This window comes from Pseudomonas sp. MEJ086 (genome assembly GCF_030209025.1).
GTDB classification, from domain to species: domain Bacteria; phylum Pseudomonadota; class Gammaproteobacteria; order Pseudomonadales; family Pseudomonadaceae; genus Aquipseudomonas; species Aquipseudomonas fulva_A.
In genome coordinates, this window is record NZ_JARVSV010000024.1 from 1 (window position 1) to 57,120 (window position 57,120).

Annotated in this window: 53 protein-coding genes (1 of these 53 only partly in view); 23 read left to right on the forward strand and 30 right to left on the reverse strand. The window is 63.2% G+C overall.

Annotated features, from left to right (window positions below):
* Positions 1-212 precede the first annotated feature (212 nt).
* The 4 genes from QRN22_RS15120 to QRN22_RS15135 form a co-directional block, all read right to left on the reverse strand.
* Entirely contained in the window at positions 213-974 is a 762-nt protein-coding gene (locus QRN22_RS15120) for an amino acid ABC transporter ATP-binding protein (RefSeq protein ID WP_042555443.1), read from the reverse strand.
* Between the two features lie 11 nt (positions 975-985).
* Entirely contained in the window at positions 986-2,086 is a 1,101-nt protein-coding gene (locus QRN22_RS15125; protein ID WP_042555442.1) for an amino acid ABC transporter permease, read from the reverse strand.
* Positions 2,087-2,098: 12 nt separating this feature from the next.
* Positions 2,099-3,277: an amino acid ABC transporter permease gene (locus QRN22_RS15130; RefSeq protein ID WP_042555441.1), complete on the reverse strand. Its 1,179-nt coding sequence runs from the start codon at positions 3,275-3,277 to the stop codon at positions 2,099-2,101.
* 64 nt (positions 3,278-3,341) lie between these two features.
* Positions 3,342-4,370, reverse strand: coding sequence for an amino acid ABC transporter substrate-binding protein (locus QRN22_RS15135; protein ID WP_042555440.1), 1,029 nt, complete (start codon positions 4,368-4,370; stop codon positions 3,342-3,344).
* Positions 4,371-4,852: 482 nt separating this feature from the next.
* Here QRN22_RS15135 and QRN22_RS15140 point away from each other — a divergent pair, with 482 nt between their 5' ends.
* The 5 genes from QRN22_RS15140 to QRN22_RS15160 all read left to right on the forward strand — a co-directional run bounded on the left by QRN22_RS15140 (position 4,853) and on the right by QRN22_RS15160 (position 10,566).
* On the forward strand, positions 4,853-5,506 hold the full coding sequence (locus QRN22_RS15140; protein WP_042555439.1) for an alpha/beta hydrolase: 654 nt from the start codon (positions 4,853-4,855) through the stop codon (positions 5,504-5,506).
* 209 nt (positions 5,507-5,715) lie between these two features.
* The gene (locus QRN22_RS15145) at positions 5,716-6,654 is read left to right on the forward strand and encodes a GGDEF domain-containing protein (RefSeq protein ID WP_042555438.1); all 939 of its coding nucleotides are present in this window, start codon (positions 5,716-5,718) and stop codon (positions 6,652-6,654) included.
* 57 nt (positions 6,655-6,711) lie between these two features.
* Positions 6,712-7,875, forward strand: coding sequence for a dipeptidase (locus QRN22_RS15150; RefSeq protein WP_042555437.1), 1,164 nt, complete (start codon positions 6,712-6,714; stop codon positions 7,873-7,875).
* A gap of 102 nt (positions 7,876-7,977) precedes the next feature.
* Positions 7,978-9,402: an ATP-dependent RNA helicase RhlB gene (gene rhlB, locus QRN22_RS15155; RefSeq protein WP_042555448.1), complete on the forward strand. Its 1,425-nt coding sequence runs from the start codon at positions 7,978-7,980 to the stop codon at positions 9,400-9,402.
* 123 nt (positions 9,403-9,525) lie between these two features.
* Entirely contained in the window at positions 9,526-10,566 is a 1,041-nt protein-coding gene (locus QRN22_RS15160; RefSeq protein WP_042555436.1) for a DUF2157 domain-containing protein, read from the forward strand.
* A gap of 27 nt (positions 10,567-10,593) precedes the next feature.
* On the opposite strand, the gene QRN22_RS15165 is transcribed toward QRN22_RS15160, so the two are convergent.
* The 8 genes from QRN22_RS15165 to bacA form a co-directional block, all read right to left on the reverse strand.
* Entirely contained in the window at positions 10,594-11,280 is a 687-nt protein-coding gene (locus QRN22_RS15165; RefSeq protein WP_042555435.1) for a phospholipase D-like domain-containing protein, read from the reverse strand.
* Between the two features lie 2 nt (positions 11,281-11,282).
* A complete protein-coding gene (locus tag QRN22_RS15170; RefSeq protein WP_231570204.1) occupies positions 11,283-11,861 on the reverse strand; it encodes a rhomboid family intramembrane serine protease in 579 nt (192 codons plus the stop codon).
* A complete protein-coding gene (locus tag QRN22_RS15175; protein WP_042555434.1) occupies positions 11,858-17,089 on the reverse strand; it encodes a DNA repair ATPase in 5,232 nt (1,743 codons plus the stop codon). Before QRN22_RS15175 ends, QRN22_RS15170 begins: the two co-directional genes overlap by 4 nt.
* 85 nt (positions 17,090-17,174) lie before the next feature.
* Positions 17,175-17,414 carry a hypothetical protein gene (locus tag QRN22_RS15180; RefSeq protein WP_042555433.1) on the reverse strand — a complete coding sequence of 80 codons (240 nt, stop codon included), beginning with the start codon at positions 17,412-17,414 and terminating at the stop codon, positions 17,175-17,177.
* Between the two features lie 126 nt (positions 17,415-17,540).
* Entirely contained in the window at positions 17,541-19,589 is a 2,049-nt protein-coding gene (locus QRN22_RS15185; RefSeq protein WP_042555432.1) for a flotillin family protein, read from the reverse strand.
* Positions 19,590-19,679: 90 nt separating this feature from the next.
* Positions 19,680-20,306 (reverse strand): OB-fold-containig protein, encoded by a 627-nt coding sequence (locus QRN22_RS15190; RefSeq protein ID WP_042555431.1) that lies wholly within the window; start codon positions 20,304-20,306, stop codon positions 19,680-19,682.
* Between the two features lie 89 nt (positions 20,307-20,395).
* Positions 20,396-21,091 carry a PspA/IM30 family protein gene (locus QRN22_RS15195; protein WP_042555430.1) on the reverse strand — a complete coding sequence of 232 codons (696 nt, stop codon included), beginning with the start codon at positions 21,089-21,091 and terminating at the stop codon, positions 20,396-20,398.
* A gap of 12 nt (positions 21,092-21,103) precedes the next feature.
* Positions 21,104-21,718: a biofilm formation regulator BacA gene (bacA, locus tag QRN22_RS15200; protein ID WP_042555429.1), complete on the reverse strand. Its 615-nt coding sequence runs from the start codon at positions 21,716-21,718 to the stop codon at positions 21,104-21,106.
* 260 nt (positions 21,719-21,978) lie between these two features.
* Between bacA and QRN22_RS15205 the strand changes: the two genes are divergently transcribed.
* Positions 21,979-22,701: an endonuclease gene (locus tag QRN22_RS15205; protein WP_042555428.1), complete on the forward strand. Its 723-nt coding sequence runs from the start codon at positions 21,979-21,981 to the stop codon at positions 22,699-22,701.
* A gap of 212 nt (positions 22,702-22,913) precedes the next feature.
* Here the strand turns inward: QRN22_RS15205 and thrC are convergent, their stop codons facing one another.
* The 10 genes from thrC to ffh form a co-directional block, all read right to left on the reverse strand.
* The gene (gene thrC, locus QRN22_RS15210; RefSeq protein ID WP_042555427.1) at positions 22,914-24,323 is read right to left on the reverse strand and encodes a threonine synthase; all 1,410 of its coding nucleotides are present in this window, start codon (positions 24,321-24,323) and stop codon (positions 22,914-22,916) included.
* A gap of 179 nt (positions 24,324-24,502) precedes the next feature.
* Complete coding sequence (locus QRN22_RS15215) at positions 24,503-25,807, reverse strand: homoserine dehydrogenase (RefSeq protein ID WP_042555426.1); 1,305 nt, start codon at positions 25,805-25,807, stop codon at positions 24,503-24,505.
* 105 nt (positions 25,808-25,912) lie between these two features.
* Entirely contained in the window at positions 25,913-26,638 is a 726-nt protein-coding gene (locus tag QRN22_RS15220) for a DsbC family protein (RefSeq protein WP_042555425.1), read from the reverse strand.
* 107 nt (positions 26,639-26,745) lie between these two features.
* Positions 26,746-27,642 (reverse strand): site-specific tyrosine recombinase XerD, encoded by an 897-nt coding sequence (gene xerD, locus QRN22_RS15225; RefSeq protein WP_042555424.1) that lies wholly within the window; start codon positions 27,640-27,642, stop codon positions 26,746-26,748.
* A 50-nt stretch (positions 27,643-27,692) separates the two neighbouring features.
* Positions 27,693-28,100, reverse strand: a complete 408-nt coding sequence (locus QRN22_RS15230) for an acyl-CoA thioesterase (protein ID WP_042555423.1) — start codon at positions 28,098-28,100, stop codon at positions 27,693-27,695.
* 268 nt (positions 28,101-28,368) lie between these two features.
* Positions 28,369-28,719: a 50S ribosomal protein L19 gene (gene rplS / locus QRN22_RS15235; RefSeq protein WP_042555422.1), complete on the reverse strand. Its 351-nt coding sequence runs from the start codon at positions 28,717-28,719 to the stop codon at positions 28,369-28,371.
* Positions 28,720-28,760: 41 nt separating this feature from the next.
* Positions 28,761-29,513, reverse strand: coding sequence for a tRNA (guanosine(37)-N1)-methyltransferase TrmD (gene trmD / locus QRN22_RS15240; RefSeq protein WP_042555421.1), 753 nt, complete (start codon positions 29,511-29,513; stop codon positions 28,761-28,763).
* A gap of 4 nt (positions 29,514-29,517) precedes the next feature.
* Complete coding sequence (gene rimM / locus QRN22_RS15245) at positions 29,518-30,054, reverse strand: ribosome maturation factor RimM (RefSeq protein ID WP_042555420.1); 537 nt, start codon at positions 30,052-30,054, stop codon at positions 29,518-29,520.
* A 7-nt stretch (positions 30,055-30,061) separates the two neighbouring features.
* On the reverse strand, positions 30,062-30,313 hold the full coding sequence (rpsP, locus tag QRN22_RS15250) for a 30S ribosomal protein S16 (RefSeq protein WP_042555419.1): 252 nt from the start codon (positions 30,311-30,313) through the stop codon (positions 30,062-30,064).
* Between the two features lie 144 nt (positions 30,314-30,457).
* A complete protein-coding gene (gene ffh / locus QRN22_RS15255; RefSeq protein WP_042555418.1) occupies positions 30,458-31,834 on the reverse strand; it encodes a signal recognition particle protein in 1,377 nt (458 codons plus the stop codon).
* 193 nt (positions 31,835-32,027) lie between these two features.
* Here ffh and QRN22_RS15260 point away from each other — a divergent pair, with 193 nt between their 5' ends.
* Together QRN22_RS15260 and QRN22_RS15265 are read left to right on the forward strand one after the other, a co-directional pair.
* Positions 32,028-32,828: a cytochrome C assembly family protein gene (locus QRN22_RS15260; protein ID WP_042555417.1), complete on the forward strand. Its 801-nt coding sequence runs from the start codon at positions 32,028-32,030 to the stop codon at positions 32,826-32,828.
* A gap of 2 nt (positions 32,829-32,830) precedes the next feature.
* Complete coding sequence (locus QRN22_RS15265) at positions 32,831-34,078, forward strand: CNNM domain-containing protein (protein ID WP_042555416.1); 1,248 nt, start codon at positions 32,831-32,833, stop codon at positions 34,076-34,078.
* 38 nt (positions 34,079-34,116) lie between these two features.
* Here QRN22_RS15265 and purT read toward each other — a convergent pair whose 3' ends face one another.
* Positions 34,117-35,298, reverse strand: a complete 1,182-nt coding sequence (gene purT / locus QRN22_RS15270) for a formate-dependent phosphoribosylglycinamide formyltransferase (RefSeq protein ID WP_042555415.1) — start codon at positions 35,296-35,298, stop codon at positions 34,117-34,119.
* A 296-nt stretch (positions 35,299-35,594) separates the two neighbouring features.
* Here purT and QRN22_RS15275 point away from each other — a divergent pair, with 296 nt between their 5' ends.
* The gene (locus tag QRN22_RS15275) at positions 35,595-35,759 is read left to right on the forward strand and encodes a hypothetical protein (RefSeq protein WP_179538964.1); all 165 of its coding nucleotides are present in this window, start codon (positions 35,595-35,597) and stop codon (positions 35,757-35,759) included.
* Between the two features lie 22 nt (positions 35,760-35,781).
* Here QRN22_RS15275 and moaE read toward each other — a convergent pair whose 3' ends face one another.
* The 4 genes from moaE to QRN22_RS15295 form a co-directional block, all read right to left on the reverse strand.
* Entirely contained in the window at positions 35,782-36,240 is a 459-nt protein-coding gene (gene moaE / locus QRN22_RS15280) for a molybdopterin synthase catalytic subunit MoaE (RefSeq protein ID WP_042555414.1), read from the reverse strand.
* Between the two features lies 1 nt (position 36,241).
* Positions 36,242-36,484, reverse strand: coding sequence for a MoaD/ThiS family protein (locus QRN22_RS15285; protein WP_042555413.1), 243 nt, complete (start codon positions 36,482-36,484; stop codon positions 36,242-36,244).
* Complete coding sequence (gene moaC / locus QRN22_RS15290; RefSeq protein WP_042555412.1) at positions 36,481-36,960, reverse strand: cyclic pyranopterin monophosphate synthase MoaC; 480 nt, start codon at positions 36,958-36,960, stop codon at positions 36,481-36,483. The genes QRN22_RS15285 and moaC overlap by 4 nt, the downstream gene beginning before the upstream one ends.
* Positions 36,961-37,081: 121 nt before the next feature.
* Positions 37,082-38,473 carry a PhoH family protein gene (locus QRN22_RS15295; protein WP_042555411.1) on the reverse strand — a complete coding sequence of 464 codons (1,392 nt, stop codon included), beginning with the start codon at positions 38,471-38,473 and terminating at the stop codon, positions 37,082-37,084.
* Between the two features lie 418 nt (positions 38,474-38,891).
* Here QRN22_RS15295 and yaaA point away from each other — a divergent pair, with 418 nt between their 5' ends.
* From yaaA to QRN22_RS15330, 7 genes are all read left to right on the forward strand, one after another.
* A complete protein-coding gene (gene yaaA / locus QRN22_RS15300) occupies positions 38,892-39,671 on the forward strand; it encodes a peroxide stress protein YaaA (RefSeq protein WP_042555410.1) in 780 nt (259 codons plus the stop codon).
* A gap of 259 nt (positions 39,672-39,930) precedes the next feature.
* On the forward strand, positions 39,931-40,395 hold the full coding sequence (locus tag QRN22_RS15305) for a hypothetical protein (protein WP_042555409.1): 465 nt from the start codon (positions 39,931-39,933) through the stop codon (positions 40,393-40,395).
* Positions 40,396-40,441: 46 nt separating this feature from the next.
* Entirely contained in the window at positions 40,442-41,272 is an 831-nt protein-coding gene (locus QRN22_RS15310) for an SDR family oxidoreductase (RefSeq protein ID WP_042555408.1), read from the forward strand.
* Positions 41,273-41,328: 56 nt separating this feature from the next.
* Positions 41,329-41,715 (forward strand): hypothetical protein, encoded by a 387-nt coding sequence (locus QRN22_RS15315; RefSeq protein ID WP_042555407.1) that lies wholly within the window; start codon positions 41,329-41,331, stop codon positions 41,713-41,715.
* 67 nt (positions 41,716-41,782) lie between these two features.
* Positions 41,783-43,201, forward strand: a complete 1,419-nt coding sequence (locus QRN22_RS15320) for a GGDEF domain-containing protein (protein ID WP_052493838.1) — start codon at positions 41,783-41,785, stop codon at positions 43,199-43,201.
* Between the two features lie 65 nt (positions 43,202-43,266).
* Complete coding sequence (locus tag QRN22_RS15325) at positions 43,267-43,500, forward strand: hypothetical protein (RefSeq protein WP_042555406.1); 234 nt, start codon at positions 43,267-43,269, stop codon at positions 43,498-43,500.
* A gap of 146 nt (positions 43,501-43,646) precedes the next feature.
* Positions 43,647-46,280, forward strand: coding sequence for a DEAD/DEAH box helicase (locus tag QRN22_RS15330; protein WP_042555405.1), 2,634 nt, complete (start codon positions 43,647-43,649; stop codon positions 46,278-46,280).
* 9 nt (positions 46,281-46,289) lie between these two features.
* Here QRN22_RS15330 and QRN22_RS15335 read toward each other — a convergent pair whose 3' ends face one another.
* The gene (locus QRN22_RS15335; protein ID WP_082045851.1) at positions 46,290-46,763 is read right to left on the reverse strand and encodes a phosphate-starvation-inducible protein PsiE; all 474 of its coding nucleotides are present in this window, start codon (positions 46,761-46,763) and stop codon (positions 46,290-46,292) included.
* Positions 46,764-47,277: 514 nt separating this feature from the next.
* Between QRN22_RS15335 and QRN22_RS15340 the strand changes: the two genes are divergently transcribed.
* The 5 genes from QRN22_RS15340 to gcvT all read left to right on the forward strand — a co-directional run bounded on the left by QRN22_RS15340 (position 47,278) and on the right by gcvT (position 53,199).
* Positions 47,278-47,541 (forward strand): YebG family protein, encoded by a 264-nt coding sequence (locus QRN22_RS15340; RefSeq protein WP_042555403.1) that lies wholly within the window; start codon positions 47,278-47,280, stop codon positions 47,539-47,541.
* A gap of 106 nt (positions 47,542-47,647) precedes the next feature.
* The gene (locus QRN22_RS15345; RefSeq protein ID WP_042555402.1) at positions 47,648-48,451 is read left to right on the forward strand and encodes a SirB1 family protein; all 804 of its coding nucleotides are present in this window, start codon (positions 47,648-47,650) and stop codon (positions 48,449-48,451) included.
* A 294-nt stretch (positions 48,452-48,745) separates the two neighbouring features.
* Complete coding sequence (gene gcvH, locus QRN22_RS15350) at positions 48,746-49,129, forward strand: glycine cleavage system protein GcvH (RefSeq protein ID WP_042555401.1); 384 nt, start codon at positions 48,746-48,748, stop codon at positions 49,127-49,129.
* A 9-nt stretch (positions 49,130-49,138) separates the two neighbouring features.
* The gene (gene gcvP / locus QRN22_RS15355) at positions 49,139-51,991 is read left to right on the forward strand and encodes an aminomethyl-transferring glycine dehydrogenase (RefSeq protein ID WP_042555400.1); all 2,853 of its coding nucleotides are present in this window, start codon (positions 49,139-49,141) and stop codon (positions 51,989-51,991) included.
* A gap of 86 nt (positions 51,992-52,077) precedes the next feature.
* Positions 52,078-53,199 (forward strand): glycine cleavage system aminomethyltransferase GcvT, encoded by a 1,122-nt coding sequence (gene gcvT / locus QRN22_RS15360; RefSeq protein ID WP_042555399.1) that lies wholly within the window; start codon positions 52,078-52,080, stop codon positions 53,197-53,199.
* A 56-nt stretch (positions 53,200-53,255) separates the two neighbouring features.
* Here gcvT and QRN22_RS15365 read toward each other — a convergent pair whose 3' ends face one another.
* Positions 53,256-53,612, reverse strand: a complete 357-nt coding sequence (locus QRN22_RS15365; protein ID WP_042555398.1) for a 5-carboxymethyl-2-hydroxymuconate Delta-isomerase — start codon at positions 53,610-53,612, stop codon at positions 53,256-53,258.
* Between the two features lie 545 nt (positions 53,613-54,157).
* On the opposite strand from QRN22_RS15365, the gene QRN22_RS15370 reads away from it, so the two are divergent.
* On the forward strand, positions 54,158-55,402 hold the full coding sequence (locus QRN22_RS15370; RefSeq protein ID WP_042555397.1) for an OprD family porin: 1,245 nt from the start codon (positions 54,158-54,160) through the stop codon (positions 55,400-55,402).
* Between the two features lie 153 nt (positions 55,403-55,555).
* Here the strand turns inward: QRN22_RS15370 and QRN22_RS15375 are convergent, their stop codons facing one another.
* Positions 55,556-55,831, reverse strand: coding sequence for a hypothetical protein (locus QRN22_RS15375; protein ID WP_042555396.1), 276 nt, complete (start codon positions 55,829-55,831; stop codon positions 55,556-55,558).
* Between the two features lie 466 nt (positions 55,832-56,297).
* On the opposite strand from QRN22_RS15375, the gene QRN22_RS15380 reads away from it, so the two are divergent.
* Positions 56,298-57,120 carry the 5' portion of a class I SAM-dependent methyltransferase gene (locus QRN22_RS15380; protein WP_042555395.1) on the forward strand. The gene runs 116 nt beyond the window's last position, so 823 of the gene's 939 nt are visible here — the first part of the coding sequence; its start codon is at positions 56,298-56,300; its stop codon lies beyond the right edge, outside the window.

Sequence of the window (57,120 nt, forward strand, 5' to 3'; positions counted from 1 at the left end):
AGAGAAGCTGGCGGCCTAAACCATAAACGGTGTCCAGAATTACTTGACCAGTTCAACTGGGCTCGCATGTGAGTGTACGCTCGTACATGAGCACAACTCGCTTCGCTCGCTCCTCCGGGGCCGCCCTAAAGCGCGTTAGCCGCAAGCGGCTTTCCGACTGGGCTGGCAATCCAGTCCGTCTTCTACGCCGCAGCGGCCTCGTAAGTTCGTTCTCAGTGCAGGATCTGCCCGAGGAACAGCTTGGTGCGCTCGTTCTGCGGATTGTCGAAGAAGGCATTGGGCTCGGCCTGTTCGACGATCTCGCCCTTGTCCATGAAGATCACCCGATCCGCCACGGTACGGGCGAAGCCCATTTCGTGGGTCACGCAGAGCATGGTCATGCCGTCCTGAGCCAGGCCGATCATGGTGTCGAGTACTTCCTTGACCATTTCCGGGTCGAGCGCCGAGGTCGGCTCATCGAACAGCATGATCTTCGGCTTCATGCACAGGGCACGGGCAATGGCCACACGCTGCTGCTGACCACCGGACAGTTGCCCCGGGAACTTGTGGGCCTGTTCCGGAATGCGCACGCGCTCGAGGAAGTGCATGGCGATTTCCTCCGCCTTGCGCTTGGGCATCTTGCGAACCCACATCGGCGCCAGCGTGCAGTTCTGCAGCACGGTGAGGTGCGGGAACAGGTTGAAGTGCTGGAACACCATGCCCACTTCGCGGCGCACGGTTTCGATGTCCTTGAGGTCACGGGTCAGTTCGGTGCCATCGACCACGATGCGACCGGCCTGGTGTTCTTCCAGACGGTTGATGCAGCGGATGGTGGTGGACTTGCCCGAACCCGACGGCCCGCACAGCACGATACGCTCGCCCTGACGCACGTCGAGGTTGATGTCCTTGAGTACGTGGAACTGGCCGTACCACTTGTTCACGCCCTGCAGCTGAATGATCGGCTCGGCGCTGGGTTGCTTGTTTGCTTCGCTCATCTAAGTGACTCCTAACGCTTGTGGCCGGTATCGAGCTTCCGCTCCAGATGGAGGGAGTAGCGGGACATGCCGAAACAGAAAATCCAGAAAATCAGGGCAGCGAACACATAGCCCTCGGTCGCCATGCCCAGCCACGCCGGGTCGGCAGCCGCCTGCTTGACGCTGTTGAGCAGGTCGAACAGGCCGATGATGATCACCAGACTGGTGTCCTTGAACAGGGCGATGAAGGTGTTGACGATGCCCGGAATCACCAGCTTGAGCGCTTGCGGCAGGATCACCAGACCCATCATCCGCCAGTAGCCCAGGCCCATGGCGCCGGCCGCTTCGTATTGCCCCTTGGGAATCGCCTGCAGACCACCACGTACCACTTCGGCGATGTAGGCCGACTGGAACAGGATGACCCCGATCAGCGCCCGCATCAGCTTGTCGAAGCTCATGCCCTCGGGCAGGAACAGCGGCAGCATCACCGAGGACATGAACAGCACGGTGATCAGTGGAACGCCACGCCAGAACTCGATGAACGTCACGCAGACCACGCGCACCGCCGGCATGTTGGAGCGGCGCCCCAAAGCCAGCAGAATGCCCAGCGGCAATGCACCGGCGATACCTACCGCGGCGATCACCAGAGTCAGCATCAGGCCGCCCCAACGGCTGGTCGGCACGGTTTCCAGGCCGAACACACCGCCATGCAGCAGGCACCAGGCAACCACCGGGTAGATCACCAGGAAGCCGATGCCATAGAAGGCCTTGCGCGGGAAGCGGGAAATGAACAGCGGTGCCGCACCGACGATCGCCAGAACCGCGGTCAGGTCCACGCGCCAGCGCAGTTCACTGGGGTAGAAGCCATACATGAACTGGCTGAAACGCGCCTGGATGAACACCCAGCAGGCGCCTTCCTTGGTGCAGTCGGCGCGGGTGGTGCCCACCCAGTTGGCGTCGATGAACGCCCACTTGAGCAGCGGCGGCACCATCAGCCAAACGAGGTAGATGGCGAAGAAGGTCAGCGCCGTATTGAGCCAGCTGGAGAACAGATTGCTGCGCATCCAGGCGACCACACCAACACTGGAGCTGGGTGGCGGCTGATCCGGTTTGAAAATATGGGTTGTGCTCATTGCGCTAGGTCCTCACCGCTCGATCAGCGCGATGCGCTTGTTGTACCAGTTCATCAGCAGGGAAATGCTGATACTGATCGCCAGGTACACGCTCATGGTGATGGCAATCACCTCGATGGCCTGGCCCGTCTGGTTGAGTACCGTACCGGCGAACAGCGACACCATGTCCGGGTAACCGATACCGGCGGCCAGAGAGGAGTTCTTCGCCAGGTTCAGGTATTGGCTGGTCAGCGGCGGAATGATGACCCGCATGGCCTGGGGAATGATCACCTTGCGCAGGGTCGGGCCCGGGCGCAGCCCCAGCGAGCGAGCGGCTTCGGTCTGCCCGTGGCTGACCGAGTTGATCCCGGAGCGCACGTTCTCGGCGATGAAGGCCGCGGTGTAGACGGTCAACGCGATGGTCAGCGCCAGCAGTTCCGGGATCATCACCCAGCCGCCGACGAAGTTGAAGCCCTTGAGCTCCGGTACCGACCAGTGCAGCGGGCTACCGAACACCAGCGCGAACAGCGTGGGAATGACGATCGCCAGCCCCAGGCCAGCCCAGAACTTGTGGAATGGCACGCCGGTGGCTTCGAAGCGCTTGTTGGCCCAGCGGGTCATCAGCACGATGGCGACCAGGGTCACCACCAGGCCGGCCACGAACGGCCAGAAAGCCCCCGTCGCCTCGGCAGCCGGCATGTTCAGGCCGCGGTTGCTGAGGAAGAAGCTTTCGCCGATGCTGATGCTGGCACGCGGTCCCGGCAGCGGCAGCAGCACGGCGAAGTACCAGAAGAGAATCTGCAGCAACGGCGGAATGTTGCGGAACACCTCGATGTAGACGGTCGCCAGCTTGCTGATCATCCAGTTCGGCGACAGTCGCGCGATACCGATGAGGAAGCCGAGGAAGGTAGCCAGCACGATACCGATGAAGGACACCAGCAGCGTGTTGAGCAGGCCGATGACGAAGACGCGGGCATAGCTGTCCGCTTCGGTATAGCTGATCAGGTGTTGGGCGATGCCGAAACCGGCACTGCGCTCGAGAAAGTCGAAGCCGGACGTGATGCCCCGGTGTTGCAGGTTGGTCTGTGTGTTGCTGAACAGGAACCACCCCATTGCGACCACGGCCACAACGGTAATGATCTGGAATAGCCAGGCGCGCACACGTGGATCGCTGAGGGAGAACCCCTGCGGTGCGCCGATGTTTTTCTGCATGGGAATGCCCCAGGTATAACGGAACGAAAATCGCCCGGCAGCCGGCTGCCGGGCGACAGGTCAATCAACGCACTGGAGGAGCGTAGTGCAGACCGCCTTTGTTCCACAGAGCGTTCAGACCACGCTCGATTTTCAGCTCGCTGCCCTTGCCGATGTTACGGTCGAAGACTTCGCCGTAGTTACCGACCTGCTTGACGATCTGGACGACCCAGTCCTTCGGCAGTTTCAGATCCTTGCCATACTCACCGTCGGCACCCAGCATACGGGCTACGTCAGGGTTCTTGGTTTCCTTGGCCAGGGCTTCGACGTTCTTGGAGTCGACACCCAGCTCTTCGGAGTTGAGCATGGCGAACAGGGTCCACTTGACGATAGCCATCCAGTCTTCGTCGCCACGACGAACCAGCGGGCCCAGCGGCTCCTTGGAGATCACTTCCGGCAGTACTACCCAGTCATCCGGCGCGCCCAGCTTGATGCGCTGTGCGTACAGCTGCGACTGGTCGGAGGTCAGTACGTCGCAACGACCAGCTTCCAGGGACTTGGCGCTTTCGTCGGAGGTGTCGAAGGTGATGGGGGTGTACTTCAGGCCGTTCGAGCGGAAGTAGTCGGAGACGTTCAGCTCGGTGGTGGTGCCTGCCTGGATACAGATGGTCGCGCCATCCAGTTCCTTGGCACTGGCAACGCCCAGCTTCTTGTTAACCAGGAAGCCGATACCGTCGTAGTAGGTCACGCCGGTGAATACCAGACCCATGCCGCCGTCGCGGGAGCTGGTCCAGGTGGTGTTGCGCGAGAGCACATCGACTTCACCGGACTGGATCGCGGTGAAACGCTCCTTGGCGGTCAGCGGGCTGTACTTGACCTTGGTCGCGTCACCGAACACCGCTGCGGCCACACCGCGGCAGATGTCGACGTCGATACCCTGATAGTTGCCCTTCTCATCCGGTACCGAGAAGCCAGGCAGGCCATCGCTGACGCCGCACTGTACGAAACCTTTCTTCTTGACTGCATCCAGGGTAGCACCGGCATGAGCCATGCCTGCTGCACCCAGAACGGCGGCGGCGGTCAACATCGCCAGGGTGGTTTTAACCATCTTCATTGAACATTCTCCGGTTGCTTTTGTTGTGTTGGAGTCTCAGTCGGATCGCCGTACCCTTTTGGGGCATGTCGTCACTGTAGGCAGCGACAGTGTAGACCGGTGACCAGACCTCGGTGCGAATGCCGTGACCTATTCGAAAAGTAGGTCATCGACGCTTGCACCAGCCCATTGGTGAACGGGCCCGAGACGGAACGCGAATTTGCACATCGACAGGCATGCAGCGCCCGGCGAACCTTTTGGAAACCCCATCAAATCGGCTTTCCCGTCTGCTCCGCGGCTCGGAGCGGTGTTACCACGCCAGGCCGACGACATCAGTCTCAGGCTCTATAGCAAAGGCCATACCACACGGTGATTTTGCCCGCGAGATAGGCGGGTCAAGGGGGCAAACTTGTAATCTTGCGACATCTTGTTCACGGATCAGTACAGTGACGAAAAACAGTTACGCACCAAAATAACGCACAGGCCCCATATTGGAGCAACACATGGATACCACATTGCTACTGCAGCCCCCACTTCCCGCCGATTCATGCGTCATCTGGCTGCACGGTCTGGGTGCAGATCGCTTCGATTTTCAACCGGTCGCCCAGGCGCTGCAGCAATCGCTGCGCAGCACCCGTTTCGTACTGCCCCAGGCGCCCACTCGCGCAGTCACCGTCAACGGCGGCTACGAGATGCCCAGCTGGTACGACATTCTCGCCATGAGCCCGGCCAGGGCGATCGATCGGGAGCAGCTCGAACAGTCGGCCCAGCAGGTGATCGACCTGATCGAGGCGCAGCGCAACGAAGGGATCGACCCGGCCCGCATCTTTCTCGCCGGCTTTTCCCAGGGCGGCGCGGTGGTACTGCATACCGCCTTCCTGCGCTGGCAGGGCCCGCTCGGCGGGGTCCTGGCGCTGTCCACCTACGCCCCGACCTTTGCCGAGCAGGTGCAACTGAGCGACCTGCAGCGTGCGATACCGGTGTACTGCCTGCACGGCAATCAGGACGGCGTGGTGCTGCCACCCATGGGCCGCGCCGCCCACGACTGGCTGCTGCAGCATGATGTCACCGTGACATGGCAGGAGTATCCCATGGGCCACGAAGTGTTACCGGAGGAAATACGCGACGTCGGTGTTTGGCTGGCGGCCCGTCTATAACGCCGGTTTGCGCGGGGCCAGGCCTGTGACCCAGGTCACAGTCCACGCGCCGCCTGTCGTCGTCGAGGCGCAAGAGCATTGTCAGTCCTCGGGCCGACGGATACTGTCAGGGTAATGAGGCCCGTCCATTCACCATGAATGGGGTCATTGACCCAGGGAGCGTTAGCGGTGCCAATCGTTAGTCGTTTTCGAGCAAGGATGCTGATGCCATGAAGGCATCCCAATGGCAGACCGATCTACAGCAGATCCGACAACTGCGCCTGTTCAACAATGTTGCACTCGGCAGCCTGACCCGGCTGCTGGATTCCTTTCGTGCCTGCGATCTGGACACCGGCGAAGTGCTGCTCTCGCCTTTCGACCGCAACCAGTACCTCTATATAGTCGTCAACGGCAGCCTCAAGGTTTATCTGGGCTCGCTGGACAATCAGCCGGTCACCACCCTGCACTCGGGTGATTGCGCCGGCGAAATCAGCTTCATCGACAACGAGCATCCCAGCGCCTACGTGGTGGCCAACGAGCCGAGCAGCGTGCTGCGCCTGCACCGTGATGCACTGACCACGCTGTTCCAGCAATCGCCGCAGATGATGCACAACCTGCTGGAAGTGCTGTGCAGCCGCATGCGCCAGGGCAATCGGCAACTGATCGACAGCGAGCAGAACGCCAACGTCGACAAACTCACCGGGGCCTTCAACCGGCGCTGGCTGGAGCACGTGTTCGAACGCGAACGCACCCGTTGCCTGTTCAGTTGCCAGCCCCTGAGCCTGCTGATGCTCGATGTCGATCACTTCAAGGATTACAACGATCAGCACGGCCACCTGGCTGGCGACTATGCCCTGTGCCTGGTCGCCCACACCCTGCGTCGACAGCTGCGCCCCCGTGACAGCCTGGTGCGTTTCGGGGGTGAGGAATTCGTCGTGCTGCTGCCTGAGCTGAACCTGAAACAGGCAGTGGACATCGCCGAGCGTCTGCGCGAGAGCCTGGAGCAGATCGGCGCCTTCTACTCGCCGCTGGGCGCCCAGCCCGGTGTGACGATTTCCCTGGGGCTGACCCAGATGCAGCCCAAGGACAGCCTGACCAGCCTGATCGCCCGTGCCGACAAGGCCCTGTACCGGGCCAAGGACGAAGGCCGCAACCGCCTCTGTCACTGAAATGCCGTCACCGCGTGGCATGCTGTTCGGACCCATACCTTTGCGTGGATGCTCCCGATGCGTAAACGCCTGCTGATCGCTCCGATTGCCCTGATCGTCGCTGCCGGCGTGTTCTTCACGTTGCCCAGCATCCTCGACCGACGCATGAACAGCGTCGAATCACCTGCGCCCTACCCTGCCGGAGAGGCCGCCACCCGCCTGCACGACACCCTGTTCATCGCCGACCTGCACGACGACGCGCTGCTCTGGGAGCGAGACTTGCTCAAGCGCTACAGTTACGGGCACTCGGATCTGCCGCGCATGCTCGAAGGCCGCGTCGGCCTGCAGGTGTTCTCCACCGTGACCAAATCGCCACGCGGGCTGAACTACGAGAGCAACGCTGCCGATAGCGACACCATCACGCTGCTCGCCATGGCCCAGCGCTGGCCTCGGGCGACCTGGAACAGCCTGCTGAAGCGCGCCCTCTACCAGGCCGAAAAGCTGCGCGAGGCGACCGCAGGCAGCGATGGTCGCATGGTGCTGATCAGGAGCAGAGCCGACCTGGCCACCTTCCTGCAGGCCTGGAACGAGGACCCGCGTCGCGTCGCCACCCTGCTGGCCACCGAGGGCCTGCACCCGCTCGAAGGGCAGCTGGATAACCTCGACCTCCTCTACGACGCAGGTTTCCGCATGGCTGGCCTGACTCACTTCTTCGACAACGAGGTCGGCGGCTCGGCCCATGGCCTGGCGAAGGGTGGCCTGACACCGCTGGGCCGGCAGGTGATCGCCCGCCTCGAAGAGAAATCCATGCTGATCGATCTGGCTCACGCCTCGCGACCCTTGATGGATGATGTGCTGGCCATCGCCAAACGCCCGCTGCTGGTCTCCCACGGCGGCGTCGAAGGCACCTGCCCCGGTACACGCAACCTGAGCGACCGGCACCTGCGCGCCATTGCCGCCACCGGCGGGGTGATTGGCATCGGTTACTGGGACACGGCCGTGTGTGCCACCTCGGTGGCTGCCATCGTCAAGGCGATTCGCTACACCGCCGACCTGGTGGGCGTGCGCCATGTGGCCCTGGGCTCCGACTTCAACGGCACCATCCACGCCCCGTTCGACGTGACCGGGCTCGCCCAGCTGACCGAGGGCCTGCTCGGTGCCGGCTTCAGCCGCGAGGAGATCGCCGCGATCATGGGCGGCAACGTGCAGCGCCTGCTGCTCGCCAGCCTGCCGGCAGGCTGATCGCAAAGCCCGCAATGACGGTATCCGCAGGGTACTTCGCCCTGCGCGCGTCTTGCTTTACACTGGCCGTCGTTCATTCCTTAATCAACCGACGAGATGACCGTGCTCAAAGCACTCAAAAAAATATTCGGCAAAGCCGAAAATGAGCCACACAGCTCAGTCTCCCCGACCATCGAGCCCTCCCCGCCACCCGCCAGCCCAGCTCGCGAGGAACGCCCACCGAGGCCACCGAAAGCGTCGGCTCCCGTTGCCCCGAAACCCCAGAGCAAACCCGCGAAACCTCGCCGAGAGCGCGCACCCAAGCCCGTCGACACCTGGAAGCTCGAAGATTTCAAGGTCGAACCAGCCCCTGGCAAGACCCGCTTCCACGACTTCAAGCTGTCCCCGGACCTGATGCATGCCATCCATGATCTGGGCTTCCCCTACTGCACGCCGATCCAGGCGGGCGTACTGGGTTACACCCTCAAGGGCCGCGACGCCATCGGCCGCGCCCAGACCGGCACAGGCAAGACCGCCGCCTTCCTGATTTCGATCATCACCCAGCTGCAACAGACCCCGCCGCCGAAAGACCGCTACATGGGCGAGCCGCGGGCCCTGATCATCGCGCCGACCCGCGAGCTGGTGGTGCAGATCGCCAAGGATGCGGCCGAACTGACCAAGTACAGCGACCTGAACGTCATGAGCTTCGTCGGTGGCATGGACTTCGACAAACAGCTCAAGCTGCTCGAATCACGCTTCTGCGACATTCTGGTCGCCACCCCGGGCCGCCTGCTGGACTTCAACCAGCGCGGTGAAGTCCACCTGGACATGGTCGAGGTCATGGTGCTCGATGAAGCCGACCGCATGCTCGACATGGGCTTCATCCCGCAGGTCCGGCAGATCATCCGCCAGACCCCGATGAAGGGCGAACGCCAGACGCTGCTGTTTTCCGCCACCTTCACCGAAGACGTGATGAACCTGGCCAAACAGTGGACCACCGATCCGGCTATCGTCGAGATCGAACCGGAAAGCGTCGCCAGCGATACCGTCGAACAGCACGTCTACGCCGTCGCCTCGGCAGACAAGTACAAGCTGCTCTACAACCTCATCGCTCAGAACGACTGGATCCGCGTGATGGTATTCGCCAACCGCAAGGACGAAGTACGGCGCATCGAAGAGCGCCTCACCCGCGATGGCATCAGTGCCGCGCAGATGTCCGGCGACGTGCCGCAGCACAAACGCATCAAGGTGCTCGAAGGCTTCCGTGAGGGCAGCATTCGCGTGCTGGTCGCCACCGATGTGGCGGGCCGAGGCATCCACGTCGATGCCATCAGCCACGTCATCAACTTCACCCTGCCGGAAACGCCGGATGACTACGTGCACCGCATTGGTCGTACCGGTCGTGCGGGCACCAGCGGCACCTCGATCAGCTTCGCCGGCGAAGACGACGCTTACGCGCTGCCAGCCATCGAAGCGCTGATGGGCCGCAAGATCGCCTGCGAAATGCCGCCAGACGAACTGCTCAAGCCCGTACCGCGCAAACACTGACAGCAACGCTGGCCCGCCATTCGGCAGCCAGCCCGCCAGGGTGGCCCAGCGCCCTGGCCCACCGACCAGAGCGTGACGCACGCCAATGGCCGACAGGGCGCCACGCCTTACAGGGACTCGTTCATGACACTCAAGATCGACAGCAGCGACCTGAAGCGTGCCGTCCAGGCCGGCGTCCTGCAGCCGGGTCAGGATCAGGCCCTGGTGGACTTTCTCCAGCACGATCCACACAGCCGCCCCAGCTTTCAGCTCTCCCATGTGGCCTACTACTTCGGTGCGCTGCTGATCATCGGGGCCATGGGCTGGCTGATGACCGAAGCCTGGATGAGCATCGGCGACACTGCGCTACTGCTGATCAGCGCTGCCTATCTGCTGCTGTTCTTCCTCGGTGGCCGCAGCCTGTGGCAACGCGGCCAGCCGATTCCGGGCGGCCTGCTGGCGGCGGTGGCGGTGAGCCTCGTGCCGCTGGTGGTGTTCGCCGCCCAGCGTGTATTCGGCCTGTGGCCCATGGGGGACACGCAAACCGACTACGCCGACTACTACCGCTACGTGCAAGGCGGTTGGCTGCTCATGGAAGTCGCCACCATCGTTGTCGGCCTGCTGGTGCTGCGCGTGATGCCCTTCCCGTTCATCGTCATGCCGATCGCCGTGGCCCTCTGGTTCATGTCGATGGATCTCAGCGAACTTTTTCATGACGAGTACATCACCTGGGAACAACGCCGTGACGTTTCGCTCTGGTTCGGCCTGCTGGTGCTGCTCGTCAGCCTGCTGGTCGACGGGCGCAGCAAACAGGATTTCGCCTTCTGGGGTTACCTGGCGGGCCTCACCGCGTTCTGGTGCGGCCTGAGCCTGCAGGACAGCGGCAGCGAGTTCGGCAAGCTGCTCTACTGCCTGATCAATCTGGGCCTGATCGGCCTCGCCGTGCTGCTGCGCCGCCCGCTGTTCATGGTCTTCGGCGCGCTGGGCGTGGCGGGTTACCTCGGCTACCTGGCCCATGACGTGTTCGAGGACTCGCTGCTGTTCCCGGTGGTGGTCAGCCTGATCGGCCTGGGCGTCATGGGCCTCGGGCTGCTGTACCAGAAACGCCGGGACGCCATGAGCAGCGCGCTGCGTCGGCACGTGCCAGCCAGCTGGCAGACGCTTCTGCCAGCGTTGCGTCGCTGATCTCGCAAAGCCGCCTTGCGCCGCCGCTCAGCCCGGGCGGTAGCGAGTCCACAGCCTGTCGAACTCACGCGCATACTCGGCGACCAGATGAGGGTCGTCGGTCACCAGCAGGTTTTCCTCGTTGCTGACACTGGCGCTGCGCGTCCAGTTGAAGCTGCCGTTGAGCAGCAGGCGCCCGTCGAACAGGGCGAACTTGTGGTGCATATGAAACGGGCTGTTGTCGATCCGCAGCGGCACGCCCTGGTCGATCAGGCGCTGGATATCGCTGCCGGCATCGAAGCGTTTCTCGTTGTCGCTGATGATCCGTACAGCCACGCCACGGCGGTGCACGGCGATCAGCTCGTCACTGAGCTGGTCATCGGAAATGGTGTAGACGCACACATCCACCGACTCCCGGGCCTGTTGGCATAGGCCGCGAATACGCTGACGGCAACTTTCCCCCGGGCTGAAATGCGCGCTGGCGTGGCCACGGGCCGGCGAGCAGCGCACCTCCAGGGTCTTGATCACCTGCTCCAGCCATTTCAGGGCCGGCATGGCGTCCTCGGGGTTGCCGACCAACTCGCGCACCAGAGAGAAGGCGCGGTTGCGCAGGTAGCGCACCTGATCAGGCGTCAGGTCGTTGCCCAGTTCACGCAGTTCATCTCGCTCATCGTTGCTGAGCGTGAGGTCCGCGAGGCTGTCACGCAGGTGTTGATCAAGGCGATCGAAATCCATTTTTAACCCTGCCGAGTTCGTTTTCGGGTGCGGCGCTTTTGCCCGCCCCGCTGCCATGAAGCGTAAAGTCCGCCGCACAATGCGCCAGCCAGGTGATATTCGAACGACACGCCCTGCTGCGGCAGCAGGCCGAAGAAGAAGCCGCCGTAGAGCACCAGAGCCAGGGCCGCCAGCAGCAGATCCGCGAAGCTGCGACGGAACCAGGCGCGCCCGAGCAGCAGCCCCCACAGCCCGAACAGCCAGCCACTGGAGCCGACATGAATGCCCGGGCGGCCGAACAGCCAGACCAGCAGACCACTGGCAACGACGATGAACAGGCTGGCACGGACGAACTCGCGGCGCGACTCCAGCAGGGCCAGCGCGCCCAATACCAGAAAGCCGCTGAGATTGCCGAACAGGTGCAACCAACTGCCGTGCAGCCAGGGCGCCAGAAGCACGCCGGGGAGCGCTTCCAGCACACGCGGAATCAGCCCCCAGCGGTTCAGGCTGTAGCCGTCCAGGCTGTTGACCAGTTGCAGCACGACCATCAGTGCGGCGATACCGAACAACAACTTCAGCCGCGGCAACAGCCAGAGCGTCACGGCGTGTCGCCGCCCTGCCCCATCATCCGGGCGATCTCACGCAGTTGCTGGGCCATGTCGCCCATACGCTTGTGGGTCCCCAGATCGATGTCGATCTTCTTGTCCATGGCATTGATCAGCGGCACCACACCGTCTTGCAGGCCATCGGCGAGGCGTTCGAGCAGCGCCTGGATGCCGGGTTGCGGCTGCGCCTGTACGGCCACCTCCACCTTCGGCTGCACTTCGCGCAAGCGTTCCAGGCCAGCCAGCAGCTCCTGCCAGGGCACGGCGGCAGGCGCGGGCGCAGCCGGCTCGCCGCGAGCCAGGCCACGGACCCCCTCGACCAGATCGTTGAGCTGCGCCACCACGCGCCCGCCGATGTCGGAGTCGCTGCCGCCCATGGCCTTGTTGCGCATGAAATCGCGCTTGATCTGCGCCCAGCGCTCGAGCTGCTCGGGCGTCTGGTTGCCACGCAGCTCGGCGAGCTTGAGCAGGTTTTCCTCGGCGCCGGTGGTCAGCAGCTGCGATTCGCCCTGGTAGTGATCGGCGATCAGTTGCAGCAGCTCGGCGTCGTTCATCACCGAGGAGATTTTCTCGGCCATCTTGTTCATGTTGCGGTAGCTGCCCTGCAGCTTGAACGAGGGCTCGGTACGGTACTCGTTGGCCTGGGCAGCACTGGCGATGTACTGCTGATTGACCTTGAGCACCACGTCGCGCACCTGCATCAGGCGCTGCAGGGTGGAGACGATTTCGTTGACCTCGGCGCCGCTGTAACCGTGGCTCAGTTCGTTGCTGGAGAACGGCTTGCCTTCGGCCTTGGCGACGAAGCGATAGACATCGGCCATATCGCGGGTGGCCAGCGGCGCCAGCACCGGATTGGACGTCAGGCCGTTCTCGATGTAGCTGAGCGCGAAAGCCTCTTCCATGCCGCCCAGGGTATCGCCCAGGTTGTAGATATCAGCCCGGTTGGCCAGCATGTCAGGGATCTTGAATACGTCGCCGGACTCGGTATAGGGGTTGCCCGACATCACCACGCAGAACTTCTTGCCGCGCATGTCGTAGGTCTTGGTGCGACCCTTCCACACACCCTCGATGCGCCGGGTACCGTCGCACAGCGAGATGAATTTCTGCAGGAATTCCGGGTGGGTGTGCTGGATGTCGTCGACGTAGAGCATCACGTTGTTGCCCATTTCCAGCGCCAGGTTGAGCTTCTCCAGCTCCTGGCGGGAGGTGGCGTCGGGTGCCTGAGCAGGGTCTATGGAACGCACTTCGTGGCCGAGGGCCGGGCCGTTGATCTTCATGAAGATCAGACCGAGGCGGTGAGCCACGTACTCCATCAGGGTGGTCTTGCCGTAGCCAGGCGGCGAGATGAGCATCAGCAGGCCCATCAGGTCGGTGCGCTTGCTTTCACCGGCGGTGCCCATCTGCTTGGCCAGGTTGTCGCCGATGACACCCAGGTACACATCGTTGATCAGCTTGTTGCGCACGAAGGAGGACAGCGGCCGTGGCTTGAACTCGCTCAGGCGCAACGCATCGCGCTCGCGATTGACCACCTCCTGACGCAGCGCCTGATAACGCTGCAGAGCCGGCAGGAACGTCTCGCGGTGGTGACGCAGACGCTGGAAGAAATCGTCCAGCGCGAACGCCAGGGTGCCCTGCTCGATGCGTGGATGATCGCCGAGCAGGCCGTCAACGCGCACCTGCAGATCCGCCTCGGTGACACGAACCGGCAGCTCGGCATCGATAAGGCCGAGGGCCACGGCCTCGGGTACATAGGCCTGGGAGGCCGCGCTCTGTTCGGCGCAATAGGCACGCAGCCAGTTCTCCGCCAGCGCCCAGCGCTGATCGGGTCGTCCGCGCAGGCGCTCCTGGGCTTGCAGGTAGCCGTCCCACATGTGTGCGGTCTGCAGGTGCTGGCGCAGGCCGTCGAGCAGATCGCGGGCGTACTTGCTGACCACGAACTCGACGCGCTCGGCAGCCAGCTCTTCGACCAGATACTCGGCAGCCTCGCGCAACGGCGCCGCCTCGAACGGCATCGGGTGGCGTGCCAGGAACCCCTGCATCGCCGCCAGCACTTCGGCACGCAACTGCACCAGGCCTTCATCACGACCGAACAGCTTGCGGATGTTGGCGCAGGTGTGGGCGCGCTCGGCCCAGTGGGCGGCGTCCATGTCTTCGCGCCAGCGGTTCCAGAAGAACAATGCGAAACCACGGGCCAGAGGCGTGTAGGTCAACAGCCCGGCGCCTTCGCGCAGCGCCAGCAACCTGAGCAGGATGGCCATGGCGTCCTGGTCGTGAATGCCCTTCTGGTAGCCTTCCTTGTAGCGCGGTGCCGCGAACTCGCGGATGCGCTTGATCAGTTCCTCGGGCTGACTCATCTGCGCCTTGAGCAGGTCGAGGCTGAGCCCCTCGGCGTTACGCACGGCGGCGTCGAGGACCAGACCGGCGAGGAACTCGCCGCGGTACAACGCGGCCGATTCCGACTCCAGCGCCACCTGCCAGTAATCGCGCAACGCCTCCAGCTCGCGGTCGTGCAGGGGTTCGAGAAAATCGGTGCCGGTCAGGTGCAGGAACAGCCCGTCGCCACGGGGCAGCAGGGTCAGGTCCAGTTCCTGGGTGTTGACGGCGAAGCGGTGGCGCGGCCCCAGCTTGATGACATCACCGCCCTCTTCGAACAGTTCGCTCTTGTCGCGCAGCGCACGCACGGCCTGGTCCCGGGCGCCCTTCAGACGCGCCTCGACATCATCGGCCTTGACGCTGTCCTTGAGTTCGCGCAGGCGTTCGGCCAGTTCACGCAGCTTGAGAATCAGCGGGTCAGCGGCGAAGAACGCATTCAGTTCTTCGGCCTGGTCGAAACGCGCGGTGCGCCGGCCCAGGCTGTCGAGGATGCGCCGGGCGGCATCGAGCAGGGCCTGAGCCTTGCGCTGACGCTCGTCGAGCAGGGTCTGCTTGTGGGCCTCGAAGGTTTCCAGCAGCTCCTCGCGCTTGGCCAGAATGTCGCCGAGAAACTGCTCGTGGTCACCGAACTGGCTCTCCAGTTCTTCAAGTTGCACCAGCAGACGCGACAGCTGCTCGTCGCAGCGCTCGGGATCCTGGGCCAGCGCCAGGGCGTTGGTGATGCTCTGGCTGAACAGCTTGAACTGGGCGCCGAACTGCGCCACGGTTTCCGTCGAGCCAAGCCCCTTGCGGCGCTGCTCGGCTCGCGCCTTGGCCTGGTTGAGCTTGGCGTACACCTCGGAAATGGCATCGACGATGCGGGTCCGCTCGGTGGCATCGTCGATCTGCAGCGAAGCCATCAGCCCGGAGAGCATGTCCAGGTTGGCGGCCATCTCGCCCAGCCCTGCCAGGGGTTCGGCCAGTTGCGCCACGGTCTCGGCTTTCTGTGCCTGGGCATCGAGTGCCTGCAGGTTGTCGTGATACGGCTGTAGCGCGGCATCACCTGCCAGGTAGCGTGAAGTGGCAGCGGCAGTCTGCTCGCGGGCTTCGAGCAGCGCCTGCTCCATGGCGTCGATACGCGCCACGTCGATGTAGCGATAATCGCGGATGGTCAGCAACTGGCCGCGCTGGGCGATGATGGCGTTGAGTGCCTCGACGTACTGCTCGACCTTGTCCCAGCTCTCCGAGCGCAGGCTCTCGAGCAGCGCCTTCTGCCGACTTTCCGCACTGGCCATGGCCGTGGCCGACTGCTGGCGAATGCTCTCGACCTTCTCGAACTCGTCGAGCACCAGCTCGCCGGTCGCCGCGATCTCGCGCAGCAACGGTGCCATGCCCGCGCACTGCGGATCGCTGAGCCAGTGATAGACGTCGAACAGCCGCCGGGTGTTCTGACACAGCAGGGTGTAGCGCGGCACCGAGACCTCGCGGCTGTCGATCTCGCGGCTGAGGTTGAACAGGTCGGAGACGCCGCGCACCAGCTCGGCATTGCCGATTCGCCCGAAGAAACCGCTGCGTGCCGGCTGACGCGCGGCGTACTCCTCGCTGCAGAATGGCGTCTGCCAGATCTGCATGGGGTGGATGCGCGTCGGTTCGTCGCCCTCGGCGGAAAAGATCACCATGCGCCCGTCTTCCAGGCGCGCGTAGCCGTGGCCGAAGATCGGGTTCTGCAGCTGCCGGGTGACCAGGTTGTAGGTCAGCAATACCGCCCGGCCTTCGCCCGGGTGGTAGAAGATGTATTGCACGTCTTCGCCATTGGGCGAACGCACCGAGCGCTTGAAGCGCATGCCGGCCATCGACTGCTCGAAGGTCTTGTGTTCACCGTTCTGCAGGTAATAACCGCCGGGGAAGATGATGCCGTGGTCTTCGGGCAGCTGCACGCAGGCCAGGCCGATGGCATCGATGCGCTCGACCTTGCGGGTCAGCCGGTTGAACACCAGATAGCGCCACTGCTCCTCGCGGTACGGCAGGATCTTCAGCAGAATCAGGCTACCCAGGGCAGCGAACTCGACCTGGGCATCGTCCAGCGACTGGGTCTTGTCCACCACCTCCTCGCGGTAGATGCCCTCGCCCTTCTCGGTGTTGTTCTCGACCTTGATCGTCAGGTCGCCACCGATGGTCTCGACGAATACCGTGTCGAGGATGTTCAAGTGCGGGAAGCGCCCGTTGACGGTCATGTCACGGGTGGTTTTCTGCCATTCGAAATCGAACGGCGCCGGCAGCGCGATATCGCGTTCGCCGCGGTTGTCGATGTAGCGCACGTCCTTGCCGTCGAGCGACAGTGACCAGCGAAACACGCGAATGTCGGTGATGCGCTCGCCGATCTGGAAGCTCGCCAGCAGCTTGCCGTCACGGATCGCCAGCTGCAGCAGCCGGGTGTTCTTGTAGTAGGTGTAGAGCTCGTTGAAGTCGTTGACGAAGCCGCTCTGCGCCAGGAAGGTGCCCTCGAGGGCGATCGACTCGGCCTCGTAGCCCTCCGGCCCTTCCACCAGCCGGTAGAGCGAGAACACGTCGGCGACCGAGGTTTCCTTCTTCAGGCCGAGGAACACGTTGTAGCCGAACAGCAGCCAGTCGCCGACCTGGACGATATCGCGGGCGATGCAGTTGTTCTCGGTACGGATGCGAACCCGACCGGTCACTTCCATCTGGCTGCTGCCGAACTCTTGCAGACGCTGCTCGTTCAGTGCCTCGGTATTTTGCCGCAGGCGCAGCCCCTGCTCCTGCAGGCGCTTGTGCAGCACCTCATAGGCACCGCCTTCGGCAACGGCTTTGTCGAGAATGTCCTGCTGGGTGTTTTCGGCTTGGGCGTCCGACATCGTGGTCTTCCTGAATCTGCGCTGTCTGCAAGCAAAAGCGCGCCTACCGCGAGAGGGCGGCGCGAAAAGCGATTTCTAGCGGTGCTCAGGCACCGATCTTCCTGGCGACTTCGGCGAGCTTGTCGCGCATCGGCTGGTCGAGTTCTTCCGGCTTGATGCGGGCGATGATCCGCGTCAGCACACGAATCTCGTTGTCATCGATCACGCCGTCGCGCTCGGCGATCGCCAGCAGCGAGCCCAGTTCGTCTGCATCCAGGCGGCCGTCGTCGGCAAAGCACTGGATCGAACGAAAGGTCATTTCCAGATGATCTCTTGGTTCTGACATGAAACATTCCTTGTAGAGTGATTGAACGCTGTATCTGCAACGTGTGGCAGGAGCAGGCTTGCCTGGTCCTGCCATCGCGAAGCGGTTGGTTGCATGGGGCGCCAGCGACGCCCCATGCATCGTGCATCACGCCTGCTCGGTATCCGGCTGCACGGGCTTGGCTTCCGGTACGCGGCCCTGCAACAGACGGGCAAGCACGTCCTGAACCACCGGGCTCTTGCCAACCACGCCCTCGATGGCCTTGCCCACCGACAGCGACTTGGCGAACGAGTTGAAGAAGTCGCCTTCGCCGCCGACGATCTCGATCTTCGCCTTGGCCAGCGCGGTGGCCAGAACCTCGGCCTGATCCTTGGCGATTTCCTTGTTCGCCGCGATGGCCGCCATGGCTTCCTCGAAGCTCTTCTCCAGCTGCATGCGGAACTCTTCGTGCTGACGGGCGTTGTCGCTGAGCGCGTCGAGGGCACCAAACTTCTTGCCCAGGCCTTCCGCTTCGGCGTTCAGACGCTCCAGCAGTACCTGCGCCTCGGCCATGCCCAGATCCTGGGTCGCCTTGGCCTTGGCCACGCCGAGCTGCTCTTCGCCTCGTGCCTGCGCGCCGAGCTTCTCTTCCAGCACCTTGGCATCGGCCAGGCCGTCCTTCTCCTTGGCTGCCGCCTGCGCTTCGGTCACACGAGCCTGGGCCAGGCCCTTCTCCTGCTCGCCCTTGGCTTCGGCAATCAGACGTTCGGCCTGCACACGAGCCTCGGCGAGACCTTCCTTCTCCTTGGCCGCAGCGGTGACTTCACGCACCCGCGCATCGGCCAGACCCGGCGCAGCGCGCTCGGCTTCGATACCCTCGGCGAGCTTCTTCTTCGCCTCGGCGCTCTTGGCAGCGGCCTCCAGCTCGGCCTGGGCGAGGTTGTTGATTTCCACCGCCTTGTGCTTGGAACGGGTTTCGTCCGCTTCGGCCTGCTTGACCTGGCGCACCAGCTCCTGCTCGGCTTCGGCCTGGGCATTGATCACGGTGACCTGCTTCATGCGCTCGGCTTCGGAAACCTCACGGACTTCCTTGATGCGCTCCTCTTCCTGAGCCACGGTCTTCTCGACCGCAACCCGCTCGCGCACCACGCTGGCGATGTTCTTGCGCTCTTCTTCCAGCGCCTTTTCCTTCTCGATGCGCTGCAGTTCGACTTCGCGCTCGCGGGCCACCACTTCCAGATCCTTGGCGCGGGTCACCTTCTCCACCTCGATGACCACCGCACGCTGGCGGTTCTGCTGCGCCACTTCCACTTCGCGCTGATGGTTCTCGGCGCGGATGTCGAGCTCCTGCTGGGTCTGGATGCGCGCCTGCTCGGCCTTCAGACGCTCTTCTTCCTTGACCTTGAGGGTTTCCGCCTGCTCACGGGCCTGGATGGTTTCGATCTCGCGTTTCTGGCGCGCTTCGGCATCGGCCTGCTGACGCTCGAGGGCCAGCGTCGCCTCGCGGGTTTCGACGTTCTTCTTCTTGATCGCCAGTTCTTCGTTGCGCTCCAGGTCATTGGTGATGACGTTCTGCGCAGCGGTCAGCTGGGTGATCTTGCGGATACCCTCGGCGTCGAGAATGTTGCTCGGGTCCAGAGAGCTCTTGGCGGTCTGCTCCAGGTAATCGATGGCCACGTCTTCGAGCACGTAACCATTGAGGTCGTTGCCGATCACCTCGACGATGCGGTCACGGAATTCCTGACGGTTCTCGAACAGCTGGACGAAGTCGAACTGCTTGCCGACGGTCTTCAGGGCTTCGGAGAACTTGGCGTTGAACAGCTCGTTCACCGCCGCACGATCGGAGGCACGCTCGACGCCGATGGCCTTGGCGACCTTGAGCACGTCTTCCTGGGTCTCGTTGACGCGCAGGTAGAACGCCACGGTGATGTCCGCGCGCATGTTGTCGCGACAGATCAGCCCGTCCTTGGCGCGGCGATCGACTTCCAGGGTGATCAGGGAGATCTTCATGAACTCCTTGAGGTGGATGACCGGGTAAACCAGCGCTCCGGTGAAGTGCACCTTGGGCGTCGACGACATGTCGTTGACGATCAGCGCCGTCCCCTGGGGAACCTTGATGTAGAAGGCCTTGAACAAGGCCAGCAGCCCAACGATCAGCAGGGCGACCAGGCCGACCCCGACCAGCACGGGAATCAACGACGGTGGAAGGTTATACATTGCGCTCAATCTCCTTTGAGGCGGATGGAACCGGCTGAAAGCTGGATCACGACCTGCCGGACTGCTGCCCGGCAGACGCTGATCAGCGCATCAGATACCCCGGAACTCTTCTTCAGTTATCACCCGGTAAGCATGCTGCGCTTCCAGGTATTCCAGTAAAACGACACGGTCGCCACGCTTGAAGCCCAGCTGTTCGTCAGCCCGAACCCGCAGAATCAGGCCGGCACCACCGTCTTCGAGCATGGCCTCGCCATGGCTGGCGGTCACCCGGCCACTGCGCACCACGGCGGTCTGACCGAGCACGCTCTTGCTGCTGGTCACTTCCAGTTTGAGGAACAGCGGGCGCAGCGGCGCGCACAGCAGGCGCGTCGGCGGCACGGCAAGAAACAACGCGGCCACTGCCACCAGCGCGCCCAGTGGGTAGCGCAGCCACTCCAGTGGCAACAGGCCAAGCCCCAAGAGGTCGACGAAGTAGCTGATGAACCAGGCGAAGAAAGACAGCAGGGTCAGCACCAGGGTGAGCGGTACGTCACGCAGCTTGAGTTTGGACAGGAGTGCCGCAGCCGGGCCTTCCAGTGCGGAGTCGGCTTCGACGTCGAGCACGTCGATCTCGATCAGGCCAAACGCGACGATGACCCAATACACCACCGCCAGACACAGCAGGAAGCTGAAGATGACGGTGGGGAAAGCCAGCGAGATCTGCAGGAAGATTTCCATGATTTCCTATCCCTGAAAAACATGGCAGAGCCCATCGGCTCCACCATTCATGACGTACCACAGCCACCTGTCGTGGCTGGCCCGATGAATCAGGGCTTGGCCTTGTCCTTGAGACGCGCCAGCACGCTGTCGGCACTGGTCTTGTCGGCGACGATACCCGCCGCACGCAGCTTGGCATCCAGCGAGTCATCCGGGTTGGACGCCTCGGCAAGCTCGGCCGCGGCTTCCATCTCGGCCGCACGCTCCGCCTGCTGCTGCTTGATGCGCTCCAGCGACTCGACCGCCGTGTGCAGCTTGGCCTGGGAACCACCGTAGCGCTGCGCCACGGCCATCTGCGCCTTCTGCACGCTTTCGGTGGCCTTGACGGTGTCCACCTGCTGCTTCAGACGTTTGATGTTGGCCTCGGCCTGGGTCACGGCCTTGCGCAATTGCGCCACGCTGGCGGCATAGCCATCAGCCTGTTCACGATCGCTGGCCAGCTCGATCTCCAGGTTGGCGATCTTGCCGGCCACTTCACCGGCCAGTGCCTCATTGCCCGCTTCCAGGGCCTTGAGCGCGTATTGCTCGTACTCGGCGACCTTGGCTGCGGATTTACCGGCACGTTCGGCGGCCAGCTTCTGCTTGGCCATGATCTCGGCCAGGGCTTCCTTGGATTTGCGCAGTTCGATATCGGCGTCGCGGATTTCCTGATCGAGAATGCGCAGCGCCTGCCCATCGACCAGCGTCTCACCCAATTCGTTGGCACCGCCACGCAGTGCCGTCAGCAATTTGCTCCAGACGTTCATCAGCGTTTCTCCTTATGCACTGGCCTTGAGGAAGTCTTCGTAGGCTTCGGTCGCCTTGATGACGTTGTCTGCCAGGGTTTCGATCTCCAGCACCACGTTGGGCAGGATCGACGAGGCACTCAACGCACCGAACATGGTGTAACAGGCCTGCCCGTCGGGCAGGGTTTCGAGGCCGACGCTGGAGAGCGGGAAAAGCTTGTGGCTACGCAGCACTTCCTCGTTGAAAGCGGCAGCATCGCGCACGTCACTGGCAGGCCAGAGCAGCGCCTCGACGATGATCTGATCACCGAATACCGCAATGAACAGCGGCAGATCACCATAGTCCTTCATGGTCACGTGCAAACTGGCATCGGCGCCCTGAATCAGCTCGACGGCAGCGCGGCCATCAGCAAACGGCTCTGCCCCTGAAAGCGCATCGAACAACGTTTGTGCAGTCCAAACCTGAGGCATGCTCACCCCCTCCTCCATTGAAGCCAGCTCCGACTGGGGCTGGCGCAGTTTCCGTTCGACCGCCGAGAGCCGTTGGGCATGCTCGGGCAGTATCCAGACTTCCTTTTTCACCAGCCCCTGTTCGCGCAGACGCTGGCGAAAGAGACGCTGATAATGAGCTGAGGATTTGTTTTCCATGAAGCGCAGACTAGAACATTACATGTGACATATCAACGAATCACATGTAATTAATTTCAGGACGTCGATCAGGCCTGGAATGATGCGAAGGAATGGATGGAGTGGGAGACATCCCGGCAATTAAACCGACTGCACGAGGAAAAATCCGCCGACCCTTTCGCAGTTGTGCAAAAGCCAGGACGCAATGACCGCGCCATCAATTGGCTAGCCTTGGCATCCGGCTGCGAACCGGTATGATTCGCCCCTTTTCGGAAAGCCGCATGCCGTCCCGCAGCCTCCTCGCCCTGCTCTGCCTCATCCTCTGCACATCGATCTTCGCCGCACCACCGCAAACCTTCAGCCAGGCCAAGAAAATCGGCTGGAAGCTCTATGAGCGTCAGTCGGTGGAGTTCTACTGCGGCTGCAGTTTCAGTGGCAACCGCGTCGACCTGAAAAGTTGCGGATACACCCCGCGCAAGAATGCCAACAGGGCCGCCCGGATCGAGTGGGAACACATCGTCCCAGCCTGGCAGATCGGCCACCAGCGCCAGTGCTGGCAAAACGGCGGCCGGCAGAACTGCAGCAAGAACGACAGCGTGTATCGCCGCGCCGAAGCCGACCTGCACAACCTGGTACCGGCGATTGGCGAGGTCAACGGAGATCGCAGCAACTACGACTTCGGCTGGCTACCCCAGGCGCCCAGCCAGTATGGCGCCTGCGCGACGGTGGTCGACTTCAAGGCCCGCAAGGTCATGCCGCGCAAGGAAGTACGCGGCATGATCGCCCGCACTTACCTGTACATGAGCGACCGCTACAAGCTCAAGCTGTCGAGACAGAATCGCCAGCTGTTCACCGCCTGGAACAAGACCTACCCGGCGCAGCAGTGGGAACGCCAGCGCAACCAGCTGATGGGGTGCGTCATGGGCTGGGCAAACCCCTACGTCGGGCAACTGGACAAGCGCTTGTGCCAGCAGGCACCGATTACTGCCGTCAATCGGCAGTAGGGCCTGGCGACGATCAGGCAAGGCGGGCCGTGGTTTGGCGGGCTAAAGCCCAACCTGCGACCTGAAAGCTACAGAACCGCTTTCCTGGGAGCACGCCATACGCTCGAATCGTGGGCATTGCCCGCTTCCACAGCAGTCAGTCGACAACCCCCTGAAAACGCGAAAGGCCGGCACCACCAGGTGACCGGCCTTTCGCCTTGCAGCGTTATCGCTTAAAGCGGCTTGCCGCGATTACCGTGGGCAGCCACGAATGCCTGCACCGTCTTCAGGTCGTTGGCCAGTACGGTACAGCGCTCGTCGCGCTCGAACAGATCGGCCAGGTGCGGCGGCAGCGCCGGCGACCGATCGACGGCAGCCTTTTCCACCGCTTCCGGAAACTTGACCGGATGCGCCGTACCGAGAACCACCATCGGCACAGCCAGGCTGCGACGGCATTCGCGAGCAGCACGCACGCCAATGGCGGTGTGCGGGTCGAGCAGTTCGCCAGTGGCGGCGTACACCTCGGCAATGGTTTCGCAGGTCTGCTCGTCGCTCACCGCAAGGGAGTCGAACAGCTTGCGGGCCTCGGTCCAGCGATCGTCCTCGACGGTGAAACCACCGGTCTGACGGAACTCGGTCATCAGTGCCGCGATCGACGAACCATTACGACCGTGCAGGTCGAACAGCAGGCGCTCGAAGTTCGACGACACCATGATGTCCATCGACGGTGACAGGGTCGGATACAGCTCACCCTTGGCGTACTGATTGCCGCTCATGAAGCGATGCAGGATGTCATTGCGGTTGGTGGCGACGATCAGTTGGCTGATCGGCAAGCCCATGTTGCGCGCCAGATAACCGGCGAAAATATCGCCGAAGTTGCCGGTCGGCACCGAGAAGGCCACCGAACGCGCCGGGCCACCGAGCTGCAGCGCCGCATGGAAGTAGTAGACGATCTGGGCCATGATCCGCGCCCAGTTGATCGAGTTGACCGCCACCAGGCGAGTGCCCTTGAGGAAACCCTGGTCGGCGAAGCTGGCCTTGACCATCTCCTGGCAGTCATCGAAGTTGCCCTCGATGGCGATATTGTGAATGTTGTCGCCCAGGATGGTGGTCATCTGCCGGCGCTGCACTTCAGACACGCGGTTGTGCGGGTGCATGATGAAGATGTCGACGTTGTCGCAGGCCTTGCAGCCCTCGATGGCCGCCGAACCGGTATCACCGGAAGTGGCGCCCATGATCACCACGCGCTCGTTGCGCTTGGCGAGCACGTAATCGAGCAGGCGACCCAGCAGTTGCAGGGCGAAATCCTTGAACGCCAGGGTCGGACCATGGAACAGCTCGAGCACCCACTCGTTGCCGTTCAACTGGCGCAGCGGCGCCACGGCGGAGTGCTCGAACACGCCGTACGTGTCCTCGAGGATCTTCTTGAAATCGGCATCCGGGATGCTGCCGGTCACGAACGGACGCATCACCCGGAACGCCAGCTCGTGATACGGCAGGCCCGCCCAGGAGGCGATCTCTTCCTGCGTGAAGCGCGGCAGGTTTTCCGGCACATAGAGGCCGCCGTCAGTGGCCAGACCGGCCAGCAGAACATCTTCGAAATTCAGGGCCGGTGCCTGGCCGCGAGTGCTGATATAGCGCATTGTCTGCAAACCTTCGGTTCGAGCGGCAAGCTTCAAGCTTCAAGCGTCGAGCAACAGCACAAGTGCCTTGCTCGCGACTTATCGCTTCTCCCCTGCTGCGGTGTTCAAGTTCAGTTCATCAAGCGAGCAGTGAACCCAGAGGCCCTCTTGCAGCTTGAAGCTTGCAGCCGTAGCTGCTTTCAGTTCAGTTGTTCGACGCGGATGCGCACGACATTGCCGACCACGTCGCTCAGCGCTTCGAGCGCTGCAATGGCGTCGTTCATGCGCTGCTCGGCAACGCGATGCGTGACCAGGATCATCGGCACCAGGCCATCCTGCTCTTCGACTTCTTTCTGCATGATCGATTCGATGTTGATGCCGCGCTCCGACAGGATGCTCGCCACCTGGGCCAGCACGCCGGGGCGATCCTTGGCCTGAATGCGCAGGTAATAGGCGCTTTCGCAGTCGGCGATCGACAGGATCGGATGGTCGGACAGCGAATCCGGCTGGAAGGCCAGGTGCGGCACGCGATTGGTCGGGTCGGTGGTCAGGGCACGCACCACATCGACCAGATCCGCCACCACCGCCGACGCGGTCGCCTCCATGCCAGCGCCAGCGCCGTAGAACAGCGTGCTGCCAGCGGCATCGCCATTGACCATCACCGCATTCATCACGCCATTGACGTTGGCGATCAGGCGGTCGGCCGGAATCAGCGTCGGGTGCACGCGCAGCTCGATACCGGCCTCGGTACGGCGTGCGACGCCCAGGTGCTTGATACGGTAGCCCAACGCTTCGGCGTAGTTGACGTCAGCAGTGGTCAGCTTGGTGATGCCTTCGGTGTAGGCCTTGTCGAACTGCAGCGGGATACCGAACGCGATGGACGCCAGAATGGTCAGCTTGTGGGCCGCGTCGATACCCTCGACGTCGAAGGTCGGATCGGCTTCGGCATAACCCAGCGCCTGTGCCTCGGCGAGCACGTCCTCGAAAGTACGGCCTTTCTCGCGCATTTCACTGAGAATGAAGTTGCCGGTACCGTTGATGATCCCCGCCAGCCAGTTGATACGGTTGGCCGCCAGGCCTTCGCGAATCGCCTTGATCACCGGGATGCCACCCGCCACCGCCGCCTCGAAGGCAACGATCACGCCCTTCTCGCGAGCGCGGGCGAAGATCTCGTTGCCGTGCACGGCGATCAGCGCCTTGTTGGCGGTCACCACATGCTTGCCGTTGTCGATGGCCTTGAGCACCAGCTCACGGGCGATGCTGTAGCCGCCAATCAGCTCCACGACGATATCGATTTCGGGGTTGCTGGCTACTGCGAACACATCGTTGGTAATGCTAATGCCGGTCGACTGGTACTGAGGCTTGGGTGTACGGGTGGCAATCTGCGCCACCTCGATGCCACGCCCGGCACGACGCGCGATTTCCTCGGCGTTGCGCTTGAGCACATTGACGGTACCGCCACCGACGGTACCCAGCCCACAGATGCCTACTTTGACCGGATTCACACTAGACTCCCCAACTGCACTGCGTAAAACGGCTGGAACACGCGCCAGCCGTGGAAAAAGAGCCGCACATTACGAAGCGGCCGTTCGATAGTCAATCGAGCCAGATCACTTGGCTTCCAGCGCCAGTTTTGCCAACTGCGCCGCGGGCTGATAGCCCGGAATCATCTTGCCGTTTTCCAGAATGATCGCCGGCGTGCCATTGACCCCGATCATCTGCCCTAGCTGATACTGCTCGGCCACGGGATTGTCGCAGGTGGCTTCGGCGACCGACTGACGCGATTTGGCCTGATTCATCGCCGCCTGGCGATCCTTCGAGCACCAGACGCTGGCCAGATCCTTGGCACCCTTGCTGCCCAGCCCCTGACGCGGGAAGGCCAGGTAACGCACTTCGATACCCTGCTTGTTGAGCTCGGCCACTTCGCTGTGCAGCTTCTGGCAGTAACCGCAGTCGGTGTCGGTGAACACGGTGATATGCGCTTTCGGTTGCTTGGGCGCGAACACCACCATGTCCTTGGCAGGAATGGCGTTGATCTGCTTGGCGATGGCGCGACTCTCTTCAGCCTCGGTCAGGTTGATGGCCTGCCCGTCCTTGAACTGGAACAGGTAACCCTGCATGACGAACTGCCCGTCGGCACTGGCATACAGCTGGCGACCACCCTTGAGCTGCACCTGGTAGACGCCGGGCATCGGACTTTCGGCAATGGCCTCGATCGGCAGATCAGGCTGGATCGACAGCAGGTTCTTGCGAATCGTCTGATCCGGGTCGGCGGCATGGCCGAGGGTGCTGACCAGGCCAAGGGCCATGGCCGCGAAAATGCGGGTCACACGCATGAATACTCCTATCGAGCGACGGGGTGACAAGGGAAGAACGAAGACTACCACAACCGCAGCCGCGGGCCGCAGGGCCGGGACGCAAAGCGCGAACTGCCGCAACCGGCTCACCCCCGCGGATGGTGCTGTGCGTGCAGGGCCTGCAAGCGAGCCCGCGCCACGTGGGTGTAGATCTGCGTGGTGGACAGATCACTGTGCCCCAGCAGCATCTGCACCACGCGCAGGTCCGCGCCGTGGTTGAGCAGATGGGTCGCGAAGGCGTGCCGCAGCGTATGCGGCGACAGCGACTTGGCGATGCCGGCCACCCTGGCCTGATGCTTGATGCGATGCCAGAAGGTCTGCCGGGTCATCTGCTCGCCGCGCAAACTGGGAAACAGCACATCGCCCGGCCGACCACCGAGCAGCGCCGGCCGCGCCTCGCGGCAGTAACGCTCGACCCAGCCGATCGCCTCTTCACCCATGGGCACCAGGCGCTCCTTGCTGCCCTTGCCGAAGACCCGCAGCACGCCCTGACGCAGATTGACCTGTTCGAGCGTCAGCCCGATCAGCTCACTGACCCGCAACCCACAGGCATACAGCACCTCGAGCATCGCGCGGTCACGCAGGCCAATGGGATCATCCAGATCGGGGGCCGCCAGCAGCGCCTCGACATCCGCCTCGGACAGCGACTTGGGCAACGGCCGCCCAAGCTGGGGCATGTCCACCTGCAGGGTAGGATCGGTTTCGATCACCCCCTCGCGCAGCAGAAACCGGTAGAAGCCGCGCATCCCGGAAATCAGCCGCGCCGTGGAGCGCGCCTTGTAGCCTTCGTTCATGCGCCAGGCCAGGTGATCGAGCAGCACCTCGCGGCCGACCGCCTGCAGCTCGACACCACGCCCCTGCAGCCAGCCATTGAGCAATGCCAGGTCACTGCGATACGCAGACCGGGTATGCACGGACAAGCCTTTCTCCAGCCACAGCGTCTCGATGAAGCGCTCGATCAGCGGATGGTCGACTGCGGACATCGGTTATCCCCAAAACGGAAGGTTTGGCGGCACCAGCGGCACACGCACGATCAGAAACCCGGCAGCACCGCTACCGGCTTGCCATCCTCGCCCATCGCCACGAAGCTGAAGGCACCACGAATGGCGAGCTCGCGGCGGGCGCCGTACATGTCCTCGACGAACACGTCGACCTGCACCTTCATGCTGGTATTGCCGACCGCACTCACGCGACCGACCAGCTCGACGATGCTACCGGCCGGAATCGGATGACTGAAATCGATACGGTCCGAGGACACCGTGACCAGCGGCAGCCGGCAGAAACGGGTGGCGGCGATGAACGACACCTCGTCCATCCACGCCATGGCCGTACCACCAAACAGAGTGTTGTGATGATTGGTGGTCGGCGGAAACACCGCCTTGGCCACACGGGTCTCGGAAAGCTCGGTACGCCGCTGAATTTCCTGCTCTCTGGGGGTCATTACTCAGAACCTGCTCACAACGTTGGTGTGCATATTGGACACGAAAATCGCACCCAACAGGAAAGGACTCTACAAGGCGAAAGCGGACCTTCGGTTTGGTGGGCTGAAGCCCACCCTACAGCCGCGCATCTAGCCGTAGGGTGGGCTTTAGCCCACCAATTGTCCCCCGACTACGAAAGGCTGCTTTCGCCACGTTGCTGCCACTTCGACGAACGCCAGAAACGAAAAAAGCAGCCCAGGGCTGCTTTTTTCGTGAGGAAAGCGTGGCTTAAGCCAGCTTCTCCTTGATGCGTGCTGCCTTGCCGGACAGGTCGCGGAGGTAGTACAGCTTGGCCTTGCGAACGTCACCACGACGCTTGACGGACAGGCTGTCGACCAGCGGGCTGTAGGTCTGGAAAGTACGCTCAACGCCTACGCCGCTGGAGATCTTGCGCACGGTGAAAGCGCTGTTCAGACCGCGGTTACGCTTGGCGATTACCACACCTTCGAACGCCTGCAGACGCTGACGGTCACCTTCCTTTACTTTTACCTGGACGATTACGGTGTCGCCCGGGGCAAAGGTAGGGATCTCTTTGCTCATCTGCTCAGCTTCGAGTTGCTGAATGATCTTGTTGGTCATGCTGCGCTCCTAAGACGGGCCATCAGGCCGGCCATCGATATTTAGTTATCGTCCCGCTGGCGGATGTATTCCTCCAGCAGCTTTTTCTCTTCCCCAGAAAGCGAGCGGCTATCCAGAAGATCGACACGGCGTTCCCAGGTGCGTCCCAGGGACTGCTGCAAACGCCAGCGCCGGATGTGTTCGTGGTTGCCGCCAAGCAGCACCTCAGGAACACGTTTATCCGCATACACCTCCGGACGGGTGTAGTGCGGGCAGTCGAGCAAGCCATCCGTAAAGGAGTCTTCCTCGGCCGAATCTGCATGACCCAATGCACCAGGCAAAAGGCGCGTCACCGCATCGATCAGCACCATGGCCGGCAGCTCACCGCCGGACAGGACGTAGTCGCCAATCGACCATTCCTCGTCGACGTGCGTTTCGATGAAACGCTCGTCGACGCCTTCGTAGCGGCCAGCGATGAGGATCAGACGCTCCTCCTTCGCCAGCTCGCGTACCGCCGCTTGCGTCAGCGGGCGGCCTTGTGGCGAAAGGTAGATCACCTTCGCCTGACCGCCGCTGGCCTGCCTGGCATCAGCCAGTGCATCTTCGAGCGGCTTGATCTTCATCACCATGCCAGGACCACCACCGAAGGGGCGGTCGTCAACGGTGTGATGACGATCCGTGGTGTAACTGCGTGGGTTCCAGCAGGTCAGCTGCAACAGCTCCTGCCTTACCGCACGGCTGGTAATGCCGTAATCGCCGATGGCGGCGAACATTTCCGGGAACAGCGTAATGACATCGACGCGCAAGCTCGGCATGGCGTCAGAAGTCCGCATCCCAGTCGACCCGCATCTCGCCAGCCTCGAGGCTGATCGACAACACGCACTGTTGCGTATAAGGCAACAGACGCTCGCGATCATCGAGACTGTCGATGCACGGCTTGACCACCATCACATCATTGGCACCGGTCTCGAACAGATGGTCGATCTTGCCGAGCAATTGCCCCGCCTGATCGATGACCTTGAGACCTATCAGCTGATACCAGTAGAACTCACCGTCTTCCAGCTCGGGCAGCAGGCTTCTGGGAACGCAGATCTCGAAGCCGGCGTAGGTACGCGCAACCTCACGATCATCGAGCCCTTTGAGCCTGGCGACCAGAACCTTGCCCTGCAAGCGTCCACCAGCCAGTTCAACCTGTTTCACCTCGCCATCGCGCCGCAGCGTCCAGCGAGGGTAATCGAGCACGTTATCCAGAGGATCGGTAAAGGAAAACACCTTCACCTCACCCTTGACGCCATGCACCGAGACAATCTTGCCAAGAACCATCAGATCCTCGGCGGGAGCCGGCGTCGTGCTCATAAAGTGCTTAGGCAGCAGCCTTGGCAGCTTCTTTCAGCAGCTGAGCAACGCGCTCAGACGGCTGTGCGCCCTGGCCCAGCCAGTAGGTAGCGCGCTCTTGATTCACGGACAGCTTGATTTCAGCACCCGAAGCGACCGGATTGAAGAAGCCAATACGCTCTACGAAGCGACCGTCGCGCGCATTGCGGCTGTTGGTCACGGTCAGGTGGTAGAAGGGGCGCTTTTTGGAGCCGCCACGAGCGAGACGAATAGTTACCATGTGAACATCGTTCCTGTAGTCGGTGCTAACTTGAGGCACACATCAAAAATGGGCCTAGGCCCGAAAGGCCGCATATTCTAAGGATTATGCGGCTGTTTGCAAATCTCTTTTTCCGCCGGCCGTCGATAGGCCCGCGCAGAGGCTTCAGAACTTCGGCATACCGCCGCCCGGCATCATGCTGCCCATGCCGCGCATCATCTTGGCCATGCCGCCTTTGGCGCTGAATTTCTTCATCATCTTCTGCATCTGCTTGTGCTGCTTGATCAAGCGACCGATGTCCTGCACCTGCGTACCGGACCCCTGCGCGATGCGACGCTTGCGCGAACCGCTGATGACGTCCGGGTCGCGGCGCTCGGCCGGCGTCATGGAGTTGATGATCGCCTCCATCTGCTTGAACTGCTTCTCCGCCGCCCCCTGGGCACCGCCCATCTGCGACAGGTTCACGCCACCCATCTGCGGCAGCTTGTCCATCAGGCCGCCGAGGCCACCCATGCTTTTCATCTGCACGAGCTGGTCACGGAAGTCTTCGAGATCGAAGCCCTTGCCCTTCTTCAGCTTCTTGGTGAGCTTCTCGGCCTTGTCGCGGTCGAGAGTCTGCTCAGCCTGCTCGATCAGGCTGAGCACGTCGCCCATGCCGAGGATGCGCGAGGCGATCCGCTCGGGGTGGAAAGGCTCGAGCGCTTCGCTCTTCTCGCCCATGCCGATGAACTTGATCGGCTTGCCGGTGATCGCCCGGACCGACAGTGCGGCACCACCCCGGGCATCACCGTCGACCTTGGTGAGCACCACGCCGGTGAGCGGCAGTGCGTCATTGAAGGCCTTGGCGGTGTTGGCAGCATCCTGACCGGTCATGGCATCGACCACGAACAGGGTTTCCACCGGCTTGACCGCGGCATGCAGCGCCTGGATCTCGGCCATCATCTCGGCATCGATGGCCAGACGACCGGCGGTATCCACCAGCACCACGTCGATGTACTTGAGCTTGGCCTCGCGAATCGCCGCCTCGGCGATGGCCACCGGCTTCTGGGTGATATCGGACGGAAAGAACGTCACGCCGATGTCGTTGGCCAGGGTTTCCAGCTGCTTGATCGCTGCCGGACGGTAGACGTCCGCGGACACCACCATCACGCTCTTCTTCTTGCGCTCCTTGAGCAGGCGCGCCAGCTTGCCGACGGTGGTGGTCTTGCCCGCGCCCTGCAGACCGGCCATCAGCACGACAGCTGGCGGCGTAGTGCTCAGGTCGAGGTCTTCGTTGGCCGCCCCCATGAGGCTTTCCAGCTCCAGGCGCACGATCTTCACGAAGGCCTGGCCAGGCGTCAGGCTCTTCGACACCTCGGTACCGACCGCACGGTCCTTGACCCGACCGACGAAGTCCTTGACCACGGGCAGCGCCACGTCGGCCTCGAGCAGCGCCATGCGCACTTCGCGCAGGGTGTCCTTGATATTGTCCTCGGTCAGCTTGGCCTTGCCAGTGACGCTACGCAGGGTCTGCGAGAGGCGATCTGTTAAATTTTCGAACATGCGCGTTCCTTTCAGGCCGTCGGGCCGGGATGGGCTGGCAGCAAACGGCGGATTATAACGGAGACTGCCGCGCTTTCGAGGCTTCTTTGTCGGAGCCGCTGCGACATATGAGACCTGATACCACTTGCGGTCTTTTGGCGACAACCGTTGTGTGCCACACTCAGCGCCTTTCAGGCCTTGTCATTCAGGATCTATGCACCCTCTGTTGCCCAGCCTCGCCGCCGCCATTTTCTATTTTGGCGCCGCCAGCTACCAAGGCCTGCACCTGACCCGTCGCAGCACACCCAGCAAACGCATGCTGGCGCTTCTTGGCGTCATTGCCCTGTTCTTCCATGGCGGCAGCCTGTTCATGCAGATGCACAACAGTGCCGGCCTGACCCTGGACTTCTTCAACACCGCCAGCCTGATCGCCTACACGGTGATCGTGCTGATCCTGCTGGCCAGCCAGCGCATGCCGGTGGAAAACCTGCTGCTGTTTCTCTTCCCACTTGGCGGCCTGACGGTTCTGTTCGCCCAGTTCATGCCTAGCGGCACCACCCAGCCGATTGAAGAAGGGCCCGGCATCCTCGCTCACATCCTGCTGTCGATCGTGGCGTACGGCATGCTGACCATCGCCATGTTCCAGTCGCTGTTGCTGCTGGTCCAGGATCATCAGCTCAAGCACAAGCACCCCTCCGGCCTGATCCGCAATTTCCCGCCGTTGCAGACCATGGAAAGCCTGCTGTTCGGCTTCCTGTGGTGCGGCTGGGCCCTGCTCTCGCTGTCGCTGCTGTCCGGAGCGATCTTCATCGACAACCTGTTCACCCAGCATCTGGTGCACAAGACCATCCTCTCCTGCTTCGCCTGGGTGGTATTCGCCGTGCTGCTGTGGGGTCGCCACCAGCTTGGCTGGCGCGGGCACAAGGCGATCCGCTGGACGCTGGCCGGGTTCTGCCTGCTGATGCTGGCATTCTTCGGCAGCAAGCTGGTTCGCGAATTCATCCTCCACATCTGACCGTGGACACGCCCTCTCCCCTCGCCCAAGTGGCCGTACTACTTCTGCTGCTGGGCTGCGCCGCATTCTTCACCTGCGCGCGTACCGTGCTGTTCAGCCTCAATCGCTATCGCTTGCGCCACCGTGCCCGCCAGGGCCATCGCGCGGCTGCGCGGCTGATTCGCCTGCTGGACCAACCGCAACGCCTCTCCGCCACCCTGCGCATCGGTACCATCTGCAGCACCATGGCCGCCTCCGTGGCTGCCACCCTGCTCGCTCTGAGTCAGGGCGGTACCGCCACCCTGGCCATTTCACCGTTCCTGTTGACCCTGGCCGCGCTGATGCTGGCCCATCCGCTGGGGCGCGTGCTGGCCATTCTGCCGGCACCGCTGTTCGCCTACCCGGCAAGCCGCCCGCTGACACTGGTCAGCGCTGCGCTGTCACCGCTGACCAGCCTGCTGCTGAGCATCAGCCAGGCGCTGCGCAGCAGAATCGGCAAGCCCGCGCCTGGGCAGCACGATGACCTCAGCCTCGAGGAACTGCGCGGCGCGCTGCAGGCCGATGACCTGCCACTGCCCAGCGAGAGACGCGCCATGCTGCTGGGTGTGCTCGAGCTGGATCGGGTCAACGTCGACGACATCATGATTCCGCGCCACGAGGTCACCGGCATCGACCTGCACAGCGGCACGCCACTGGCCGAACAGATCCGCAATGCCTCGCACACCCGCCTGCCGGTGTATCGCGACAGCCTCAACCAGACCGAAGGCATCCTGCACATGCGGCGCCTGGCGGGCCGTGGCGAGTTGAACGAGAGCAGCCTGCTGCTGGCCTGCGACGCGCCCTACTTCGTACCGGAAGGGACGACCCTGGCCACCCAGCTGGTGAACTTCCAGCAGCACAAGTACCGCACCGGTATCGTCGTCGACGAATACGGCGAAGCCATGGGCATCGTCACCGTGGAAGACATTCTGGAAGAGATCGTCGGCGATCTGAGCACCGTGGAAACCGCCCACCCGAGCGAATTCCACCCCCTGGGGGACGGCACCTGGTCGATCAAGGGCAGCGCCTACATACGCGAAGTGAATCGCGGCCTGGGCTGGAGCCTGCCGGTCGATGGGCCGAAGACCGTCAATGGTCTGGTGACCGAAATACTGGAGAACATCCCGGACAGCGCCGTATGCCTGCAGGTCGGCCGCTACCGCCTGGAAATCCTCAAGGCCAGCGGCAGCCGGGTCCTCGAGGTACGGGCCTGGGAGGCCCGGCAGAGGTGAAGCAGCCAGCGGGAGCGATACTCCCGCTGGCCTTTTCCTTACAGCTCGACGCTCACCGCCTGTGCCGAACGCAGAGCCTTGGCGCGTGCGGCTTCCAGCGACTCGTCACGGGCCAGCGCCACGCCCATGCGGCGCTGACCACTGACTTCCGGCTTGCCGAACAGACGCAGTGCGGTATCCGGCTCGGTGAGCGCGGCGCCCAGGTTGCCGAAGCTGACCTGCTGCGACTCGCCTTCGACCAGAATAACCGCCGAGGCCGAGGGGCCGAACTGGCGGATCGCCGGGATCGGCAGGCCGAGAATGGCCCGCGCATGCAGAGCGAACTCGGACAGGTCCTGGGAGATCAGGGTAACCAGGCCGGTGTCATGAGGGCGCGGGGATATTTCGCAGAACCACACCTGATCGCCCTTGACGAACAGCTCCACGCCGAACAGGCCGCGCCCGCCCAGAGAACCGGTCACGGCCAGAGCGATGCGCTCGGCCTCGGCACGTGCCGCAGGGCTCATCGCCTGGGGCTGCCAGGACTCCTGGTAGTCGCCCTTCTCCTGACGGTGCCCGACCGGTGCACAGAACGTGGTGCCACCGACGTGGCGCACGGTCAGCAGAGTGATTTCGTAATCGAAGTCGATGAAGCCCTCGACGATCACCCGGCCCTTGCCGGCACGGCCACCAGCCTGGGCGTAATCCCAGGCCTTCTGCACGTCATCGGCGCCCTTGAGCACCGACTGGCCCTTGCCCGACGAACTCATGATCGGCTTGACCACGCAGGGGAACCCGATGGCGCTGACCGCGGCCTGGAACTCCTCGAGGGAATCGGCGAACTGATACGGCGAGGTCGGCACGCCCAGCTCTTCGGCGGCCAGGCGGCGGATGCCTTCACGGTTCATGGTCAGTTGCGCGGCACGGGCGCTGGGGATAACCGTGTAGCCTTCGTTCTCCAGCTCGACCAGCGTGGCGGTGGCGATCGCCTCGATCTCCGGCACGATGTAATGCGGCTTCTCCAGTTCGATCACAGCGCGCAACGCAGCGCCATCGAGCATGCTGATCACGTGGCTGCGATGCGCCACCTGCATGGCCGGAGCATTGGCATAACGGTCGACGGCGATGACTTCGACGCCGAGGCGCTGCAGCTCGATCACCACTTCCTTGCCGAGCTCACCCGAGCCACACAGCAACACACGGGTCGCGCTGGGCGACAGGGGGGTTCCGATACGGGGCATAACAGGATCCTTGGGTAGCAGGAGAATTCAGGCGGCGATTTTAATCACGGCAGGCGCCGACCGCGAACTAAATCGCTGCGCCGTCAATCGGCAAGGCCGCGCAAGGCTCCGGATCGCGGCAACGCGCCGGGCTCTGTCGACTGACGCTCTGGAGCACTATTGATCCCGCGAATTGCGCCGGATCAACGCGGCAAGGTCATCGCTCGTCTACGCTCAAAGTGGATGCCGCCGCTGCGTCAGTGACTGGCGCGGCGGCGCAGCTCCTGGCAGGCAAGACTTCCAGAGGAGGCATCGCCATGGACGCTTTCCACATCATGATCGTGATTCTGGTCAGCGGCTTTCTGCTGCTGGGAATCGGCTTCAACAACCGTGAGCAGGAATGGGGCATCTGGCTGACCGGCCTGGGCGCGCTGTCGATGTTCGCGCCACTGTTCTTCAAGGTGTTCATCGAGTTCGGCTGAGGCTTGCCGTTCGAAGCCCTGTTCAGTCGCCACTGCGCCAGCGCCGGGCGGATGCCTGGTCGCTCTCCCGTCCTTCGACCCAGCGCGGGCCGTCGGCGGTGTCCTCTTTCTTCCAGAACGGCGCCTGGGTCTTCAGGTAGTCCATGATGAACTCGCAGGCCTGGAACGCCGCCTGGCGATGGGCACTGGCCACGCCGACGAAGACGATCGGCTCGCCCGGCTCCAGCCGGCCGACCCGGTGAATCACCTCGACGCCCAGCAGCGGCCAACGCGCGCGCGCCTGGGCTTCGATACCGGCCAGGGCCTTTTCCGTCATGCCGGGGAAATGCTCGAGAAACATCCCCGCCACGTCGCGGCCATCGTTGAAATCACGTACGTAACCCACGAAACAGGCCACCGCACCGACACCGGTATTGGCCGCATGCACGGCATTGGTCTCCAGCCCCGGATCGAAAACCGCCTGCTGTACGCGAATGCCCATCTCAGCCTCCGGTAACCGTGGGGAAGAACGCCACCGCATCGCCATCGGTCAGCGGCTCGCTCAGCGCGCAGAGCTCTTCATTGCGCGCGCACATCAGCCCACGCTCGGCGAGCACTTCCCACACCCCGCCGCGCGCCAGCAGGTGCTGACGCAGCTCGTCGAGTGTGGCAAAGCCGGGTTGCAGCTGCTCGGTGTCCAGGCCGAGGATTTCGCGATAACGGGCGAAGTACTGCACGCTGATCATCGCGCGTCCTCATCCGCCAGGAAGTGGCCGCTCTTGCCGCCGACCTTCTCCAGCAGGCGCACCTGCTCGATGACCATGCCGCGGTCCACCGCCTTGCACATGTCGTAGATCGTCAGCGCGGCGACGCTGGCAGCGGTGAGCGCTTCCATTTCCACCCCGGTCTGACCGGTGAGTTTGCAGCGGGCGCGAATCAGCACAGCGTCGTTACCGTCGGCCTGCAGCTCGACCTTGACGCTGGTCAGCATCAGCGGGTGGCACAGCGGAATCAGATCCGAGGTTTTCTTGGCAGCCTGAATACCGGCGATACGCGCTACGGCGAAAACGTCGCCCTTGGGATGTTCGCCGTCGACGATCATCTGCAGCGTCTCGGCACGCATGCGCACGCGCGCCTCGGCCACGGCTTCGCGAACGGTCTGCGCCTTGTCGCTGACGTCGACCATATTGGCGCGTCCCTGGGAGTCGAGATGGGTCAGCACGGGCAATCTCCGAATGAATGATGCGGAGATTGTAAGCCTCAACCCTCAGGCTTCAAGCCAAAAGAGCGTGACGAGGTTGCAGCTCTCGTCACGCCTGCCACTGGAGACAGGTTGCCTGCCGCTACATATGGCTTTCCGCGTACTCGGCGAGTATCGAGCGTGGAACGCCCTGCAGGGTGATGTGCACGCCGTGCTCGAAGCCTTTGAACCGCTCGGTGAGGTAGGTCAGGCCTGAGCTGGGTGCCGACAGATAGGGCGTGTCGATCTGCGCCAGGTTGCCCAGGCAGATCACCTTGGAACCACTGCCGGCGCGGGTGATGATGGTCTTCATCTGGTGCGGGGTGAGGTTTTGACACTCGTCGATGAGGATCAGGCTCTGCTGGAAGCTGCGCCCGCGGATGTAGTTCAGGGATTTGAACTGCAACGGCACCTTCTGCAGGATGTAGTCGACGCTGCCGTGGGTGTTCTCGTCATCCATGTGCAGGGCTTCGAGGTTGTCGGTGATGGCGCCCAGCCAGGGCTCCATCTTCTCGGCCTCGGTACCCGGCAGGAAACCGATCTCCTGATCCAGCCCCTGTACCGAACGGGTGGCGATGATGCGCCGGTAGCGCTTGTTGACCATGGTCTGTTCGATGGCCGCCGCCAGGGCCAGGATGGTCTTGCCGGAGCCGGCGGCGCCGGTCAGGTTGACCAGGTGGATATCGGGGTCGAGCAGCGCATAGAGCGCCAGCGCCTGATAGATGTCCCGCGGCTTGAGGCCCCAGGCTTCCTGATGCAGCAGCGGTTCCTGATGCAGATCGAGAATCAGCAGTTCGCCACCCTCGGCCTCCTTGACCCAACCGACGAAACCCTGCTCGTCGATGATGAATTCGTTGACGTTGACCCCCGGCAGTTCCTCGCTCAACTGCACGCGGTGCCAGGTGCGGCCATGGCCCTGACGGGTATCGACCTTGGCGACACGATCCCAGAAGGCGCCTTCGACATTGTGATAGCCCTTGGAGAGCAGCGAGATGTCGTCGACCAGTTGGTCGGTGTGGTAATCCTCGGAATCCAGACCGCAGCCACGCGCCTTCAGGCGCATGTTGATGTCCTTGGTCACCAGCACCACCGAGGTGCCCGGGCGGCGCGATTTCAGTTCGACCAGCTGGTTGATGATCTTGTTGTCGTTGAGGTCCTCCGGCAGCCAGGTGACGGGCGCCGCACTCTTGCTCATGAGAATCGACAGAAAGCCGCGAGGCTCGTTCTTGCCACGCTGGATCGGCACGCCGTGCTCGACCTCCTCGGGGCTGGCGCCATCGAGGATCTTGTCGATCAGACGGATCGCCTGGCGGCACTCGGCGGCCACCCCCTGCTTGCCGGTTTTCAGCTTGTCGAGTTCCTCCAGCACCGTCATCGGAATGGCGACGTGGTGTTCCTGAAAGTTGAGCAGCGCGTTGGGATCGTGAATCAGGACATTGGTGTCGAGGGCGTACAAGGTTGGGGCGGTGGGCTTGATGCGTCCGTGGTCATCCATACTCGTCACCTCTTGTCGGATCCAGCGACGGAATGCCAGGACGGCGCTCCGCCACACAGGGCCACCGACTCCCCGCCCGGGCGGAGAGGTGCAAACGATGAGGGCCGAGGGCCGCCACCTGTCTGCAGGATTCGGCGGTCTTTCAAGGCGCGGCCTGCGACGGCGGATCATCATGATCGATTCGCTGCAGACCACAGTTCGTTGATACTCCAAAAAATGTGACAGGAAAATGATCTTTTCAGATTTTTGAAGTTTATTTTTCGGTTAGACGAATGACGCTTGGCGCTCGCATCACTCACCGCTAAAGTCCTGAGTTCGACCACCGCGCAGCGGTCGGCGAATCCTGCCTCTCCCTGCCAGCTAACTGCTCGTGCCACCGAATCGGCTAGAATCGGCGCTCCGCTGAAGGAGACGACCTATGCTGATGGTGATTTCACCCGCCAAGACCCTGGATTACGACACCGCGCCGGTGACGTCACGCTTCACCCAACCCGAGTTCCTCGACCACTCCCAGGAACTCGTCGCCCAGCTACGCGAATTCTCCCCCGCGCAGATCGCCGAGCTGATGCACCTGTCGGACAAGCTCGCCGGCCTCAATGCCGCACGCTTCGGCAGCTGGACACCAGCCTTCGACACGCAGAACGCCAAGCAGGCCCTGCTGGCCTTCAAGGGCGACGTGTACACCGGCCTGGATGCGCAAAGCTTCGCGGAGGCGGATTTCGATTTCGCCCAGCAGCACCTGCGCATGCTTTCCGGCCTGTACGGTCTGCTGCGCCCGCTGGACCTGATGATGCCCTATCGCCTGGAGATGGGGACCAAGCTGGCCAACGCCCGCGGCAAGGACCTCTACGCCTTCTGGGGCGAGCACATCAGCCAGTGGCTGAACGAAGCGCTGCAGGCGCAGGGCGACGACGTGCTGCTCAACCTGGCCTCCAACGAGTACTTCGGCGCGGTCAAGCGCAAGGTGCTCAAGGCGCGCATCATCGATACCGAATTCAAGGACCTGAAGAACGGCCAGTACAAGATCATCAGCTTCTACGCCAAGAAGGCCCGCGGCCTGATGGCTCGCCACGTGATCAGAGAGCGCCTTAAGGACCCGAAGGACCTCAAGGACTTCGACGACCAGGGCTACCGCTTCTCGGCCAAGGACTCCAGCGCCGACAAGCTGGTATTCCTGCGCGACCACGCCCCGGAGTGACAGGGTCTGCCGCGCCGGAGCCCTTCGGGTTGCGCGGGCAATGGCCTCCGCTGTCGTTGCAGGACTTGGCAAGGGACGACGCGGACGGCTAGTCCACTGCCTGCGTCCTGCGCCTAACCGGAGGCCATTTCTCGCAGCAACGCGGCTCGCGGTGAAACGTGAGCAGCCCCTGGTGGAAACATCCGCCAACCCCTGCGCGCGTGCCGAGGCAGCCACGCTTGTGTAGGATTGGCCAACATTCGACGATCAAGGTCCCGCGATGATTTTCGGCGCGATTCTGGTGCTCAGCTGGTTCATCCTGCTGATCCGCTACCCGGCCAAGGCCCTGCCCATATCCCTCGCCGCGCTGGTCGGCCTGGGGCTGGTCTCGAGCTGGGTGCTGTGGCAGGAGAGCCGCGAGAATCGCCACCTGGCTCACCTCGAGCTGCGCCTGGCTTACACGCCGCAAAGCTGTCCGGCAGATCGCCCGCTGGGCCTGCACCTGCACAACGGCAGCGAAGCCGCCCTGCTGGAGTTGCGCTGGCAGGTAGCCGCTTATCGCCCGGGCGACAGCGTCAACCTGGCGCAGCGGCTTTACGAGACCCCGCGCTACAGCGGCCCCGGCGAATTGCTGCCGGGCGCCGACTGGCAAACCTGCCTGCCCCTGCCTACCCTGCGTAGCGGCTACCGCGCCAGCACGTTGGAGTTTCGCGCCGAACAGCTGCAAGGTACGTTCAGTCGCTGACCGACACCTGAAAAGATCCAGATAACAACAAGCACAAGGATTCCCCATGAGCCACCCCACGGTTCTGATCACCGGCTGCTCCAGCGGCATCGGCCGCGCACTGGCCGACACCTTTGCGCAGCAGGGCTACCAGGTCTGGGCCAGCGCCCGCAAGGAGGAAGACGTGGCGCGCCTGAGCGCGGCGGGCTTCAACGCCGTGCAACTGGACGTGGACGACGCCGCCGCAGTCGAACGGCTGGCCGCGACGCTCGAGCAACGCATCGGCGGCCTGGACGTACTGATCAACAACGCCGGCTACGGCGCCATGGGCCCGCTGCTCGATGGCGGCGCCACGGCGCTGCGCCGACAGTTCGAAACCAATGTGTTCGCCATCGTCAGCGTGACTCGGGCGCTGTTCCCGCTACTGCGCCGCAACAAGGGGCTGGTGGTGAACATCGGCAGTGTCTCTGCCGTGCTGGTCACCCCGTTCGCCGGCGCCTACTGCGCCTCCAAGGCTGCCGTACACGCGCTCAGCGATGCCCTGCGCCTGGAGCTGGCGCCTTTCGGTGTGGGCGTGCTGGAGGTGCAGCCCGGCGCCATCGAGTCGAGCTTCGGCACTCACGCCAGCCGTCAGGCCGAGCAGCTGATCGGCGAGCGCTCGCCCTGGTGGCCCATGCGTGACGGCATCCGTGCCCGCGCCATGGCTTCCCAGGACAATCCGACCCCTGCCAGCCACGTCGCTCGCAATGTGTTCGCCGCCGTGAACGGCGGCAAGCGGCCACGGGTGCTCCGCATCGGCAATGGCAGCCGCGCACTGCCGCTGCTCGCCGCCCTGCTGCCCGGCGCGCTGCTCGATCGCATACTGAGCCGCCGCTTCGGCCTGGATCGCGCCTTGTAGAACCCGGCTCCAGCGACGAGACTCAGGCTTCATCCTTTGCACCGAGCCGTGCCGCCATGCCTCCATCCCATGCTTCCGTCGCCATGACCCGCTACGCCGTGATCGGCGTGGTCGCAGCCGTCCTGCTCAACCTGCTGCTGCGCAGCTTCGTGAAACTCGGCGGCGTGCTGGCCACTCTGGTGATCGCCGCCAGCGTGGCGGCGATCATGGCCCTGCTGTTCGCCTGGCAGCAGCGCCGCCCACCAACCCGCGGTGAACGTCGCCGCCTGGTCTGGCTGTACGGCGGCATGCTGGCGCTGCTGTATGCCGGCCTGCTGACCATGATGACGCTGCAGGACGACCCCAATCCCATGGGTGTGGTGATCTTCGCGCTGCACTACCTGAGCTATCCGCTGCTCGCCCAGATGCTGTTCTCCGAGCGAATCTTCAAACGTATGCCGTGAGCGGAGGGCACTTGCGGGCAAATCGCTGCTCTACACTCGATACGAAATCAGCCCGATCGGACATTCGATGAGAACCAGCAGGCACATCAGGACCCAGGAGCGACGCATCATTCTGGCGCTGCTCGCCGCACTCCTGGCGGTGCAGGTCATCATCTACCTGGTCAGTGTGCGCACCAACCGCAACATCGTCGAAGAAACCATCAACACCAGCCTGGAGACCACCGCCCAGGTGGTCGACCAGTTGCTCGAGCTGCGCCATCGGCAACTCGGTCAGGGCGCCGCCGTACTGGCGGCCGACTACGGCCTCAAGGAGGCCATCGCCATCGGTGAGCGCGCGACCATCGAATCCATGCTGCAGAATCACGGCAGACGCCTGCAGGCCGATATCGCCGTACTCAACAGCCTCGACCGGCAATTGATCGCCAGCGTGCCCAGCGAGCTGCAGCAGGCCGACATCGTTCCCCTGCTCAAGGCCGCGGCGCAATCCGGCGGTACCGACGGGCAGTTGCCCATCACCCTGCTGCGCAGCCAGAGCGGCGTGCTCTATCAGTTGATCCACAGCGTGGTGAGCATGCCCACGCCACAGGCCGAGCTCACCCTGGGCTTCGCCATCGACGACGACCTCGCAGAGGATCTGAAGCGGGTCACCGACACCGAGTTCGTCATCCTCTCGCGCGGCGAGAACGGTGCCTGGCAGTTGCATGGCGACACCCTGAACAGCACCTTCGACCGCCTGCTCGGTAACCCCGCCGCGCTGATCGATGGCGCAAGCTGGACGCTGCAAGACGCCGACAACGAATACCTGATGCGTTCGGTGTCGCTCAGCAACGTCAATGCCCAGGGCGCCAGCGAGGTACTGCTGATCATGGGCAAGTCGCTGGGACAGACCATGGCTGCCTACGCGCGCATCGAGACCTTCCAGCGCTATCTGCTACTGGCCAGTCTGCTGCTGTCGGCCCTGGTGGTGCTGCTGATCAGCCGCCACCTGCTACGCCCGCTGAATACCCTGGCTCACCTTGACCCACTGACCGACCTGCCGAACCGCCGGCTCTTCGATCACAGCGTCGCCAATGCGCTCACGTCCAAAGGCCGCAGCACACCGTTCGCGCTGATGATGATCGACCTCGATCACTTCAAGCAGATCAATGACCGCTACGGCCACGCCGCAGGCGATGAGGTGCTCAAGGTCAGTGCCCGGCGCCTGCGCGGCCTGCTGCGGCGCATCGACATGCCGGCACGCCTGGGCGGCGACGAGTTCGCCGCCCTGCTCCCCGGCCTCGACCGTGCAGCAGCGATTCGCCTGGGCCAACGTATCGAGGAAGCCCTCAGCGAACCGATCACCTTCAACCAGCAGACACTGCAGATCGGCATCAGCATCGGTATCGCCATCGCCCCCGAGGACGGCCAAACCGCCAGCGACCTGCTGCGCATGGCAGACGCCGAGATGTACGCCGACAAGGCGCAGCGCGAGAACGAATCGGTCTGAAAGGTCGAACAGACCTCTACCAGCCGGGTCGCACCTCAAGTCCCTGCTGATAAACGAGCGCATTCATGGAATACATCGACTGGCTGCAATGGCCAGCCATGCTGGTTACCGTCGCTGCGGCCTGGCTGGTCGCATCGAAGCAGCGCCAACGCCGTAACCTGGGTTTCTGGGTGTTCATGGCCAGCAACCTGCTGTGGATCGCCTGGGGCCTCTACAGTCATGCCTACGCATTGATCGTGCTGCAACTGTGCCTGGCGGCCATGAACATTCGCGGTGCGATCAAGACCGAAGAGCAATGAACCGTGCCACGGCAGAGCACCTGCCGCAGGCGCATCGGCCGCACAGGTGCTGCCAATCCCGCTCAGGCTATGAGACCATCGGCGGCTTGCCACCGTATTCATCCTGCCATGCCGAACCCTGCCTTTGACCCCGGAGAGCTCGTCTGATGCCAGACATCCTGCACCTGCAGCAGGCCGACTGGCGCGGCGATTTCGATGACGGCGCGCTGCGCCGCGGTCAGGACTATGCCAACCGTGGGCTCAGCCGCCTGCTCAGCCTCAAGGATCTCAGCCTGCTCGCCAGTTGCCTGGGCAGTGGCGAGCGACCTTACCAGCAGCGCATCACCCTGCACCCCTACGGCCAGGGCTGGGGGGTGACCGGGCATTGCAGCTGCCCGGTTGGCTTCAACTGCAAGCACGTCGCCGCCGCTCTGCTCACGCTCGAAGCCCGTCAGCGTTCCGGCGAGGACCTCGGCTCGTTGATCGTCGTCGAAAAGCCCATGGAAGAAACCCGCATCGACGATGTGCCGCCGATACCGGTGCTGACCCTCGGCAGCCACGTGCGCGTGCACTTCGATGCGCGCAAGGGCCGCATGCTGGAGCAGACCCAGCACCGCGCAGCGCTGGCCTTCGACTATCAGGGCCACAGCGCCGCTGGCAAACCGGTCAAGGACCTGCTGTATCGCCTGGGCCCGACCCATCAGTTGCGCATCGTGCGTGACGGCGCCCGCGAAGCCGAGCTGCGTCATCGCCTGGAAGAAGGCGGCCTGCGCACGGCCCTGCGGCAGAGCGAGGCACTCGCCCAGCATCCTGGCGAACACTTCGAACTGCAGGGCGACGCGGCCTGGCTGGCCTTCATGCAGCAGCAGGTCCCGGCCTTGCGCGAAGAGGGTTGGCGCGTCGAGGTGCAACCCGACTTCCAGTACAACCTGGCACAGATCGACGACTGGTACGCCGATGTCGACGAGGTACCCGAGCAGGGCTGGTTCGACCTGGAGCTGGGGATCGAAGTGGAGGGTCAGCGCATCAGCCTGCTGCCCATCCTGCTCCAGGCCATTCGTCGCACGCCCTGGCTGCTTTCCGGCGAAGCACTTGCACAGCGCCAGGATGGAGAAATGCTGCTGGTCACCCTGCCCCACAGCCAGCGTCGCGTTGCCCTGCCCTATGCACGGCTCAAGCCGCTGCTGGCAGCGCTCGGTGAGCTGTTCATCGGTGATGGCGAAGACATCGGCACCCGGGTGCGTCTGCCCCGTGCCGATGCGACACGCCTCAACGTCCTGCAGCAGGGCCCGGCGCTGAACTGGCAGGGTGGCACCGATCTGCGCGATTTCGCCCAGCGTCTGCAGCACACCACGCTGCAGACGGTCAGCGCTCCGGATGGCCTGGCGGCACAACTGCGTCCCTACCAGTTGCAGGGGCTGGGCTGGATGCAGGCCCTGGCCGAACTGAAGGTCGGCGGCGTGCTGGCCGACGACATGGGCCTGGGCAAGACCCTGCAGACCCTGGCGCATATCCTCCTGGAAAAACAGAACGGCCGCCTGCAGCAACCGGCCCTGATCGTCATGCCCACCAGCCTGATACCCAACTGGCAGGATGAAGCCGCGCGGTTCGCGCCGAGCCTCAAGGTGCTGGCCTTGCACGGTGCAAAGCGCCGCAGCCAGTTCAAGCTGATCGCCGAACACGACATCGTGCTCACCACCTATGCCCTGCTGCCCCGTGATCTCAAGACGCTGACCGCGCAACGCTTCCATCTGCTGATCCTCGACGAAGCCCAGAGCATCAAGAACCCGCGCAGCAAGGCGGCTCTTGCCGCTGGCCAGATCAACGCGCAACAGCGTCTGTGCCTCAGTGGCACGCCCCTGGAAAACCACCTGGGCGAGCTCTGGTCGCTGTTCAATTTCCTGATGCCGGGCTGGCTCGGCGACAGCAAGAGCTTCACCCGCGACTACCGTACGCCCATCGAAAAGCATGGCAACGAACAACGTCTGGCGCATCTGCGTGGGCGCATCAAACCCTTCGTGCTGCGTCGCAAGAAGGAACAGGTGGCCCGCGAGCTGCCACCGAAGACCGAGATCACCCAGTGGGTGGAACTGACCCCGGCACAGCGCGACCGCTACGAGATTCTGCGCCTGGCCATGGACCGCAAGGTGCGTGAGGAAATCACCCGCCAGGGCCTGGCCCGCAGCCAGATCGTGATCCTCGAGGCGTTGCTGCGTTTGCGCCAGGTGTGTTGCGACCTGCGCCTGCTCGACGAAGCGCCGGAAGAACTGAGCAGCGCCGACTCCGGCAAGCTCGGCAGCCTGCTGGAGATGCTCGAAGCGCTGATTGGCGAAGGCCGTCGGGTGCTGCTGTTCTCCCAGTTCACTTCGATGCTGGCGCTGATCGAGGCCGAGCTGCAGGCCCGCGGTATCGCCTATGCCAAGCTGACCGGCAGCACCCGAGATCGCCGCACACCGGTACAGCAGTTCCAGGCGGGGCAGTTTCCGGTCTTTCTGATCAGCCTCAAGGCAGGCGGCTCGGGCCTCAACCTCACCGCGGCCGACACGGTGATCCACTTCGACCCCTGGTGGAACCCCGCAGCGGAGGCCCAGGCCAGCGATCGTGCCTACCGGATCGGCCAGGACAAGCCGGTGTTCGTCTACAAGCTGATCGCCCGTGGCAGCGTCGAGGAGAAGATCCAGCAACTGCAGCACGCCAAGGCCAGCCTGGCCCACGGCCTGCTGGAAGAAGGCGGCAGCCAGGCGCAATGGCAACTCAGCGAGGACGACCTGCAGGCACTGTTCGCCCCGCTGAGTGACTGACAGGCGTCACTACTTCTCCGAGTAGTTGTCGCCGACCACTTCGCCGCTCGAGTCGATGGCCTTGCTGGACGGAAACTTGTACGACGCGAAGCGCACCGCCAGCACCGACAGCGCCAGGAAGAAGATACCGCCACACAGGTACAGCAGGCCGATATCCGGCGCCTTGTGGTGGGACACGTCACCGATCAGAAGTCGGGTAAGCGCCGTGATCGCGATGTACAACAGAAACCTTATCGGGAGATGGTTCGTTTTAAAGTAGATCCCTACCATCGCCCCAAGCTCCAGGTAGATGAATAGAAGCAAGATGTCGTCTACGCTGGCATGGCGTGCTTCCACCATGTCCATGAAAGCCATGACCGAAGCCCATGCGGTAGCGGCACCGATGGCGAATAGCCCCATGTAATGGAACCCTTCGACAAAAAGGTTCCCTATCGAATTAGCCTGCTTGTGCATGCGTTCCCTGCTGCGATCTGCCCATTTCACAAAGACTCCCCTCCCCTACCATTCAAAATTCGATGATGCCAGAGATCTCAAGCGATCAGATGACTACCTTGTAGTACGTACTGGTTTGCTGGTCTTTAAATAGGTGTTGACCATTGCCCCCCAGCGCCAGGCCCAGGTAGTGGAGGCCCTCGACGAACAGCCGATCGAGCTCGCGCCCTTGTGCATCTGCTTGCCGCCGTTATCCAACCACTCCATACCCTTTCCCTCTACACGATTCATGCAGCCGAACGCCGCCATGATTGCGCGTCTGCATGACACTTCCATGCAGGAACGAGACCAGCGAAGCTGGCCCGCAGCGCCTGCCGTGGCACAGAGAAGCCCGCCGTCGGCGAAAAGGCACGGATGCGACGGTGCGCAGCGCGTGACAAGATGCCGCGCACACCGGCAATCATGTTTACCCTGTTCAAATGCAGCAAGGTTCATTATGCTTGCCGAAACTGTATGCATGAACAGTATATTTTCAACCATTAGCGTGAAGGCGTAGAGGTGATGAATGGCCGTCGAAGTGGTGTACCGCAGCAGTCGCGATCCGGAGCGTTTATTCATGGATAAAGCCGAAGCCGACCGTCACGACAAGATGCTGGAACTGGCAGAACTGCTCAGCGAGGTACTGCAGAAGGCGGTACCGTCCCTCAGCGAGGAACAGGGCGAAGAGCTGGGCATCTACATGGCCAGAAACCGCGATGTGTTCGCCAAGGCCTTCAAGAACCAGCCCGATGCCCTCGGCGAACTGGGTAACGAAGCCCAGGCGGAATGATCGGCGGGCGGCGCCGTACAAATCGCCGGCAACATATCCGCGGCCTTCAGCTCTAGACGTCAGGCGCGCGCACGGTTAAAACAGAGGTCACCCACGGGAGGTGACCATGAGTGCGCGCGACCACTGCCTTGCCTGTCTGAACACCGAGCAGCCGGCGCTCTTCGAAGCGGCCTTGTGGGTCGCTGCCGAACATGACATGGCCGTGCAACCCAAGCTGATCGTCAGCGAGCTCGACGGCTTGAAGCACCAGATCGATGCAGGCCTCCCCAACCTCCCCCCGCAGGAACTCGCGCAGCCTTTGTTGCGCCGCCTCAACGACCTGAACTTCCACGAAGATGACGACAACCCGGTGCGGCCACAGGCAGCGCTGCTGCACAAGGTGCTGCTGCGCCGTCGTGGCCAGCCCCTGAGCATCGCGCTGATCGCCCTGGAGCTGGCGCGGCGTCTGGGTATCCCTTTGCAGGGCGTCAATTTCCCTGGCTACTTCCTGTTGCGAGTTCCCGGTGCCGACCACCTGCTCGACCCCTGTGGCGGGCGGCGCCTGTATACCCGCGACTGTCGTGAGCTGCTGCTGCGCTACATCGGCCCGCAGGCCCAGCTGAGTGCCGAACACATGCTCGCCTGCGACGCCCGCAGCATGATCGTGCGCCTGTCACGTAACCTGCGCTATCTGCATGTGCAGGACGAGGACTACCTGTCCGCCCTGAAAGACGCCGAGCGCGTGTTGCAGCTGGCGCCTCCCAACGTCAGTGATCATCTGGCCCGAGCCGAGCTCTACCAGCGCCTCGATTGCCCACAGGCGGAGCGTTTCGATGTCCAGCGTGCCCTGCTGCTGTGCGACGACCCGGCGCTACACGTCCGCCTGGGCGATCGCCTGCGCCAGTTGAGCGCAGGTACCGCCCTGCACTGACCCCCCCTCCGCCGCCCGATTGCGGGCGCCTGCGCCACATGTATCGTTTTAAATACAACGTATCGAATACGACACGGATTTTGTCAGCTGCGACATTCGGGGCCTTGCCGTGGGCTGGGGCTTAAAGACGGAACACTGCGTATCGAAATCGATACAAATCGTCGCCTCACACCCAATTAAAAACATTAAGCCATTGATTTATATATAAAAAATAAACTGGCACCTAGTTTGCTAGTGGCTCTACCCATTAGCTGCGCCCACACAGATGGGCACGAAAACCACCAAGGAGTCCCCATGAGCGAATTGCGTTTTACCGTCGAGCACGAATGGCTGCGTCAGGAGGCCGATGGGCTGGTCACCGTGGGCATCACCGCCTACGCTCAAGACGCACTGGGTGACGTGGTATTCGTGCAGTTGCCCGACCTGCAGGCCTACACCGCCGGTGAAGAAGTGGCCGTGCTGGAATCGGTGAAGGCAGCGAGCAACATCGGCATGCCGCTCGACGGCGAAGTGGTCGAAGTGAACGCCGACCTCGAGGCCAGCCCCGAGCTGGTCAACGCCGAACCGCAGGGACAGGGCTGGTTCTTCCGCTTCCGCCCAAGCAACGCCGAGGCGCTGGCCGGCCTGCTCGATCAGGACGCCTACGAGCGCCTGCTCAACGCCAAAGCCGACGCCTGAGAGAAAACCATGACCGACTTGACCACCCGCAACGAATTCATCGCACGCCATATCGGCCCACGCGACCAAGATACCGCTGCCATGCTCGAAACCCTCGGTTTCAGCGACCTCGACGCACTGACCGCCAGCGTCATTCCGGGCAGCATCAAGGGCACCAGCGTGCTGCCTGCTGGCGACGGCCAGAGCGAAGCCGATGCGCTGGCCGCCATCAAGGCCATCGCCGCCAGGAACCAGCTGTTTCGCAACTACATCGGCCAGGGTTACTACGGCACGCACACCCCCTCGCCGATCCTGCGCAACCTGCTGGAAAACCCGGCCTGGTACACCGCCTACACGCCTTACCAGCCGGAGATATCCCAAGGCCGCCTGGAGTCGCTGCTGAACTTCCAGACCCTGATCAGCGATCTCACCGGCCTGCCGATCGCCAACGCCTCGCTGCTCGACGAAGGCACCGCCGCCGCCGAAGCCATGACCTTCTGCAAGCGGCTGTCGAAGAACAAGGCCGCCAACGCCTTCTTCGCCTCCCAGCACTGTCACCCGCAGACCCTCGACGTGCTGCGTACCCGCGCCGAGCCGCTGGGCATCGAAGTGGTGGTCGGTGACGAGACTGCCATCGACGACGCCAGCGCCTTCTTTGGCGCTCTGCTGCAATACCCGGCGAGCAATGGCGACATCTTCGATTACCGCGACGTGGTCGAGCGTTTCCACGGCGCCAACGCCCTGGTGGCCGTGGCAGCCGATCTGCTGGCCCTGACCCTGCTGCAGGCGCCTGGCGAGTTCGGTGCCGACGTGGCGCTGGGCAGCGCGCAACGTTTCGGCGTGCCGCTGGGCTTCGGTGGCCCGCATGCCGCCTATTTCGCTACCCGTGACGCGTTCAAGCGCGACATGCCGGGCCGCCTGGTCGGCCTCTCGGTGGACCGCTTCGGCAACCCGGCCCTGCGCCTGGCCATGCAGACCCGCGAACAGCATATCCGCCGCGAGAAGGCCACCAGCAACATCTGCACCGCTCAGGTGCTGCTGGCCAATATCGCCGCCATGTACGCCGTCTACCACGGCCCGCAGGGGCTCACCCGGATCGCCCAGCGCGTCCACCAACTGACGCTGATCTTCGCCCGCGGCCTGCAGGCGCTCGGTCTGCAGATCGAACAACGGGCATTCTTCGACACCCTCACCCTGCAAAGTGGCGAGCGGACCGCGGCACTGCACCAGAAAGCCCGTGCAGCCGGCATCAACCTGCGCGAAGTGGACGCCGGGCGTATCGGCCTGTCGTTCGACGAAACCACCACTCAGGCGGATATCGAGCAACTCTGGACCCTGTTCGCCGATGGCAAACCTCTGCCGGACTTCGCGGCCCTGGCCAAGACGGACGACACCGGCCTGCCCGCTGCGCAACTGCGTCAGTCGGCGATCCTCGAGCACCCGGTATTCAACCGCTACCACTCGGAAACCGAGCTGATGCGCTACCTGCGCAAGCTCGCCGACAAGGACCTGGCCCTGGACCGCAGCATGATCCCGCTGGGCTCCTGCACCATGAAGCTCAACGCGGCCAGCGAGATGATTCCCGTCACCTGGGCGGAGTTCGGCAACCTGCACCCCTTCGCGCCCGCCGAACAGAGCGCCGGCTATCAGCAACTGACCGACGAGCTGGAAGCCATGCTCTGCGCTGCCACCGGCTATGACGCCGTATCGCTGCAGCCCAATGCCGGCTCCCAGGGTGAATACGCCGGCCTGCTGGCGATCCGCGCCTACCACCACAGCCGCGGCGACGACAAGCGCGACATCTGCCTGATCCCGCAATCGGCCCACGGCACCAACCCGGCCACCGCCCATATGGCCGGCATGCGCGTGGTCGTCACCGCCTGCGACGCTCGCGGCAACGTCGACATCGCCGATCTGCGCGCCAAGGCCGAGCAGCACCGCGATCAGCTTGCAGCGATCATGATCACCTACCCGTCCACCCACGGGGTGTTCGAGGAAGGCATTCGCGAGATCTGCGCCATCGTCCACGACAACGGCGGTCAGGTGTACATCGACGGCGCCAACATGAACGCCATGGTCGGCCTCTGTGCGCCCGGCAAGTTCGGCGGCGACGTCTCCCACCTCAACCTGCACAAGACCTTCTGCATTCCCCATGGCGGTGGCGGCCCGGGTGTCGGCCCGATCGGCGTGAAGTCCCACCTGGCGCCTTTCCTCCCCGGTCACGCCCACATGCAGCGCAAGGAAGGCGCGGTCAGTGCCGCGCCATTCGGCAGCGCCAGCATCCTGCCGATCACCTGGATGTACATCCGCATGATGGGCGGTACCGGCCTGCGCCTGGCGTCGCAGATGGCGATCCTCAATGCCAACTACATCGCCCGTCGCCTGGAAGAGCACTACCCGGTGCTGTACAGCGGTGAAGGCGGCCTGGTGGCCCACGAGTGCATCCTCGATCTGCGCCCGCTCAAGGACAGCAGCGGCATCAGCGTCGACGACGTGGCCAAGCGCCTGATCGACTTTGGCTTCCATGCCCCCACCATGTCCTTCCCGGTGGCTGGCACGCTGATGATCGAGCCGACCGAAAGCGAGTCCAAGCAAGAGCTGGATCGCTTCTGCGACGCCATGATCGCCATTCGCGAGGAAATTCGGGCGGTCGAACGCGGCGAGCTGAATGTCGACGACAACCCGCTGAAGAATGCCCCGCACACCGCCGCCGAACTGGTGGGTGAGTGGACGCATCCGTACAGCCGCGAGCAGGCGGTCTTCCCGACCCGCAGTCTGATCGACGGCAAATACTGGCCGCCGGTAGGCCGGGTCGACAACGTGTTCGGCGACCGCAATCTGGTCTGTGCCTGCCCCCCCATCGAGGCTTATCAGGACGCCTGATCGCGCCGGGCTGCCGAACGCTTCGGCAGCCCCCCTTATGCCCGCACGCGATTGCGGGCCGCTCACGACCTACACAGGAGAGCGCAATGAGCTCTGAAATTCTGGCGAAAACGCCCCTCCACGCGCTGCACCTGGAATTGGGCGCACGCATGGTGCCGTTCGCTGGCTACGAGATGCCGGTGCAATATCCGCTCGGCGTGATGAAGGAACACCTGCACACCCGCGAAGCCGCCGGGCTGTTCGACGTCTCGCACATGGGCCAGATCATCCTGCGCGGCGCCGGCGCCGCCAAGGCGCTGGAGAGCCTGGTACCGGTGGATATCGTCGACCTGCCGGTGGGCATGCAGCGCTACGCCATGTTCACCGACGCCAATGGCGGCATCCTCGACGACCTGATGGTCGCCAACCTGGGCGACGACACGCTGTTTCTGGTGGTCAACGCGGCCTGCAAGCATCAGGACCTGATGCACCTGCAGCAGCACATCGCCAACCAGTGCCAGATCGAATCGCGCTTCGAGCGCGCCCTGCTCGCCCTGCAGGGCCCCAGGGCGGTCGACGTACTCACCCGCCTGGCACCTGAAGTCGCGAAGATGACCTTCATGCAGTTCGCCGCGGTACGCCTGCTCGGCGTCGATTGCTACGTCAGCCGCTCGGGCTACACCGGTGAGGATGGCTACGAAATCTCCGTGCCCGCCGCCCATGCCGAAGCCCTGGCACGCAGCCTGCTGGCCGAGCCCGAAGTGCAGGCGATCGGCCTGGGCGCCCGTGACTCGCTGCGCCTGGAGGCCGGCCTGTGCCTGTATGGCCACGACATGAGCACCGACACCACGCCGATCGAGGCGAGCCTGCTCTGGGCGATCTCCAAGGCGCGACGGGCCGATGGCACTCGCCCAGGCGGCTTCCCGGGTGCCGAGCGGATCTTCGCGCAGCAGCGGGAAGGCGTCGCCCGCAAACGTGTCGGCCTGCTACCCCAGGAACGCACGCCGGTACGTGAAGGTGCGGAACTGGTGAATGCCGAGGGCGAGCTCATCGGTCAGGTGTGCAGCGGAGGCTTCGGCCCGAGCCTGGGCGCACCGCTGGCCATGGGGTACGTACGGAGCAGCCACGTCGCCGTGGACAGCGATGTATGGGCCCTGGTGCGCGGCAAGCGCGTCGCCATGAAGGTCGCCAAGACCCCGTTCGTGGCGCAGCGCTACTACCGGGGCTGATCTCCTGCCGGGTTCAACCAACAGTCGGGCGGCACCTCGGCCGCCCGGCCTGCCCATCAGCCTGCGTCCAGGCAACTGCGCCGGTTGCTGAAGGCTTCACGGCGCATGTCCCGCACATCCAGAGAAATGCTTTCGACCTCCGGCAGGCGCTCCACCAGCGAGCGCACGATGGCCATCGACAGGGCTTTCTTCTGCTCGTCCGTACGGCCGGCCAGCAGGTAGAAGATCACATGCAGGAAATCGCCCTGACTGCCGCCGACACTGTAGTGGTCGTAGAGGCTCAGGCGTACCTTCACCTCACCCTCCCTGAACAATCCGGTGCCCATCGCGGCGTCATGCACCAGAGCGACCAACTCATCGCCACCGAGCGTTTTTTCCAGTGAGCGCGGGGCCTCGACAAGACAATGCGGCATGGGATTTCCTGCACTGATAAATATCGTCATACGTTATCACACAACATTTCTTATTATCTGGCCGGCGGCCAAGGTCGTATAGTTGGCCCATGCGGACATACAGAAATTAGCCGCCGCGATAACTGAAATGCAGGCTTCATGCGGGTTTTCCCACATTATGGAATCGCAAAGGAGCGACGTGAACGGGCCTGACGGAACATTTCATCAGAGTGCGTTGACAAGCCGATTCAGAGCTGCAGATAATCAGCGGCAATGTTGTATGACAACAGAACCTAATAAAAACAAAAAAGGTCGCACCATGAAGACTGTCGCCTTCACGTCATCCGCACCACGCCAACTCGCCTTGGGCTCCCTTGCCCAGTCTGCCGCATTCATCTCGATACCTGCGCGCCACCTATTCGCCGACGGCTAGGGCCTGAAGCAGAGTCCTGTGTGTCTGCACGCAGGTCTGTCGCCCTGCACGGGGCTATCCATACCTTCCTCACGGCATGTCGATCGGTGATTGGCAGAGGATGGTCTGTTCAAAAAACGGGAGCACAACAACAATGACACCACGCAAGATCATCTCGCTGGGCCTCATCGGCGCAGGCAGCATGGCCCTCGCCCTGCCCTTCGCAGCCCAGGCCGAAGGTTTCGTCGACGACGCCAAGGTTTCCCTGAACCTGCGCAACTTCTACATCAACCGGAACTTCACCAACCCGGCCAACGCCCAGAGCAAGGCCGAAGAGTGGACGCAGAGCTTCATCCTCGATGCGCGCTCCGGTTACACCCCTGGCGTGGTCGGCTTCGGTGTCGATGCCCTGGGCATGCTCTCGGTCAAGCTCGACGGCGGTGGCGGCACCTACGGCACCGGCCTGCTGCCGCGCCATGACGATGGTCGCCCGGCGGATGACTACGGTCGCCTGGCCCTGGCTGCCAAAGCCAAGATCTCCAAGACCGAACTGAAGGTCGGCGAGTGGATGCCAGTGCTGCCGATCCTGCGTGCCGACGATGGTCGTTCCCTGCCGCAGACCCTGCGTGGTGGCCAGGTCACGTCCAACGAGATCACCGGCCTGACCCTGTATGGCGGTCAGTTCCGCCAGAACAGCGAGCGTAACAACGCGAGCATGGAAGACCTGATCTACGCAGGTGCCGCTTCCGACCGCTTCAACTTCGTCGGTGGCGAATACAAGTTCAATGGCGACCGCACCCTGATCGGCCTGTGGGGCGCGGAACTCAAGGATATCTACGAGCAGCAGTACGTACAGCTGACCCACAGCCAGCCGATCGGCGACTGGACACTGGGCGCCAACCTCGGCTACTTCCAGGGCGAAGACGATGGCTCGGCCAAAGCCGGCAAGCTGGACAACAAGGTCTACTCCGGCCTGTTCTCCGCCAAGTACGGCAGCAACACCGTCTACGTCGGCCTGCAGAAGGTCAGCGGCGACACCGGCTGGATGCGCGTTTCGGGCACCAGCGGCGGTACCCTGGCCAACGACAGCTACAACTCCAGCTACGACAACGCCAAGGAGAAATCCTGGCAGGTGCGTCATGACTTCAACTTCGCCGGTGTGGGCGTTCCTGGCCTGACCCTGATGAACCGTTACATCAGCGGCAGCAACGTGCATGTCGGCACCACCGACGATGGCAAGGAATGGGGCCGTGAAACCGAGCTGGCCTACGTGATCCAGAGCGGCGCGTTCAAGAACCTGAGCATGCGCTGGCGCAACGCGAGCATCCGTCGCGACTACAGCGCCAACGAGTTCGACGAGAACCGCCTGATCTTCAACTACCCGCTGTCGATCCTGTAAGGCTGCATCGCATCGTTTTACTCCAGTGTCATGGCACAGTTGGCCCGTCCTCGTGACGGGCTTTTTTATGCATGGCGAAAAAGCCGGCCTGGGCGAAGCGTCGAGGTGCCGCGCCCGGTGCGGGCAGGCCGGTTGCCGACCCGCCCCCCTCGTTCAGCGCAGACGCTTCTCGCGCATCGCCGCCTGGTGAGCGGCCCTGGCCAGATCGCAGCCATCCTCGGCAAGCAGGTACGCGGCTTCGCTGATGTGCTGTATGTCCAGGCCGTCGGCCTGGGTGATGCTCATGGCGGCGAGACTGTGCAGCAGGCCGCACACCGCCCTGAAACGCTGCTGGGCGCTTTCATGCAGGTCGGCGTAGGAACAACGGCTGTCGATCAGCAGCACTGGGGTGGTGGTCGGGTTGCTGGATAGCGGGAGGAAGTCAGTCATGGCAGCCTCCGTGCTCGTGATCAGCAGGGCAGCATGCGGACGGATCGAGGGCGTGTGGATGGGTCATGGTGTAGTGCTCCTAACGTATTGCTGGAGCTGCCACGAACCGTCGCCAAACGATCATGGGTGGCAGCCGTGCGCAGGTTGGCGAACCGGGACGTTAGGCACCCGGCAGACCCGAAGGTCTCCCGCGCACGGCCACCATAAAACGACACTGCGGGCGTAAAAAAAGCGCCTGCAAATGTGTTTTTGGCGCCTGTGCGCCTAACGTAGATCGGGTCGCCAAACCCGGCCGCTGATTGTGCAGCGGCCTGCGCAGGTTAGCGCGGGGCCTGCTCGAGGGCAAGCGGGCGGCCATTGCCCCAACCCGGCCGACAGGGGCGTCATGCATGAAACCGCAGGCGAGGCTTCGTGAGCGATGCAGCGCTTTGGTTTAAACTGCCGCGCCCGGCAACCGATAGCCCCCATGACCCCTGCCAATCTGGATTTTCTCCACCAGCACCTCAGCCGTGCGCTCGATGACGCACCGGCGCACACCCTGCGCCTGTTCCATGGCCGTGGTCGTTGCTGGGAAGGGCTCGAACACATCACCGTCGACTGGCTGCAGGGCATCGTGCTGGTGTGCCTGTTCAGGGAGCCGCCGGCCGATGAACTCGAGGCCCTGCAGACGATGTTGCTGCAAGTGAGCCAGTCCGGCGAATGGCAGCGCAGCCAGGCCCACAGCCTGCTGCTGCAGCATCGCTATCAGACCGACAGCCCGATGCAGTGTCTGGTGGGCGAGTTGCCCGAAGAGTGGATCATCGAGGAAGACGGCCTGCGCTTTCTTCTCGACCTGGGTCGCAAGCAGAACACCGGGCTGTTTCTCGATATGCGCCTGGGCCGCCGCTGGGTCCGCGAGAATGCCAGCGGCCAGCGGATACTCAACCTGTTCGCCTATACCTGCGGATTCTCCATCGCGGCACTCGCTGGTGGTGCCGAGCATGTGGTCAACCTGGACATGGCCAAGGCGGCGCTGAGCCGCGGCCGTGACAACCATCGCCTCAACGGCCATGACCTGAGCCGGGTCAGCTTTCTGGGCCACGAGCTGTTCAAGTCATGGGGCAAGGTAAAACGCCACGGCCCCTATGATCTGATCATCATCGACCCGCCCTCCTTCCAGAAGGGCAGCTTCGCCCTCACCCGTGACTACCAGAAAATTCTCCGCAAGCTCCCCGAGCTGCTCAGTGCCGAAGGCCGCGTGCTGGCCTGCGTCAACGACCCCAACATCGGCAGCGACTTCCTGATCGCCG

Excerpts from the sequence above, each read along its gene's own strand:
- QRN22_RS15120 (WP_042555443.1), bottom strand. The coding sequence starts at position 974 with ATGAGCGAAGCAAACAAGCAACCCAGCGCCGAGCCGATCATTCAGCTG.
- QRN22_RS15125 (WP_042555442.1), bottom strand. The coding sequence starts at position 2,086 with ATGAGCACAACCCATATTTTCAAACCGGATCAGCCGCCACCCAGCTCC.
- QRN22_RS15130 (WP_042555441.1), bottom strand. The coding sequence starts at position 3,277 with ATGCAGAAAAACATCGGCGCACCGCAGGGGTTCTCCCTCAGCGATCCA.
- QRN22_RS15135 (WP_042555440.1), bottom strand. The coding sequence starts at position 4,370 with ATGAAGATGGTTAAAACCACCCTGGCGATGTTGACCGCCGCCGCCGTT.
- QRN22_RS15140 (WP_042555439.1), top strand. The coding sequence starts at position 4,853 with ATGGATACCACATTGCTACTGCAGCCCCCACTTCCCGCCGATTCATGC.
- QRN22_RS15145 (WP_042555438.1), top strand. The coding sequence starts at position 5,716 with ATGAAGGCATCCCAATGGCAGACCGATCTACAGCAGATCCGACAACTG.
- QRN22_RS15150 (WP_042555437.1), top strand. The coding sequence starts at position 6,712 with ATGCGTAAACGCCTGCTGATCGCTCCGATTGCCCTGATCGTCGCTGCC.
- QRN22_RS15160 (WP_042555436.1), top strand. The coding sequence starts at position 9,526 with ATGACACTCAAGATCGACAGCAGCGACCTGAAGCGTGCCGTCCAGGCC.
- QRN22_RS15165 (WP_042555435.1), bottom strand. The coding sequence starts at position 11,280 with ATGGATTTCGATCGCCTTGATCAACACCTGCGTGACAGCCTCGCGGAC.
- QRN22_RS15175 (WP_042555434.1), bottom strand. The coding sequence starts at position 17,089 with ATGTCGGACGCCCAAGCCGAAAACACCCAGCAGGACATTCTCGACAAA.
- QRN22_RS15180 (WP_042555433.1), bottom strand. The coding sequence starts at position 17,414 with ATGTCAGAACCAAGAGATCATCTGGAAATGACCTTTCGTTCGATCCAG.
- QRN22_RS15185 (WP_042555432.1), bottom strand. The coding sequence starts at position 19,589 with ATGTATAACCTTCCACCGTCGTTGATTCCCGTGCTGGTCGGGGTCGGC.
- QRN22_RS15190 (WP_042555431.1), bottom strand. The coding sequence starts at position 20,306 with ATGGAAATCTTCCTGCAGATCTCGCTGGCTTTCCCCACCGTCATCTTC.
- QRN22_RS15195 (WP_042555430.1), bottom strand. The coding sequence starts at position 21,091 with ATGAACGTCTGGAGCAAATTGCTGACGGCACTGCGTGGCGGTGCCAAC.
- bacA (WP_042555429.1), bottom strand. The coding sequence starts at position 21,718 with ATGGAAAACAAATCCTCAGCTCATTATCAGCGTCTCTTTCGCCAGCGT.
- QRN22_RS15205 (WP_042555428.1), top strand. The coding sequence starts at position 21,979 with ATGCCGTCCCGCAGCCTCCTCGCCCTGCTCTGCCTCATCCTCTGCACA.
- thrC (WP_042555427.1), bottom strand. The coding sequence starts at position 24,323 with ATGCGCTATATCAGCACTCGCGGCCAGGCACCGGCCCTGAATTTCGAA.
- QRN22_RS15220 (WP_042555425.1), bottom strand. The coding sequence starts at position 26,638 with ATGCGTGTGACCCGCATTTTCGCGGCCATGGCCCTTGGCCTGGTCAGC.
- xerD (WP_042555424.1), bottom strand. The coding sequence starts at position 27,642 with ATGTCCGCAGTCGACCATCCGCTGATCGAGCGCTTCATCGAGACGCTG.
- QRN22_RS15230 (WP_042555423.1), bottom strand. The coding sequence starts at position 28,100 with ATGACCCCCAGAGAGCAGGAAATTCAGCGGCGTACCGAGCTTTCCGAG.
- rplS (WP_042555422.1), bottom strand. The coding sequence starts at position 28,719 with ATGACCAACAAGATCATTCAGCAACTCGAAGCTGAGCAGATGAGCAAA.
- trmD (WP_042555421.1), bottom strand. The coding sequence starts at position 29,513 with ATGCCGAGCTTGCGCGTCGATGTCATTACGCTGTTCCCGGAAATGTTC.
- rimM (WP_042555420.1), bottom strand. The coding sequence starts at position 30,054 with ATGAGCACGACGCCGGCTCCCGCCGAGGATCTGATGGTTCTTGGCAAG.
- rpsP (WP_042555419.1), bottom strand. The coding sequence starts at position 30,313 with ATGGTAACTATTCGTCTCGCTCGTGGCGGCTCCAAAAAGCGCCCCTTC.
- ffh (WP_042555418.1), bottom strand. The coding sequence starts at position 31,834 with ATGTTCGAAAATTTAACAGATCGCCTCTCGCAGACCCTGCGTAGCGTC.
- QRN22_RS15260 (WP_042555417.1), top strand. The coding sequence starts at position 32,028 with ATGCACCCTCTGTTGCCCAGCCTCGCCGCCGCCATTTTCTATTTTGGC.
- purT (WP_042555415.1), bottom strand. The coding sequence starts at position 35,298 with ATGCCCCGTATCGGAACCCCCCTGTCGCCCAGCGCGACCCGTGTGTTG.
- QRN22_RS15275 (WP_179538964.1), top strand. The coding sequence starts at position 35,595 with ATGGACGCTTTCCACATCATGATCGTGATTCTGGTCAGCGGCTTTCTG.
- moaE (WP_042555414.1), bottom strand. The coding sequence starts at position 36,240 with ATGGGCATTCGCGTACAGCAGGCGGTTTTCGATCCGGGGCTGGAGACC.
- QRN22_RS15285 (WP_042555413.1), bottom strand. The coding sequence starts at position 36,484 with ATGATCAGCGTGCAGTACTTCGCCCGTTATCGCGAAATCCTCGGCCTG.
- QRN22_RS15295 (WP_042555411.1), bottom strand. The coding sequence starts at position 38,473 with ATGGATGACCACGGACGCATCAAGCCCACCGCCCCAACCTTGTACGCC.
- yaaA (WP_042555410.1), top strand. The coding sequence starts at position 38,892 with ATGCTGATGGTGATTTCACCCGCCAAGACCCTGGATTACGACACCGCG.
- QRN22_RS15305 (WP_042555409.1), top strand. The coding sequence starts at position 39,931 with ATGATTTTCGGCGCGATTCTGGTGCTCAGCTGGTTCATCCTGCTGATC.
- QRN22_RS15310 (WP_042555408.1), top strand. The coding sequence starts at position 40,442 with ATGAGCCACCCCACGGTTCTGATCACCGGCTGCTCCAGCGGCATCGGC.
- QRN22_RS15315 (WP_042555407.1), top strand. The coding sequence starts at position 41,329 with ATGCCTCCATCCCATGCTTCCGTCGCCATGACCCGCTACGCCGTGATC.
- QRN22_RS15320 (WP_052493838.1), top strand. The coding sequence starts at position 41,783 with ATGAGAACCAGCAGGCACATCAGGACCCAGGAGCGACGCATCATTCTG.
- QRN22_RS15325 (WP_042555406.1), top strand. The coding sequence starts at position 43,267 with ATGGAATACATCGACTGGCTGCAATGGCCAGCCATGCTGGTTACCGTC.
- QRN22_RS15330 (WP_042555405.1), top strand. The coding sequence starts at position 43,647 with ATGCCAGACATCCTGCACCTGCAGCAGGCCGACTGGCGCGGCGATTTC.
- QRN22_RS15340 (WP_042555403.1), top strand. The coding sequence starts at position 47,278 with ATGGCCGTCGAAGTGGTGTACCGCAGCAGTCGCGATCCGGAGCGTTTA.
- QRN22_RS15345 (WP_042555402.1), top strand. The coding sequence starts at position 47,648 with ATGAGTGCGCGCGACCACTGCCTTGCCTGTCTGAACACCGAGCAGCCG.
- gcvH (WP_042555401.1), top strand. The coding sequence starts at position 48,746 with ATGAGCGAATTGCGTTTTACCGTCGAGCACGAATGGCTGCGTCAGGAG.
- gcvP (WP_042555400.1), top strand. The coding sequence starts at position 49,139 with ATGACCGACTTGACCACCCGCAACGAATTCATCGCACGCCATATCGGC.
- gcvT (WP_042555399.1), top strand. The coding sequence starts at position 52,078 with ATGAGCTCTGAAATTCTGGCGAAAACGCCCCTCCACGCGCTGCACCTG.
- QRN22_RS15365 (WP_042555398.1), bottom strand. The coding sequence starts at position 53,612 with ATGCCGCATTGTCTTGTCGAGGCCCCGCGCTCACTGGAAAAAACGCTC.
- QRN22_RS15370 (WP_042555397.1), top strand. The coding sequence starts at position 54,158 with ATGACACCACGCAAGATCATCTCGCTGGGCCTCATCGGCGCAGGCAGC.
- QRN22_RS15375 (WP_042555396.1), bottom strand. The coding sequence starts at position 55,831 with ATGACTGACTTCCTCCCGCTATCCAGCAACCCGACCACCACCCCAGTG.